This is a genomic window from Ruegeria sp. YTSA226, from assembly GCF_059609905.1.
The window spans coordinates 113,978-169,179 of the sequence record NZ_JBXWMQ010000002.1 but is presented as its reverse complement, the minus strand read 5'-3'; the positions used below and the strand labels follow the sequence as shown (position 1 = coordinate 169,179).

General features: G+C 56.7%; 60 protein-coding genes (2 of these 60 running past the window's edge). 29 read left to right on the top strand and 31 right to left on the bottom strand.

Features of this window, described 5'->3' with window-relative positions; genetic code table 11:
• Together AC2FFF_RS03470 and AC2FFF_RS03465 are read right to left on the bottom strand one after the other, a co-directional pair.
• Positions 1-480 carry the start of an ABCB family ABC transporter ATP-binding protein/permease gene (locus AC2FFF_RS03470; RefSeq protein WP_142633058.1) on the bottom strand. Its footprint begins 1,326 nt before the window's first position, so the window shows 480 of its 1,806 coding nt (coding positions 1-480); the start codon lies at positions 478-480; its stop codon lies beyond the left edge, outside the window.
• Between the two features lie 77 nt (positions 481-557).
• A complete protein-coding gene (locus tag AC2FFF_RS03465) occupies positions 558-1,811 on the bottom strand; it encodes a LysM peptidoglycan-binding domain-containing protein (protein ID WP_281971890.1) in 1,254 nt (417 codons plus the stop codon).
• Positions 1,812-1,937: 126 nt separating this feature from the next.
• On the opposite strand from AC2FFF_RS03465, the gene AC2FFF_RS03460 reads away from it, so the two are divergent.
• Positions 1,938-2,501 carry an LOG family protein gene (locus AC2FFF_RS03460; RefSeq protein ID WP_142633054.1) on the top strand — a complete coding sequence of 188 codons (564 nt, stop codon included), beginning with the start codon at positions 1,938-1,940 and terminating at the stop codon, positions 2,499-2,501.
• Between the two features lie 36 nt (positions 2,502-2,537).
• Here the strand turns inward: AC2FFF_RS03460 and AC2FFF_RS03455 are convergent, their stop codons facing one another.
• From AC2FFF_RS03455 to AC2FFF_RS03445, 3 genes are all read right to left on the bottom strand, one after another.
• Positions 2,538-2,990, bottom strand: coding sequence for a host attachment family protein (locus tag AC2FFF_RS03455; protein WP_142633052.1), 453 nt, complete (start codon positions 2,988-2,990; stop codon positions 2,538-2,540).
• Between the two features lie 209 nt (positions 2,991-3,199).
• The gene (locus AC2FFF_RS03450) at positions 3,200-4,081 is read right to left on the bottom strand and encodes a metallophosphoesterase (protein ID WP_246097120.1); all 882 of its coding nucleotides are present in this window, start codon (positions 4,079-4,081) and stop codon (positions 3,200-3,202) included.
• Between the two features lie 4 nt (positions 4,082-4,085).
• Positions 4,086-4,685, bottom strand: coding sequence for a superoxide dismutase (locus AC2FFF_RS03445; RefSeq protein ID WP_142633050.1), 600 nt, complete (start codon positions 4,683-4,685; stop codon positions 4,086-4,088).
• Between the two features lie 102 nt (positions 4,686-4,787).
• Between AC2FFF_RS03445 and AC2FFF_RS03440 the strand changes: the two genes are divergently transcribed.
• Positions 4,788-5,549, top strand: coding sequence for an FkbM family methyltransferase (locus AC2FFF_RS03440; protein ID WP_281971889.1), 762 nt, complete (start codon positions 4,788-4,790; stop codon positions 5,547-5,549).
• Between the two features lie 100 nt (positions 5,550-5,649).
• The gene (locus tag AC2FFF_RS03435; RefSeq protein ID WP_142633046.1) at positions 5,650-6,045 is read left to right on the top strand and encodes a hypothetical protein; all 396 of its coding nucleotides are present in this window, start codon (positions 5,650-5,652) and stop codon (positions 6,043-6,045) included.
• A gap of 60 nt (positions 6,046-6,105) precedes the next feature.
• Here the strand turns inward: AC2FFF_RS03435 and AC2FFF_RS03430 are convergent, their stop codons facing one another.
• The 4 genes from AC2FFF_RS03430 to AC2FFF_RS03415 all read right to left on the bottom strand — a co-directional run bounded on the left by AC2FFF_RS03430 (position 6,106) and on the right by AC2FFF_RS03415 (position 11,385).
• Complete coding sequence (locus tag AC2FFF_RS03430) at positions 6,106-6,672, bottom strand: sarcosine oxidase subunit gamma (protein ID WP_281971888.1); 567 nt, start codon at positions 6,670-6,672, stop codon at positions 6,106-6,108.
• Entirely contained in the window at positions 6,665-9,679 is a 3,015-nt protein-coding gene (locus AC2FFF_RS03425) for a sarcosine oxidase subunit alpha family protein (RefSeq protein ID WP_281971887.1), read from the bottom strand. Before AC2FFF_RS03425 ends, AC2FFF_RS03430 begins: the two co-directional genes overlap by 8 nt.
• Positions 9,680-9,722: 43 nt before the next feature.
• Complete coding sequence (locus AC2FFF_RS03420; protein ID WP_142633040.1) at positions 9,723-10,052, bottom strand: sarcosine oxidase subunit delta; 330 nt, start codon at positions 10,050-10,052, stop codon at positions 9,723-9,725.
• A gap of 88 nt (positions 10,053-10,140) precedes the next feature.
• On the bottom strand, positions 10,141-11,385 hold the full coding sequence (locus AC2FFF_RS03415; RefSeq protein WP_271947765.1) for a sarcosine oxidase subunit beta family protein: 1,245 nt from the start codon (positions 11,383-11,385) through the stop codon (positions 10,141-10,143).
• Between the two features lie 195 nt (positions 11,386-11,580).
• On the opposite strand from AC2FFF_RS03415, the gene ccmI reads away from it, so the two are divergent.
• The 3 genes from ccmI to AC2FFF_RS03400 are packed head-to-tail and all read left to right on the top strand — an operon-like array spanning position 11,581 to position 13,515.
• Positions 11,581-12,804 carry a c-type cytochrome biogenesis protein CcmI gene (gene ccmI, locus AC2FFF_RS03410; protein ID WP_281971886.1) on the top strand — a complete coding sequence of 408 codons (1,224 nt, stop codon included), beginning with the start codon at positions 11,581-11,583 and terminating at the stop codon, positions 12,802-12,804.
• Complete coding sequence (gene ruvX, locus AC2FFF_RS03405; protein ID WP_271947775.1) at positions 12,801-13,265, top strand: Holliday junction resolvase RuvX; 465 nt, start codon at positions 12,801-12,803, stop codon at positions 13,263-13,265. Before ccmI ends, ruvX begins: the two co-directional genes overlap by 4 nt.
• A 16-nt stretch (positions 13,266-13,281) precedes the next feature.
• A complete protein-coding gene (locus tag AC2FFF_RS03400; protein WP_281971885.1) occupies positions 13,282-13,515 on the top strand; it encodes a DUF1289 domain-containing protein in 234 nt (77 codons plus the stop codon).
• Between the two features lie 257 nt (positions 13,516-13,772).
• Here the strand turns inward: AC2FFF_RS03400 and AC2FFF_RS03395 are convergent, their stop codons facing one another.
• The 5 genes from AC2FFF_RS03395 to AC2FFF_RS03375 all read right to left on the bottom strand — a co-directional run bounded on the left by AC2FFF_RS03395 (position 13,773) and on the right by AC2FFF_RS03375 (position 17,912).
• On the bottom strand, positions 13,773-14,501 hold the full coding sequence (locus tag AC2FFF_RS03395) for a SpoIIAA family protein (RefSeq protein WP_142633029.1): 729 nt from the start codon (positions 14,499-14,501) through the stop codon (positions 13,773-13,775).
• 35 nt (positions 14,502-14,536) lie between these two features.
• Entirely contained in the window at positions 14,537-15,292 is a 756-nt protein-coding gene (locus AC2FFF_RS03390) for a phytanoyl-CoA dioxygenase family protein (RefSeq protein WP_281971884.1), read from the bottom strand.
• Between the two features lie 23 nt (positions 15,293-15,315).
• Positions 15,316-16,140 (bottom strand): sulfite exporter TauE/SafE family protein, encoded by an 825-nt coding sequence (locus AC2FFF_RS03385; RefSeq protein WP_281971883.1) that lies wholly within the window; start codon positions 16,138-16,140, stop codon positions 15,316-15,318.
• Positions 16,141-16,178: 38 nt separating this feature from the next.
• Positions 16,179-17,174 (bottom strand): tRNA dihydrouridine(20/20a) synthase DusA, encoded by a 996-nt coding sequence (gene dusA, locus AC2FFF_RS03380; protein ID WP_281971882.1) that lies wholly within the window; start codon positions 17,172-17,174, stop codon positions 16,179-16,181.
• A gap of 126 nt (positions 17,175-17,300) precedes the next feature.
• Entirely contained in the window at positions 17,301-17,912 is a 612-nt protein-coding gene (locus tag AC2FFF_RS03375; RefSeq protein WP_281971881.1) for a TetR/AcrR family transcriptional regulator, read from the bottom strand.
• Positions 17,913-18,051: 139 nt separating this feature from the next.
• Between AC2FFF_RS03375 and AC2FFF_RS03370 the strand changes: the two genes are divergently transcribed.
• The 6 genes from AC2FFF_RS03370 (at position 18,052) to AC2FFF_RS03345 (ending at position 25,545) form a co-directional block, all read left to right on the top strand.
• Positions 18,052-18,516, top strand: a complete 465-nt coding sequence (locus AC2FFF_RS03370; protein WP_281971880.1) for a (2Fe-2S)-binding protein — start codon at positions 18,052-18,054, stop codon at positions 18,514-18,516.
• A gap of 3 nt (positions 18,517-18,519) precedes the next feature.
• Positions 18,520-20,706, top strand: coding sequence for a xanthine dehydrogenase family protein molybdopterin-binding subunit (locus tag AC2FFF_RS03365; RefSeq protein WP_281971879.1), 2,187 nt, complete (start codon positions 18,520-18,522; stop codon positions 20,704-20,706).
• A gap of 110 nt (positions 20,707-20,816) precedes the next feature.
• Positions 20,817-22,136, top strand: a complete 1,320-nt coding sequence (locus AC2FFF_RS03360; RefSeq protein ID WP_281971878.1) for a glutamine synthetase family protein — start codon at positions 20,817-20,819, stop codon at positions 22,134-22,136.
• Between the two features lie 59 nt (positions 22,137-22,195).
• On the top strand, positions 22,196-22,876 hold the full coding sequence (locus AC2FFF_RS03355) for a type 1 glutamine amidotransferase (protein WP_281971877.1): 681 nt from the start codon (positions 22,196-22,198) through the stop codon (positions 22,874-22,876).
• Positions 22,876-24,234: a glutamine synthetase family protein gene (locus AC2FFF_RS03350; RefSeq protein WP_142633012.1), complete on the top strand. Its 1,359-nt coding sequence runs from the start codon at positions 22,876-22,878 to the stop codon at positions 24,232-24,234. Before AC2FFF_RS03355 ends, AC2FFF_RS03350 begins: the two co-directional genes overlap by 1 nt.
• Before the next feature lie 6 nt (positions 24,235-24,240).
• Positions 24,241-25,545 (top strand): NAD(P)/FAD-dependent oxidoreductase, encoded by a 1,305-nt coding sequence (locus tag AC2FFF_RS03345; protein ID WP_271947850.1) that lies wholly within the window; start codon positions 24,241-24,243, stop codon positions 25,543-25,545.
• A 21-nt stretch (positions 25,546-25,566) separates the two neighbouring features.
• On the opposite strand, the gene AC2FFF_RS03340 is transcribed toward AC2FFF_RS03345, so the two are convergent.
• On the bottom strand, positions 25,567-26,562 hold the full coding sequence (locus tag AC2FFF_RS03340; RefSeq protein WP_496882849.1) for a formylglycine-generating enzyme family protein: 996 nt from the start codon (positions 26,560-26,562) through the stop codon (positions 25,567-25,569).
• Positions 26,563-26,755: 193 nt separating this feature from the next.
• On the opposite strand from AC2FFF_RS03340, the gene AC2FFF_RS03335 reads away from it, so the two are divergent.
• Positions 26,756-27,970: a DegT/DnrJ/EryC1/StrS family aminotransferase gene (locus AC2FFF_RS03335; protein WP_496882848.1), complete on the top strand. Its 1,215-nt coding sequence runs from the start codon at positions 26,756-26,758 to the stop codon at positions 27,968-27,970.
• A gap of 62 nt (positions 27,971-28,032) precedes the next feature.
• Here the strand turns inward: AC2FFF_RS03335 and phaR are convergent, their stop codons facing one another.
• The 3 genes from phaR to AC2FFF_RS03320 all read right to left on the bottom strand — a co-directional run bounded on the left by phaR (position 28,033) and on the right by AC2FFF_RS03320 (position 31,107).
• On the bottom strand, positions 28,033-28,587 hold the full coding sequence (gene phaR, locus AC2FFF_RS03330) for a polyhydroxyalkanoate synthesis repressor PhaR (protein ID WP_142633004.1): 555 nt from the start codon (positions 28,585-28,587) through the stop codon (positions 28,033-28,035).
• A 136-nt stretch (positions 28,588-28,723) separates the two neighbouring features.
• Positions 28,724-29,170, bottom strand: coding sequence for a phasin family protein (locus tag AC2FFF_RS03325; protein WP_142633002.1), 447 nt, complete (start codon positions 29,168-29,170; stop codon positions 28,724-28,726).
• A gap of 134 nt (positions 29,171-29,304) precedes the next feature.
• Complete coding sequence (locus AC2FFF_RS03320; RefSeq protein WP_281994415.1) at positions 29,305-31,107, bottom strand: PHA/PHB synthase family protein; 1,803 nt, start codon at positions 31,105-31,107, stop codon at positions 29,305-29,307.
• A gap of 111 nt (positions 31,108-31,218) precedes the next feature.
• On the opposite strand from AC2FFF_RS03320, the gene phaZ reads away from it, so the two are divergent.
• Together phaZ and AC2FFF_RS03310 are read left to right on the top strand one after the other, a co-directional pair.
• Positions 31,219-32,490, top strand: a complete 1,272-nt coding sequence (gene phaZ / locus AC2FFF_RS03315) for a polyhydroxyalkanoate depolymerase (protein WP_271947865.1) — start codon at positions 31,219-31,221, stop codon at positions 32,488-32,490.
• A 5-nt stretch (positions 32,491-32,495) separates the two neighbouring features.
• Positions 32,496-33,080 carry a DUF6151 family protein gene (locus tag AC2FFF_RS03310; RefSeq protein ID WP_281971872.1) on the top strand — a complete coding sequence of 195 codons (585 nt, stop codon included), beginning with the start codon at positions 32,496-32,498 and terminating at the stop codon, positions 33,078-33,080.
• Here AC2FFF_RS03310 and AC2FFF_RS03305 read toward each other — a convergent pair.
• The 4 genes from AC2FFF_RS03305 to AC2FFF_RS03290 form a co-directional block, all read right to left on the bottom strand.
• Positions 33,071-33,787, bottom strand: a complete 717-nt coding sequence (locus AC2FFF_RS03305; protein ID WP_142632994.1) for an alpha/beta fold hydrolase — start codon at positions 33,785-33,787, stop codon at positions 33,071-33,073. The genes AC2FFF_RS03310 and AC2FFF_RS03305 overlap by 10 nt on opposite strands.
• 84 nt (positions 33,788-33,871) lie before the next feature.
• Positions 33,872-34,486: a hypothetical protein gene (locus tag AC2FFF_RS03300; RefSeq protein WP_281972389.1), complete on the bottom strand. Its 615-nt coding sequence runs from the start codon at positions 34,484-34,486 to the stop codon at positions 33,872-33,874.
• A 28-nt stretch (positions 34,487-34,514) separates the two neighbouring features.
• The gene (locus AC2FFF_RS03295) at positions 34,515-35,495 is read right to left on the bottom strand and encodes an alpha/beta hydrolase (RefSeq protein WP_281971871.1); all 981 of its coding nucleotides are present in this window, start codon (positions 35,493-35,495) and stop codon (positions 34,515-34,517) included.
• Positions 35,495-36,244 carry an alpha/beta fold hydrolase gene (locus AC2FFF_RS03290; protein WP_281971870.1) on the bottom strand — a complete coding sequence of 250 codons (750 nt, stop codon included), beginning with the start codon at positions 36,242-36,244 and terminating at the stop codon, positions 35,495-35,497. Before AC2FFF_RS03290 ends, AC2FFF_RS03295 begins: the two co-directional genes overlap by 1 nt.
• Positions 36,245-36,462: 218 nt before the next feature.
• Between AC2FFF_RS03290 and thrS the strand changes: the two genes are divergently transcribed.
• The 5 genes from thrS to AC2FFF_RS03265 all read left to right on the top strand — a co-directional run bounded on the left by thrS (position 36,463) and on the right by AC2FFF_RS03265 (position 41,150).
• Complete coding sequence (thrS, locus tag AC2FFF_RS03285) at positions 36,463-38,421, top strand: threonine--tRNA ligase (RefSeq protein WP_281971869.1); 1,959 nt, start codon at positions 36,463-36,465, stop codon at positions 38,419-38,421.
• A gap of 221 nt (positions 38,422-38,642) precedes the next feature.
• Positions 38,643-38,945: a BufA1 family periplasmic bufferin-type metallophore gene (locus AC2FFF_RS03280; RefSeq protein ID WP_281971868.1), complete on the top strand. Its 303-nt coding sequence runs from the start codon at positions 38,643-38,645 to the stop codon at positions 38,943-38,945.
• Positions 38,946-39,019: 74 nt separating this feature from the next.
• Positions 39,020-39,877 carry an MNIO family bufferin maturase gene (gene bufB / locus AC2FFF_RS03275; RefSeq protein ID WP_281971867.1) on the top strand — a complete coding sequence of 286 codons (858 nt, stop codon included), beginning with the start codon at positions 39,020-39,022 and terminating at the stop codon, positions 39,875-39,877.
• Entirely contained in the window at positions 39,874-40,635 is a 762-nt protein-coding gene (locus AC2FFF_RS03270; RefSeq protein WP_281971866.1) for an HvfC/BufC N-terminal domain-containing protein, read from the top strand. The genes bufB and AC2FFF_RS03270 overlap by 4 nt, the downstream gene beginning before the upstream one ends.
• Positions 40,632-41,150 (top strand): DoxX family membrane protein, encoded by a 519-nt coding sequence (locus AC2FFF_RS03265; RefSeq protein ID WP_281971865.1) that lies wholly within the window; start codon positions 40,632-40,634, stop codon positions 41,148-41,150. Before AC2FFF_RS03270 ends, AC2FFF_RS03265 begins: the two co-directional genes overlap by 4 nt.
• Position 41,151: 1 nt before the next feature.
• Here AC2FFF_RS03265 and AC2FFF_RS03260 read toward each other — a convergent pair whose 3' ends face one another.
• Positions 41,152-41,520, bottom strand: coding sequence for a hypothetical protein (locus tag AC2FFF_RS03260; RefSeq protein WP_142632981.1), 369 nt, complete (start codon positions 41,518-41,520; stop codon positions 41,152-41,154).
• Between the two features lie 41 nt (positions 41,521-41,561).
• A complete protein-coding gene (locus tag AC2FFF_RS03255; RefSeq protein WP_281972388.1) occupies positions 41,562-41,879 on the bottom strand; it encodes an ArsC/Spx/MgsR family protein in 318 nt (105 codons plus the stop codon).
• 216 nt (positions 41,880-42,095) lie between these two features.
• On the opposite strand from AC2FFF_RS03255, the gene AC2FFF_RS03250 reads away from it, so the two are divergent.
• On the top strand, positions 42,096-42,302 hold the full coding sequence (locus tag AC2FFF_RS03250; RefSeq protein ID WP_142632979.1) for a cold-shock protein: 207 nt from the start codon (positions 42,096-42,098) through the stop codon (positions 42,300-42,302).
• Positions 42,303-42,738: 436 nt separating this feature from the next.
• Here the strand turns inward: AC2FFF_RS03250 and thyX are convergent, their stop codons facing one another.
• Positions 42,739-43,650, bottom strand: a complete 912-nt coding sequence (gene thyX / locus AC2FFF_RS03245; protein ID WP_281971864.1) for an FAD-dependent thymidylate synthase — start codon at positions 43,648-43,650, stop codon at positions 42,739-42,741.
• 175 nt (positions 43,651-43,825) lie between these two features.
• Between thyX and AC2FFF_RS03240 the strand changes: the two genes are divergently transcribed.
• From AC2FFF_RS03240 to AC2FFF_RS03230, 3 genes are read left to right on the top strand one after another with little or no spacing between them, the layout of a single operon-like run.
• On the top strand, positions 43,826-44,254 hold the full coding sequence (locus AC2FFF_RS03240) for a VOC family protein (protein ID WP_281971863.1): 429 nt from the start codon (positions 43,826-43,828) through the stop codon (positions 44,252-44,254).
• Positions 44,251-44,955, top strand: coding sequence for a DUF1194 domain-containing protein (locus tag AC2FFF_RS03235; RefSeq protein ID WP_271947892.1), 705 nt, complete (start codon positions 44,251-44,253; stop codon positions 44,953-44,955). Before AC2FFF_RS03240 ends, AC2FFF_RS03235 begins: the two co-directional genes overlap by 4 nt.
• Positions 44,952-45,680, top strand: a complete 729-nt coding sequence (locus AC2FFF_RS03230; protein ID WP_281971862.1) for a DUF1194 domain-containing protein — start codon at positions 44,952-44,954, stop codon at positions 45,678-45,680. The genes AC2FFF_RS03235 and AC2FFF_RS03230 overlap by 4 nt, the downstream gene beginning before the upstream one ends.
• Here AC2FFF_RS03230 and AC2FFF_RS03225 read toward each other — a convergent pair.
• The 3 genes from AC2FFF_RS03225 to AC2FFF_RS03215 form a co-directional block, all read right to left on the bottom strand.
• Entirely contained in the window at positions 45,674-46,171 is a 498-nt protein-coding gene (locus AC2FFF_RS03225; RefSeq protein ID WP_271947897.1) for a MarR family winged helix-turn-helix transcriptional regulator, read from the bottom strand. The two genes, AC2FFF_RS03230 and AC2FFF_RS03225, sit on opposite strands and share 7 nt — an antisense overlap.
• Positions 46,172-46,248: 77 nt before the next feature.
• On the bottom strand, positions 46,249-46,473 hold the full coding sequence (locus tag AC2FFF_RS03220) for a succinate dehydrogenase assembly factor 2 (protein ID WP_281971861.1): 225 nt from the start codon (positions 46,471-46,473) through the stop codon (positions 46,249-46,251).
• Positions 46,474-46,505: 32 nt separating this feature from the next.
• Positions 46,506-46,895, bottom strand: a complete 390-nt coding sequence (locus AC2FFF_RS03215; protein WP_142632968.1) for a helix-turn-helix domain-containing protein — start codon at positions 46,893-46,895, stop codon at positions 46,506-46,508.
• Positions 46,896-46,987: 92 nt separating this feature from the next.
• Between AC2FFF_RS03215 and AC2FFF_RS03210 the strand changes: the two genes are divergently transcribed.
• Both AC2FFF_RS03210 and AC2FFF_RS03205 read left to right on the top strand, forming a co-directional pair.
• The gene (locus tag AC2FFF_RS03210) at positions 46,988-48,190 is read left to right on the top strand and encodes a pyridoxal phosphate-dependent aminotransferase (protein WP_281971860.1); all 1,203 of its coding nucleotides are present in this window, start codon (positions 46,988-46,990) and stop codon (positions 48,188-48,190) included.
• A gap of 11 nt (positions 48,191-48,201) precedes the next feature.
• Complete coding sequence (locus tag AC2FFF_RS03205) at positions 48,202-48,603, top strand: hypothetical protein (RefSeq protein WP_281971859.1); 402 nt, start codon at positions 48,202-48,204, stop codon at positions 48,601-48,603.
• A 7-nt stretch (positions 48,604-48,610) separates the two neighbouring features.
• Here AC2FFF_RS03205 and AC2FFF_RS03200 read toward each other — a convergent pair whose 3' ends face one another.
• Together AC2FFF_RS03200 and ppk2 are read right to left on the bottom strand one after the other, a co-directional pair.
• Entirely contained in the window at positions 48,611-49,963 is a 1,353-nt protein-coding gene (locus AC2FFF_RS03200) for an MATE family efflux transporter (RefSeq protein ID WP_281971858.1), read from the bottom strand.
• Positions 49,964-50,079: 116 nt separating this feature from the next.
• Positions 50,080-51,006, bottom strand: a complete 927-nt coding sequence (ppk2, locus tag AC2FFF_RS03195) for a polyphosphate kinase 2 (protein WP_281971857.1) — start codon at positions 51,004-51,006, stop codon at positions 50,080-50,082.
• 111 nt (positions 51,007-51,117) lie between these two features.
• On the opposite strand from ppk2, the gene AC2FFF_RS03190 reads away from it, so the two are divergent.
• Complete coding sequence (locus AC2FFF_RS03190; protein ID WP_281971856.1) at positions 51,118-51,993, top strand: alpha/beta fold hydrolase; 876 nt, start codon at positions 51,118-51,120, stop codon at positions 51,991-51,993.
• Between the two features lie 3 nt (positions 51,994-51,996).
• On the opposite strand, the gene AC2FFF_RS03185 is transcribed toward AC2FFF_RS03190, so the two are convergent.
• On the bottom strand, positions 51,997-52,605 hold the full coding sequence (locus AC2FFF_RS03185; RefSeq protein ID WP_496750386.1) for a peroxidase-related enzyme: 609 nt from the start codon (positions 52,603-52,605) through the stop codon (positions 51,997-51,999).
• 265 nt (positions 52,606-52,870) lie between these two features.
• Between AC2FFF_RS03185 and AC2FFF_RS03180 the strand changes: the two genes are divergently transcribed.
• Both AC2FFF_RS03180 and parE read left to right on the top strand, forming a co-directional pair.
• The gene (locus AC2FFF_RS03180; protein WP_246097118.1) at positions 52,871-53,431 is read left to right on the top strand and encodes an NYN domain-containing protein; all 561 of its coding nucleotides are present in this window, start codon (positions 52,871-52,873) and stop codon (positions 53,429-53,431) included.
• A gap of 213 nt (positions 53,432-53,644) precedes the next feature.
• Positions 53,645-55,202: the 5' portion of a DNA topoisomerase IV subunit B gene (gene parE / locus AC2FFF_RS03175; protein WP_281971854.1), read on the top strand. Its footprint extends 401 nt past the window's final position; the window shows 1,558 of its 1,959 coding nt (coding positions 1-1,558); the start codon lies at positions 53,645-53,647; its stop codon lies beyond the right edge, outside the window.

Genomic DNA, 55,202 nt, shown 5'->3' with positions numbered 1-55,202 from the left:
GATGGAAAACAGCAGGAAACGCAAGAGGAACTCGACCCCTTTTACGCCGCGCTCGATAATACGGCTCAGACCGCCCGTGCGCCGCGTCACGTGATAGCGCATCGACAACTGGTGGATATGCTGGAAAGTTTCCAATGCCAGTGCGCGCAATGCCCGCTGCCCGACAGGAGCAAAGGCCGCATCCCGCAACTGCTGCAAACCAACAGTCATCATGCGCGCGACACCATATGCCACCGTCAACCCAACAGCACCCAGCGCTACGGGGGGAACGCCCTCGCCCGCCAGGCTATCAACCGCGCCTTTGTACAAAATCGGGGTGTAGACCGCGATCAACTTGGCCAGAACCAACATGCCCATAGCAATCAGAACGCGACGCTTAACCCAGGGCTCATCCTCGGGCCAGAGATAAGGAGCAACTTTCCGGATTGTACGCCAGCCAGAGCTGCGCGCGTCCAATTTTGGGATATTGTCGGAATTCATCGGGGCTACTCGTCTCTTCACGTACCGGAACTGCGGTCAGAGAGTGCCCCTGACCCCGGAAGGTCAGAGGTACAGGATTATTCCGGAATGGTGAATACCTGCCCCGGATAGATCAGATCCGGGTCGCGGATCGCGCCTCGGTTGGCCTCGAACAGTTTGACATACAAGACACCATCGCCAAATCGTTCCCGAGAGATAGCCCAAAGCGTATCACCCTTTTGTACTGTAACCGAACGGATGGCCGGTGTTTCCTGAGAGGGTGCAGGCCCATCGTCCACTTCGGCCACGCTCAGAACTTCTAGAGGCTCACGCTTGAACGGGGTTTCCAGACGGCTTTTAACCGTGCCGTCCGAGGCAACCTCATCCACACGCAACGTATACACACCGGGATCAATGCCTTCGATCTCGCTGCGCCATTTTCCATCATCCGTGGGCTGCATATCAGCGACCAGTTGGTTGTCCAGGTACACGCGTACCGCGGAACCATCAGCCACGCGGCCGGTCAGCTCGACCTCACCCGTGTCTGAATACCCGATCGTATCCAACGCGACCTGATCAGGTTCGGTGCTCTGAGGCGTCGCAGGTTGGACAAGCTCGACCCCGTCTTCCCCCGATCGCAGGATCGCAACCTGTTGTCCTTGCGTGGAATCTGCCGTTTCTTCAGAAGATGTGTCGCCGGTTTGAGCGACCTGCCCCGCCTCGGTTTCATCGCCGCCTGCGGATTCGTCGGCTAGGGTGGTTTCCGCCGTATCAACCGATGCGACCTCTGGTTCAGGTTCGGGCAAAGCCGCAATCAGATAGTCATCAGAGCGTACAGGTTGATCGACCCCATCGGTTTCCAGCGTCAGACCGCGTGCGGCGGTGGAAAACGGAATGGACACGAATTCTGCAAACTGGCCACTGTCATCGACGGTAAAGCTGTGCAGTGTTTCACCATCCAGCAACACTCGCACCTCAACACCGGGCTCTGCGTTACCGGACAGAACCGCATTCCCATCAGGCTCGACGAAGATCTGGTCAAGGGCCGGAGGTGCAACTTCGGCAACATCCGCAACCGGTTCAGCAGTTTCGTCCGCCCCTTCTGTCGACGCCTCGGCTTCTATCGTATCCGTATCCGTATCGTCGGTCTGCGGGGCATCCCCTGTGTCAGAGGCAACAGAGGTGTTCTCTGACGCATCCTCCGCCACATCTGCTTGAGGCGCTGGGTCCAGAGGTGTGCGATCAAACGCGCCGGAAAAATACGCGCCGCCTGCGCCTAACAGAACCAGCAAACCGGCGATCACCCCCCAGGTGAAAGATCCGGAGCCTTCGCTTCCCGAATTGGAATCCATACTCTTCCTTTCACTCCGCAGCGCAAATGCCTTATCTACAACGCATTCTGCCTGACGGTTGAGCCAATCTATCAATACCGCTATCACGGGTCAAAAGCCCAGATACAACCCCGGAGAAGCCTCTCAATGTCTCAGAAATCTGTCTGTGTGTATTGCGGGTCACGCAATGGCGCCCAAACCAGCTATTCCGACGCAGCCCGCTCCTTTGGTCAGCTTCTGGCGCAGGAGGGCTGGCGACTGGTCTATGGCGCGGGCGATGTGGGTCTGATGGGCGAGGTCGCGCGTGCGGCCCAAGCCGCCGGAGGGGACACGTTCGGCGTAATTCCCGTTCACCTGTTAAAGCGCGAGGTCGGCAAGACCGACTTGACCCGTTTCGTGATTACCGAAACGATGCACGAGCGGAAAAAGGTCATGATCATGAACGCCGATGCCGTGGTCGTCCTGCCGGGTGGTCCGGGTTCACTGGACGAATTGTTCGAAGCCCTGACATGGCGGCAGTTGGGTCTGCACGACAAGCCCATTCTGGTCATGAATGTTGATGGATATTGGGATGCCCTGCATGATCTTGTGCAGCAGGTCATCGGCCAGGGATTTGCGGACACATCTCTGGCCGATTTCATAACGTGGGTCGACAGCCCGGAAACGGCGATGTCGACCCTGAGGGCGATGCTGGTCCCGCATAAGGGCTAGTCGGGCAGTATGGTCCGTCCGCAGATCGCCGGATACTCAACTGGCTGGTTTTAGACGGCTGATCAGAACCTGTTCCACTTTGTTCAGCGGGTGGTTGGTCAGGGTCTTATCAACCTCGGCCACCACTTTCCTTAAGACTTCGCTGTGCAGGCGGCGACGCAGAAGGCCCAAAACATGGGGGCTGGCGACCAAAACCAGGCGTTTATATGCCCCCTTCAGACCTTTGCGATTCAACAGATTAGCCACATCCTGCACGAACAAAGACTTGGCCTGCGATTTCCACTTGGGTTCTTCGACCGCTGATTTCTGATTTGGGCCATTGTCCGAGCGCCGCCCCGCCCGATCAGAGGGCCTAGCGTTTGGGACATCGCTTTCTTCGACCGAGACAACCACCAGATTGGGGTCTTCGGCATCCGTGATATTCTCCATGAACAGCGCCTTCTCCCCGTCGGCGATGACAATCCATGTTCCCTGCGTTAATGCGACCATTGTGATCTCCTGATTTGGTTTTTCTGAGACCATCCCTCATCTTTCAGGCACGGCTAACCATTTGCGCAGCTTTGTTTTTCGCCGCGCCGCCTGTGTTTTTTGCAAGTGATTTGCGGCTCTCTCCTCCGCTCCCTTTAAGGTAGGCACTGCGCGCCATCTTACAATCCGGCCGGGCACCGAAACTGCCGCTATAGGCGGGTTTTCACCGGTCAGGAGAACAGTTCGATGACCGTAATTTCGGGCGTTACACCAAAACGCACGGGCAGGATCGAACATCCGATACCCCCGGACACGACCAGATCACGATTGCCTTCGCGCACGTGACCATAGGCATAGCGATTGCCGAATTTCGAGGGCACCACCGGCGACCAGCCAAACAGCCGTACCTGCCCTCCATGAGTATGACCTGACAGGGTCAGGGCCACGCGATCAGGAACTTTGGGGAAGATATCCGGTTCATGCGCCATCATCACCACCGGGGCATCATCCGTGATCTGCCCAAGCGTCGCAGGCAGGTCATCCAGCCCTTGGTATCGACCATTGCCCGTATAAATCGCCAACTGATCTTCGAGGCCTGCAAGCCAAATCCCGGCACCATCCAGTTTGAAGGCCTCGTTTGAAAGCACCCGGATACCATTCCGTCTCAGCGCATCGCCGTACAGATTCGGCCCGCCCCTGCGCTTTTGGGCTGACCGGTCATCCCACCAATCGTGATTTCCCAGAACCGCATAGACACCATGCTTTGCCTGCAACCCGGACAACACCGGCGCCAGATCGGCAATTTTAACCGGTTGTAAATTTATCCTGTGCCCGGCGGCATAGTCACCCAACAGCAGGATAAGGTCAGGTGACAGAGCGTTTGTGCGCCGAACGATCTGCTGGACTCTTTTCAACCCCACATAGGGCTCACCAACATGCAGATCAGCCAGCACCGCGATCCGCAGCGGCGGTGCGGTCCAGTCCGCGCGCCGGATCCGCCACTTACGAACACGCAGGCGCAGCGCGGGTTCGATGAAGAAACCATACGTGGCAGCAAAAAGGCCTGCCAGCATCACTGCCAGCAGGCCCTTTATGAACCCTCTACGGGTCACTGGATCACATCCGCGAAGCGACGTTTTCCCAGTTCACCAGATTGTCGAGGAAGTTCGACAGGTACACCGGACGCTTGTTGCGGAAGTCGATGTAATAGGAATGCTCCCACACGTCGCAACCCAACAGAGCAGTCTGACCAAAGCACAGCGGGTTCACGCCGTTTTCGGTCTTGGTCACGGCCAGCGAACCGTCCGCATTCTTGACCAGCCACGCCCAGCCCGAGCCGAACTGACCGGCACCAGCTGCGCTGAACTGCGACTTGAACTCGTCAACCGAGCCAAAGCATTCGACCAGCGCCTTTTCCAGCTCGCCAGGCATGGCGTTGTCGCCGGGGCCCATCATCTCCCAGAACTGGTTGTGGTTCCAAAGCTGACTGATGTTGTTGAAGATGCCGTTTTGCGCGACGGCATTTGCGTCGTAGGTGCCGGTGATGATCTCTTCCAGCGACTTGCCGTCCCACTCGGTACCGGCGATCAGCTTGTTGCCGTTGTCGACATAGGCCTTGTGGTGCAGGTCGTGGTGAAATTCCAATGTTTCGGCGGACATGCCCTTGGCTGCCAGCGCGTCGTGTGCATAAGGAAGATCAGGAAGTTCAAAAGCCATCTCGGCCCCCTGTTGAAAATGAATGTTGCGGTTTCCAAAGGTTAAATGCTTTGGCAAGTGCCGCAGGTCAAGGGCAGAGATCATAAAACCCGGAGGTCCGCGATGCTAACTCAGGCGCGCAAGATGTTTTACCGCGCCCGCGGATACTATGCGGGCAGCCTGAATGGCGAGCCTTTCCGGCTGGATCCCTACCACTCGAAGTTCTGGCGCAAGGCCTCGGCCGGCGCGTGGGAGCCCGAGACTTTTGCCGTGCTGGATAGATATCTAACGCCGGACAGCGACTATCTGGACATCGGGGCATGGATCGGCCCAACGGTGCTGTACGGTGCCCGCAAAGCCCGCCACGTCTGGTGTTTCGAACCAGACCCCACCGCGTTTCGGCATCTAGCGTGGAATCTGGACCTGAACGACATTCGCAATGTTTCGGCATTTGGCGTCGCATTGTCGGATCAATTCGGCGTGGCCCGTATGGCATCCGTTCGCGGTGAACCCGGGGATTCCACCAGTTCACTGTTGCATGACGGGGTGCATGGGACAGATGCATTGACCATCGAGTGGGATCAGTTCGAGGCCGTAAATGACCTGTCCCGTGTCTCCTTGGTCAAGATGGATATCGAAGGGGCGGAATTTGCGGTTCTGCCGAGCCTTTTGCCCTTTCTGAAAAAGCATCGCCCGGCCCTGTATATTTCGCTCCACTCGCCCCTTCTGGCCGAGGAAGACCGGCTTATACGGACATCTCAACTCTTAGAAAGCCTTGCCTTCTACACTGAAATTCAAGACGAAAACGGGCACCCACTAAAGGTCGAAGAATTGCTGCAACCTCAAGAGTTGAAGCGGTATCGCGCCGTTGTGTTGCGTGAATAGAATGTGCAGAATTTTTTTCGTGCATTAGTTGCATATGCGCTTGAAACTCTCGCGTTGTTTGGTGTCTTCCCTTCTGGATAGACCGATTAAACGAGGAACCATGAAATATCTTTTCTTAGCATCCATTTTTACCGTTTTTGCACAGGCAGCGGCGGCGGAAACAATTACTTACGATTGTGCCGTTCGCGACCGCGACGGAACCGGGTGGGTCGCGCCCCGCTATATCTTTGTTATTGATAAGGACGGCGTTAGTGCGCAAACAGCCAGCGGGCACAACGAAATGCAGTCCGCTAAGCTGAAAATTGATAGAAAGAAGCGTTACAAGCTGGATTGGCGCGTTGAGTTGACAGAGTTTGGCGGCCAAAAAGTCCGGGTAAATTACACGGCCCGCATTGACCCTTCTGACAACACCGTGAAACTGAGAGGCAACTGGGTGAATGCCAACTTTGTCAACAAGCCTTCAGGGCAAGGCAAATGCAAAGTGATCGATGGTTAAGCTTCGGTTAAACCGCAAAAGCCCCGGAAAATCCGGGGCTTTTTTTCCTAGCTTCGGAACCTAATAAACCCCGACCTCACTGCCCGGCTGCGCTGCGACCTTCAACAGTTTGAACACGTAGTCTGCGGTTGACCGGAAGCAGACGACGCGGAGAGTTTCGGCGTCATCCAGCCAGAACGCACCGGCAACCTGCGCCAAGCGCGAGCGGCGGATTTGGCCGGGTTGGAAGGCGTCAGCCGACAGATCTACCGGGGCCAGTTTGCCCAGAACTTCGCGAGCGTTCGAGCCCGAGATGCTGAACACCGCGCGGGCATCCGAGACGTTGACCGCCAGGGCATGCACACCGCTTAGCGCGTTGGTCATCGCGGCCAGTTTGGCCTCGACCTCGGCATATGGGACAAGCACAAGCAATTCGTCGGTGGACATCCAGCAAACACCGCTGTCTCCGTCGACAAATGCCTCGCGCTGGCCGGGTACTTTCTGGCCGGTGGCGTCTTTGACGGCCTTCACCAGAACCTTGTCGGACAGGTCGCCGCGCAGGGTGATCATGCCCTGCAGGCCGCATTCTTCAACCTTGGCGATGCCCTCATAGCTGGCGTGGTTCAGTGCGCTGATGGGTTCAGACATTCTGCTTCTCCCCGTCCTTGTCGAAGAAGATCGGATCCACGATCTTTGCTTTGTAGGATTTGCCATCGGTGCCCGGGAACTCGACAATCTCGCCCATGCGGTCAGGACCATGCTTGATCAAGCCCATGGCGATGCCTTTGCCCAGATTGGCCGAATAATAGGTTGAGGTCACACGACCGATCATGTTGCGCTGACCGTTGGCGTTGACGCCCTCTCCCACTGCGTAAGCCCCATCCGGGATGACAGAACCATCCACAGTCTCAAGACCCACCAGTTTCCAACGCTCGGGATCGGCCATATGGCTGCGCAAATGGGCACGTTTGCCGAGGTAATCCTCTTTCTTTTTCGACAGCGCCCAATGCAGCCCCAGATCCTGCGGGATCACGGTTCCATCGGTTTCGTCGCCGATCATGATAAAGCCCTTCTCGGCCCGCAGTATGTGCAGACATTCAGTGCCATAGGGCATCACGCCGAATTCCTTGCCTGCATCCATCAGCGCATTCCAGAAGGCCTGCCCTTGGGATGCAGGGACGGCGATCTCGTACGACAGCTCACCCGAGAACGAGATGCGATAAGCCCGGCAATCAAAGTCGCCGATCTTGCCATCGCGCCACTCCATGAAGGGCAACGCCTCTTTCGACACATCCATGCCGCCGAGCTTTTCAAGCACCTTGCGGGCGTTGGGGCCAACAACGGCGACCTGCGCATATTGCTCGGTCACGTTGGCAACATAGACTTTCCAGTCCCACCATTCGGTTTGCAGCCATTCTTCCATGTGACCGTGGATACGTTCGGCCCCGCCGGTCGTGGTGTGGCACAACCATGTGTCTTCGTCGATCCTGGCAACAACACCGTCGTCGATCAGAAAGCCATTCTCGGAACACATCAGGCCATAGCGGCATTTGCCGACCTTCAGAGTAGACATCATGTTGGTGTACATCATGTCCAGGAACTTGCCTGCGTCCGGCCCTTTGACGATCAGCTTGCCCAAGGTCGAGGCATCCAGCAGGCCGAGGTTCTCGCGGGTATTTTTCACCTCACGGTTCACGGCGTCATGCACGGATTCACCCGGACGAACATAGGCATAAGTCCGGCGCCAGTGGCCGACCGGCTCCCAATCGGCGCCGTTCTTGTCGTGCCAGTTGTGCATCGGGGTTTGACGGATTGGCTGGAACACCTCACCACGTGCCTCACCGCCGATAGATGCCATTGAAATTGGGGTGTAAGGCGGGCGGAACGTTGTTGTTCCAACCTTCGGGATTTCGGAGTCCAACGCATCAGCTAGGATCGCCAATCCGTTGATGTTACTCAGTTTACCCTGATCGGTTGCCATGCCCAGAGTGGTGTAACGCTTGGTATGTTCAACGCTCTCATACCCCTCACGCGCGGCAAGTTGCACGTCCGAAACTTTGACGTCGTTTTGGAAGTCCAGCCAGGACTTCATCCGCAGTTGAATATCCGCGTTCGCAGGCATCAACCAGACCGCAGCCATAGGTGCCTCGGACGTAGCTTCCCCGACAGGCGCTTTGGTGCGTTTGGTTTTGAATCCAGCCGCTTTGGCTGCGGCCTTACCGGCTGCATCGGCATCGGCCAGCACATCGCCCAGCGCCATCGGGCCATTCGATGCCCCGGCGGCTACGACGAACCCTTCGCCATCGGCCCCAAGCGGGGGTCGCGCAGGATCCGGCCGGAAATGCGCATTGGCATCGTCCCAGATCAGCTTGCCGTCGCAGTGCGACCACATATGCACGACCGGAGACCAACCGCCCGACATCGCAACAGCGTCGCATTCGACCTCTTCACGGGCGCCACCGATGCCGTCCTGATTGCAGATGGCAACTTTCTTGACGCGTTTGCCGCCTTTGACTTTGGCAATGGCCTTGCCCACATCGACGCGGATACCCAGTTGGCGCGCCTCTTCAGCCAGAGGGCCGGAGGTAGCCCTTGCGTCAACCACACGCAAGATATCGACACCGGCATGTTTCAAGGTGATCGCAGTCCGGTAGGCGTCGTCATTATTGGTGGCCACAATCACCTTTTCACCGGGTGTCACACCCCAGTTCACGACATAATCCCGCATGGCCGAGGCCAGCATGACACCCGGCACATCATTACCCGCAAAAGACAACGGACGCTCAATCGCACCGGTAGCAGTCACGACCTGTTTCGCCCGAATACGCCAGAGACGATGGCGCGGGCCCTGTGCACCAGGCTTGTGGTCTGTCAGGCGTTCATAGCCCAGCACATAGCCATGGTCATAGACCCCTGCACCCATGCAGCGGTTGCGCAAGATGACGTTGCCCATTGTTTCAAGTTCGGAAACAATTTGTTCCACAAACTTATCCACAGGCTCATCATTGATTGTGCCGCCATCAACTGGGGCACGGCCACCCCAATGCGCGGTCTGCTCAATCAACATGACCTTTGCACCGGACTGAGCGGCCACTTTGGCAGCCTGCAAACCGGCCACGCCGCCACCGATCACCAACACATCGACGAAGTTGTAGAAATGCTCATAGGTATCCGCATCACGGCTGTCCTTGTCGGGGGCTTTGCCCAGACCGGCAGATTGGCGGATGAACGGCTCGTAGACATGTTTCCAGAACGGCTTGGGATGAATGAACATCTTGTAATAGAAGCCAGCCGGCAAGAACCGCGACAGGTGCGTATTGATCGCACCGATATCAAATTCCAGGTTCGGCCAGTGGTTCTGAGAGATCGAGGTCAGACCGTTGAACAGCTCGGTCGTGGTGGCGCGCTGGTTCGGCTCGAACCGATTGCCCTGCCCCAGACCGACCAGAGCGTTGGGTTCTTCCGCACCACTGGCGACAACACCACGTGGGCGGTGATACTTGAACGACCGGCCCATCATCATCTGATCATTAGCCAGCAAGGCCGAGGCAAGCGTGTCGCCTTCGTAGCCCTGCATCGAAGTGCCGTTGAAGGAGAATGTGACCTGTTTCGACCGATCAATCAGCCGGCCTTGATTTGCGAGACGGGTGCTCATGATGCGGACCTTTCGCAGGCGGAATTACGGGTGGTGGCGCGGATCATTTGTATTCTCTCCACGTCCAGCCAGGGCGCTTGGCGGTAATCGCCTCGCGAATTTCTTTGGGCGGCTCAAACACCTGGGCAGAGTAGGTGCCGAAAACTTCGAGCGTTTGCGTGCAGCGCGCCGCGTGGAACCACTTGCCGCATCCATTCGCATGGCGCCAGCGTTCGAAATGAACGCCTTTAGGGTTTTCACGCATGAACAGGTAATCGTGGAAATCACCATCTGATGAGCCCGGACCGAAACGCTTCAGATGCGCCTCGCCACCGGCGGCCAGTTCGGTTTCTTCGGCATCGACACCGCAATAGGGGCAATTCAGGATCAGCATATGTTCATCCTCTCGGCAGCAGGCGAGACCATGCTGCATGCGAAATCTAAGTAACGGGTGCGCGAGATTTTTCGCCGAAAAATCTCCATCAGTGCGCCACCCCGGCCGCGACGCTTTCGTCGATGAAGCGGCCTTCTTTGAAACGATCCAACGAGAACGCCTCGGTCAGCGGTGAATGACCCGTGGCCATCAGCTGTGCCATGCCCCAGCCGGACCCCGGAATGGCCTTGAAGCCACCGGTGCCCCAGCCACCGTTGATGAAACAGTTCCCCAGGGGTGTTTTTGACAGGATGGGCGATCGGTCGCCGGTCATATCCACGATCCCGCCCCATTGCCGCAGCATTTTCAGACGTGAGATCATCGGGAAGGTCTCGACCAACGCGCGCACAGTTTCTTCGATATGGTGGAAGCTGCCGCGTTGGGTGTAGTTGTTGAACCCGTCGGTGCCGCCACCGATCACCATCTCTCCCTTGTCGGATTGCGACATGTAGCCATGCACCGTGTTGGCCATCACGACCACGTCCATGCAGGGTTTGATCGGCTCAGACACCAGCGCCTGCAGAGCAATCGCCTCAAGCGGCAGACGGAAGCCCGCCATTTCGGCCAGTTGACCGGAATGGCCCGCAACCACGATGCCCAGCTTGTCACAGTCGATCGCACCTTTGGTGGTGTCGACACCGACAACACGACCATCCTGTGACCGAACCCCGGTCACTTCGCATTGCTGGATGATATCCATGCCCATGGCGGAACAAGCGCGCGCATAGCCCCAAGCCACCGCATCGTGACGGGCGGTGCCACCGCGTTCCTGCCACAGCGCACCCAGAACCGGATAGCGCGGGCCTTCGAGATTGATGATTGGCACCAGTTCCTTGACCCGTTCAGGTGTGATCCATTCAGTCTTTACACCCTGCAGCGCATTCGCATGAGCCGTGCGCTGATAGCCGCGGATTTCATGCTGGGTCTGCGCCAGCATCATCACGCCGCGCGGGCTGAACATGACGTTATAATTCAGGTCCTGGCTCAGATCCTCATAAAGGCTGCGCGCCTTTTCATAGATCGCGGCAGACGGATCCTGCAGATAGTTCGAGCGGATGATGGTTGTGTTCCGACCGGTATTACCACCGCCCAACCAGCCTTTTTCGATCACAGCGACATTCTGGATGCCATAGTTCTTACCCAGGTAATAGGCGGTTGCCAGACCATGGCCACCCGCCCCCACAATGATGGCGTCATAGCGTTTCTTGGGCTCGGGCGAACGCCAGGCGCGTTCCCATCCGGTATGATAGCGCAGCGCTTCGCGCGCCACAGCAAAGGCTGAATAGTGTTTCATAAGCGAATCCATCCGGTTCGGTGATTGGCGCAGGTATGCCGCGTAACCGCCTTTGGCCCCTGCCGTGCAACGCCATAATATCGCACTATTGCGACATCGCCCTTATTATTGCGACATGAAGCCCCCTCGCGGCCATTTGTCCCTTTTTTCCGCCCCGCCACAGGTCTAAGTCAGGACAGCCATCTTGGAGTTATCATGACCTTCTGGGCCCTCATCATAGCCACCGCCGTCCTGATAGCGGTTTTTCTTGGGATTTCGATACTGCGTAGGCGAGATACGCGCGAACCATCCACTGCGTATGACTTGCAGGTCTATCGTGAACAGTTGGCCAGCGTAGATCGAGACCTGGCCCGTGGTGTCATCGTTGACGCGGATGCCGAGCGAGTTCGCACGGAAATTTCACGCCGCATTCTTGCGGCTGATGCGCAGATGCAATCTTTGTCTGAACCGCAAGGGCCGTCCAAATGGATCTCGGTTGCGGCATCCGTATTTGTCGCGGCCATCCTGGTTGGCGGAGGATCCTGGATGTATCTGAAGCTTGGTGCAGCCGGGCTCCCCGATCAGCCCCTGTCATTGCGGCTAGAAATGGCCGATGCCCTGCGCACAGAGCGCCCCAGTCAGGCCGAGGCAGAAGCCGCCACGCCACCCGCACCACTGCCACAGCTTGACGAAAGCTATGCCTCTCTTCTCGGGCAACTTCGCGAAACCGTTTCCGGTCGTCCTGATGACCTACAAGGACATATCCTTCTTGCCCAGCACGAGGCGAACGCAGGTAACTTCCATGCCGCCTACAAAGCGCAGCAACGTGTGATCGAACTGTCTGGGAACACGGCACCCGCAGATGCCTATTCGCATCTTGCCGAGATGATGATCCTTGCTACCAACGGATATATCTCGCCCGAAGCTGAAGACGCATTGAAACAGTCATTGCAGCGTGATCCACGCCACGGTCCGGCCTTGTATTACCTGGGACAGATGATGGTACAGGTCGGACGACCTGATATCGGTTACAGGATCTGGGTGGATGCACTTGCAAGCGCGCCGACAAATGCCCGCTGGGCAACGGCCATTCGCGCACAGATGGACGATCTGGCCTTTCGTGCGGGTGTGTTCAATGCCGCCCCTATGCCAGCAGGGAACCCAGGCCCCGGTGAGGATGACATCGAGGCCGCTGCATCTCTGACCGCACAAGAGCGCCAAGAGATGATCCTTGGCATGGTCGAGCAACTGTCAGACAGGCTTGCAACCGAAGGCGGCTCCCCCGAAGAATGGGCCCGGCTGATCGGTGCCCTTGGGGTGGTTGGCGACATCGACCGGGCCACCGCGATCTACGCCGAAGCCCAATCCGTATTCTCGGACAATGACAACGCACTGGATATCCTTGGTGCGGCAGCAGCTCAGGCTGGGGTGACCCGATGATCCATGACATTTTTGAGGAATTTGCAGGCTCGCTTGCGCCTATGAGCGCGTTGATCGGTCTTGATCTGGGAGAAAAGACTATCGGGGTTGCAGTCTCGGACCGGATGCGCGGTGTTGCTAGCCCGCTGGAGACCGTAAGGCGCAAGAAATTCACTCTGGATTCTGCCCGTCTGCTGGAAATCATAGCCGACCGTGAGATCGGGGGCATACTACTGGGTCTGCCGAAAAACATGGATGGCAGCGAAGGGCCACGCTGCCAGTCCACCCGTGCATTTGCCCGAAACCTGTCCCGTTTGACCGAAGTTCCGATCGGGTTCTGGGACGAACGGCTCAGCACGGTTGCGGCAGAAAAGGCACTGCTTGAGGCGGATACGACACGAAAGCGTCGCGGACAGGTTATCGACCACGTCGCGGCAGGCTATATTCTGCAAGGCGCGCTGGACAGAATGCGCTTTCTTTAAGGATCGGAAAACGCTGATGTCGAACATGGTTTGGAAAAGGAACGAGGTCGAAAGCCCGTGCATCCAGATCTGCGTTGTGCACCCTACCGAGCGTATTTGTACCGGTTGCTACCGCACGATCGACGAAATCTCTCGCTGGTCAAAAATGGACAGCTCTGAGCGCGCCGATATCATGGCAGACCTACAGTCTCGCAAACCGCTGCTTGCCAAACGGCGCGGCGGCCGGGCGGGGCGGCTCAACAAGGCCTGAGATTTCCACAAAAGGATGTGATTGCTGAATCTGCACCGCTGCGGGCTGGTCTGAACTACGAGGGGGTCAAGTTCGTTGACAGCTGGTGAGTGAGTGGCAACCCACAGCGGCGCGTTTCAACAATCGATCTTCTGCAGTGGTTCGGCAGAGGAGTTCGATCTGTGTACGTCTTTTTTGACCAATCGATCAAGAAAAATCCTCGCTGATATTTCTGTGCCCTGACGTAAATGTCACAGCAGGCTCAAGCCGCTGCGTTTCTACCCAGACGCAAGCCATGTTTTGGCGTTCTGAATTTCCTCGGCGGGAAAGAACTGAGTGCGTGTGCCAAGGATGTGGCTGGCCACCCGTTGGGCCAGATGTTGCCAGGCTTTGTCGCCAACAACCGCAGCCCGATCCAGGTTACCAATATGCCCCCGGGCCAGCCGAAAATGCGAGGCAAGCGCCGTAAGGCCTTGCCATCCGTCAAACTTGGACAGATCAATCAGCAGGCGAAACCCCTGTTTCTCCTGCAAAATGTAGTCCAGATCGGTTTCGGCCTTTTTGAATTCGTCAGGGTCGAGTTTTCCCATCAGGCTGACCTGCACGCAGGGGCCGCCCAGATCCATAACGTGAATAGAGCCCAGAGATTCGCGCAACCATCGGCGCGCTTCTTCAATATTCGCGTGATCGAATACCTGCACAGGGCAAGGGAAAAGCGGAGCCGCAAGCCGGATACTGGTCTGAACCCAACCCTGATCCGCCACCACTCCAATTCGGTCAAAGCCGCGCCAGTGGCTGAGGCCCAATTTTGTATCCGACCAAACCGCATTCAGATCGTACCCTTTGAACTCTGGCTGCACGATCGCCAACAACCGCACCGTGTCGTGTTCGGCCAGTGCGGCCTCAATCGCCGGGATCAATGTTGTGGAATAGTCCGTACCTGTCACTTCGCCGGAAAGCTCGATTTCAATCAATGCTCCGTCAGAGTTTTTGTGGACAGCAATCATCAAAAAATCCTCCAAATCTGTATAATGACAGAACGTTAGGAGGATTTGATCCATTCGGCCACACCGCCAGCGCATTCAGGCCGAAAATAGGCGATCATCCGGCCATCCGACCCAGCCTCAGCCCCGCTACCCCATGGCGCTACCCCGTGCAGGCAGTGGCGGTGCAGCAGATAGGCCTCGCCCGGACGTGCGGGCAATACGATGCGACGGCAAGTATCAAAGACCTCACGACGGGCAGCCTGATAAACATCTGTTATGTCCACCTGATCCAGAGTGTCCGGGCGCTTGTCTTCAAGTGCATCCGCAAATGCAGCCTGCATGATCTTGTGGCTACCTTCCCAAAGAACCATCGGGGACGCATTCTCGCTGGCATCAGTCAATGGAATGCCCAGAATCCACGCATGCGGTTCCTCGACCCTGCGGCGCCTGTCCGGGCCGGACGGGCGTAAACCATCCACATGGGCCGCATCCCGCTTTGCTCGATACTGGGCAGCAGACTCGCCCTCTCCGCGTCGGGGCAACGGGTAGCCGGGGTAAATGACCGAGACCTGGGCTTTGTGCAATGGCAACGACCCATAACGCGACACTATGAAATCCATGACGGCCCCGGTCAGAACCGGGGACCCCTGGACCCTGCCCTCGGTGTCGTTGTTCAGCGCGTCGACCCCAATGAACCAGGTCCCTTCACAGTCCAGCCAATGCGCGAATTCCGGATCCGTCGCAGCAGCGCGTGCTGCGGGCAGCGCATAAGATACCCAGTCCAGAATAGCCCGGTCGTGGGGAAATTTCACCCAACCCTTTTCCTCAAAAGAACTCAAAAACCCAACGCCTTGCGCAACATATTCAGGGCGACCAGAGTCAGGAAGACCGCGAATATCCGCTTGAGCGGCTTTGGATCCATCGCATGGGCCAACTTTACGCCCCAAGGCGCAGTGATCATGGTCATGGCGACCACAATCCCAAAGGCAATCAGATTGACGGCGCCGATGGTAAAGGGCGGGCGGTGTTCAGGGGCAATTTCGAGAAACAGGAACCCCATGACCGAGGGCACAGCGATGATCACGCCAAACCCGGCCGCCGTAGCCACAGCCCGGTGAATTGGCGTGTTGAACAAGCTCATTAACGGCACGCCAAAGCTGCCGCCGCCGATACCCATCAGAACGGATAGGAAGCCGACCGAGGGCGACAGGAGAGCGCGTTTCAGGCCCTTGGGCATGGCGTCTCCAAGCCGCCATTCGGATTTACCCAGACCAAGATAGGCACCAATCACCATACCCAATACACCGAACAGGGCTTGCAATGCCTCGGTCCGAAGAGCGGATGCCACCATCACGCCCAACACCGCACCGATGGCGATGCCCGGACCCCAACTGCGCAGGATATCCCAATCAACGGCACCCTTTTTGTTATGTGCCAGAACCGACCGCAGTGAGGTTACGATAATCGTTGCCAGTGAGGTGGCGAGGCACAGCTGCATCAACTGCGGGCCGCCATACCCAAGGGTCTGAAACGCATAGAAAAAAGCAGGGACCAACACGATGCCTCCACCGACACCCAACAGACCCGCCAAAACGCCTGCCAGCGCTCCGATCACCAGCAGAAGAACCAGCATCTGAGCAAGCAACATTACTTCGGGCATCATTCCCCCCAACCGACCTTTTGCCGTATTGCCACCATTCAGGCCTCGGTCAGAGGCGCGACATGATCCAGTGCCTGCAACATAACCTCGGGGCCCGCCCCGTCATGCACCGCACCTTCAGACAGGGTCCGTCGCCAAGCCCGCGCACCCGGCCGTCCTGCGAACAGGCCAAGCATATGTCGCGTAATCTGGTGCAAGCGCCCCCCGCCAGCAAGATGGCATTCGATATAAGGCACCATTTTCCGGACAACAGCAAACGGGTCGGCGGCCTGACCGACCCCAAAAATCACAGGATCCGCTGTGGACAGAACATCTGATGGCTGATGATACGCAGTCCGCCCGATCATGACACCATCCAGCCCTGCGTCCAGATGCCCGCGCGCCTGTTCCAGATCAGCAATGCCACCATTTATCGAGATGTGCATATCCGGGAATTCCGCCTTCATCCGATGCACGAGATTATAATCCAGGGGTGGAATATCCCGGTTTTCTTTGGGGCTGAGCCCTTGCAGCCAGGCTTTGCGCGCGTGGATCGTGACCCGTGTGCATCCCGCTTGCCTGATCTGGCTCAGAAACTCAGGCAAAATATCTTCGGGCTGTTGGTCGTCGACTCCAATGCGGCATTTGACCGTGACATCTACGTCCACGGCTTCGCGCATTGCGGCAACACAATCCGCAACGCGGTCAGGGGATTTCATCAGCACCGCACCAAAAGTGCCAGATTGTACTCGATCAGACGGGCAGCCACAATTCAGATTGATCTCATCATAACCAGCATCCGCCCCCAACCGGGCCGCTTGTGCCAATTCCAGAGGGTCCGACCCGCCCAGTTGCAGGGCCACGGGATGCTCCTGCGGGTTGTGGTCCAGCAAATGCAGCGCACCACCCCGAACTAACGCAGGCGCTGTGACCATTTCAGTGTACAGCAGCGCCTCGGTGCTCAGCAACCGATGCAGATAGCGACAATGCCTGTCCGTCCAATCCATCATAGGGGCGACGCTCAGGCGTGCGGCTTGTCTTACCTTGTCATTCAATGCTGAGCCCTCGTCGCACCCGGTATCCAATCAGACGGATCGAAACCGCAAATTCCTGCCCATCGAATCGGGCAGCCCGGGGTTTAGCATATTCGAAAGGGGCCGTCCTTGTGTCTGCCAACCGCGTTACCGATTGTTGACACCGTACCGGCAAATCATCATTTCGACGCTGCGCTGAATGGTATCAGACATTTCGTCCTGACTAAGTACGGTCCCGCAAAAAACCATGGGCCAGAATGCCCTGCTCTTGATCAATCCGATGAATTCACGGCCTGCGACCTCAGGGTTGTCGATGCGCAGCTGACCATCTTCCGCTGCTTCTTTCAGCATGGCTGAGAAAATAGCGGTTTTGTCCAGCTTACCCTGCGCGGCGACCGCAAGGTCGGGATTGCGCAAGGTTTCGCTGATCACCATACGCGACATCGCCATCACCTCGGGTGACATCAGAATGCGCCCCTCGGCCCAGGCCAGATCGGTCAGTTGCTCTTGGATATCCCGGCCCTTTTCGTATCTGATATCCAACACCTCAGAGAAGCGGTTCGACAGCTCAACCACGATCGAGCGGAACAGATTTTCCTTACTTTCGAAATACTTGTACAGTGTGCGCTTGGAGACCTCGGCCCGTGCCGAGATCCGATCCATACTGGCCGCCGAGAACCCCTTTTCCTGGAATTCAGCTACGGCAGCCTCGATGATCTGGGCATGCTTTGATGCTTTCGGTGCGCTGAGGTCATTCATGCTCCAAAGCTATAGACCCTTTGATATGAGCCGGTCAAACGCTAGGTAAACTCTCGGGTTTACAACGCCCTGCCCCCTGCCTAAGGTAAACCCGCCAGTTTACCGATTCAGGTAGCCAGCCCAACAGGAGATCCCCCCAATGGCTTTGACATTGAAACTGAACGGCCAGACCCACACGGTTGAGGCCGAGCCCGGCACGCCCCTGCTGTGGGTAATCCGGGACGAACTGAAGATGACAGGAACTAAGTTCGGCTGCGGTGTCGCGTCCTGTGGGGCCTGCACCGTGCATCTGGACGGAGAGCCTGTGCGTTCTTGCCAGACGTATATCGAGGATGTCGAAGACGCCGAAATCACCACGATCGAAGCTGTCGGAAACAACGATATTGGCGCCGCGGTACAGCAGGCCTGGGTCGACTTGGACGTAGTTCAATGCGGTTACTGCCAATCCGGTCAGGTGATGTCGGCGGTCGGATTGCTGTCCGAAAACCCAAAGCCCAGCGTTGAAGAAATCGACGACTACATGTCCGGCAACGCCTGTCGCTGTGCCACCTATCAACGCATCCGCGCCGGTATCCAGCGTGCATCCGAAATTCTGGAGGCCTGATCCATGACCATCAACACCTCTCGCCGTGGTTTTCTGAAAGGCGCTGCTGCAACCGGTGCCGTCTTGCTGGTTGGCGCCCGCCCCGATGGGGTTCTAGCTGCGGCCTCGTCCGAGACGACGCAGCTCAACCCATTTGTTAAGATTGACGCCGACGGCACTGTGACCGCCATCGTCAAACACTTCGAAAAGGGTCAGGGCCCCGCGACCGGCCTTCCGACGCTTATCGCCGAGGAAATCGGCATCACTATGGACCAAATTAAATACGAATTCGCGCCGTCGAACCCCCAAGTCTATAACAACCTGCTGTTCGGCCCCTTCCAGGGTACCGGCGGGTCAACCGCAATGGCGAACTCCTGGCAGCAATATCGCCAGGCGGGCGCTGCTGCCCGTGAGATGCTGATCAACGCCGCCGCCCAAAGATGGGGTGTAGATACATCAGGCATCACCATTGAGGAAGGCATCGTCAAAGCAGGCGAGAAATCTGCACCGATTGCCGATTTCGTGGCAGCCGCGTCGCTGTTGGGAGCCCCCACCGAACCGCGCCTGAAGGACCCGTCAGAATTCCGGCTGATCGGAAACGAAACGGTGCGCCGCAAGGACTCGGCAATCAAGGGCAACGGACAGGCGATGTACGCCATGGATGTCCACCTGCCCAACCAGATGGTTGCGATGATCAAACGTCCGGAGTCGCGCGGTGGCGTTGTCATCAGCTTTGACGACAGCGCCTCGAAAGAGGTCAAAGGCTATATCAGCGCCGCCGCACTGCCCAATCAGGCCGGTGTCGCGGTCTATGCCGAAGATACATGGGCGGCGATTCAGGCGCGTGACGCGCTTGAGGTCGAATGGGACATGTCCGGCGCTGAAACCCGCCACTCGGATCAGATCAAGGCCGAGATCATGGACGCGCTGAATGCCCAGCCGACCTATAACGTGAACAAGGCAGATGTTGCCACGGTTTCGGCTGCGATCGACGCGGCGGATAAGGTCGTAGATAAAACTTTCTACTACCCGCTTCTCGCCCATGCTCCGATGGAGCCACTGAACTGCACAATCGAACAGACAGCAGAGGGTGACATCGTTCTGCATGATGGCGCTCAGATGCCAACCGGCCCGCACATGGCGTATCAGCAAATCTTTCAGCTGCCACCCGAGAAAATCCACATCAGAACGATGCTGGCCGGCGGGTCTTTCGGGCGTCGCGCAACACCGGATGCGGACTATCAGGTTGAGGCCGCGTTGGCCTTTGTTGTCACCGACCGCTCGCGCCCGGTCAAACTGGTCTGGACGCGGGAAGACGACATTCGCAGCGGGTATTACCGCCCGGCCTTCGGGCACAAAGTCCGTGTCGGGTTGAATGCGGAGGGGAATATCGTCGGATGGCAGCATCAGGTCGCAGGGCAATCGATCATGAAGGGCACCCCGTTCGAGGCGGTTGCAGTGCATGACGGCGTCGACCACAGCTCGATCGAGGGCATCGCAGACAGCCCCTATGATATTCCGGGGATGGCGCTTGGACTGACCGACACACCCAAGGCCACATCGGTCCTATGGTGGCGGTCGGTAGGACATACCCACACTGCCTATACGATGGAAACAATGATGGATTTGGCCGCCACCGCCGCGGGCCGTGACCCGGTTGAGTTCCGTCTCGCACATCTGGCGGATGCGGGTAATGCAGACCAACAGCGCAAGGCCTCAGTTCTGAAACTTGCGGCCGAGAAAGCAGATTGGGGCAACGTCCCTGCCGGTCGCGCGCAAGGTATTGCGGTGCACAAATCATTTGGTTCTTATGTGGCTGAAGTGGTTGAAATCTCGGGCGATCCGGATGACGGCATCAAGATCGAAAAGGTCATCTGTGCTGTCGATTGCGGTATCGCGGTGAACCCCGACGTGGTGCGTGCCCAGATGGAAGGTGGGATTGGCTATGGCATCGGGCATGTGATGCGCGATCAGATCACACTGACCGGCGGTTCCGTGGATCAATACAACTTCCCGGATTACGAGCCCCTTCGGATCGGCGATATAGCTACAATCGACGTCCACATCCTGCCCTCGGCCGAGGCCCCTACGGGCGTGGGCGAACCCGGCACGCCTCCCTCGGCCCCCGCGCTCGCGAACGCAATCAAGGCAATGTCCGGGACCTTGATTGCCGATCTGCCGATGGCCGAGAACGGCATAAGCTTTGCATAAGGTCCCGACCCCGCGCCGAAAAAAACGGCGCGGGGATAATTTGATCAAATTTCGTGACAAGGCGCTTTGTGTCGATTAAACCTCGGGGTACCAGAGTGATGGAGACGCCGATGGACCTGAACGCCCTACACAGTTTTCGCGTAGCGGCATGCGACCTTAACGGTCAGCTGCGCGGCAAACGCGTGCCTCCTTCTTATGCTGACAAGCTGAGTAAAGGTGTGGTGCGGATGCCCTTTTCGGCATTGAATGTTGATCTGTGGGGCGCGGATATCGAGGATAGCCCGCTTGTGTTTGAATCAGGCGACGCGGACGGCATATTACTGCCAACCGAGCGTGGCTCCGTCCCAGTTCCTTGGCTTGAAACCGAAACAGCGCTGGTATTGATGTCCCTGTATGACGATCAGGGCACGCCCTTTGCCGGCGACCCTCGCCATGCTCTGACCTCGGTGCTGCAACGCTATGCCGAGCGTGGCTGGTCTGTTGTTGCGGCGACCGAGCTGGAATTCACGCTATTGGACTCATCAGGTGCACGACCGGTGCCTCCGATCAATCCTTTGACGGGGCGACGGCTGGTCGACGAGGCAGTCCTGTCCATGGCGGAAATGGATGCGTTCGACGCCTTTTTCACAGACCTCTATGACGGATGCGAGGCAATGAGCATCCCGGCTCAAACCGCCATTTCCGAAAGCGGGATTGGCCAGTTTGAAATCAACCTGAACCATCAGGACGCCATGCGCTGCGCAGATGATACGTTGCTTTTCAAGGTGTTGACTCGTGGCCTTGCACGCAAACATGGGTTTACCGCAACTTTCATGGCCAAACCCTATGCCCAGGATGCGGGCAATGGGATGCATGTCCATTTTTCGGTCGTCGACCAGGATGGGCAAAATATCTTTGACAATGGCGGGCCTGAAGGCACTGATCTTTTGCGCTCGGCCATAGCCGGATGTCTGTCCGCAATGCCTGGTTCAACTCTGATTTTTGCACCGCACGGGAACTCCTACACGCGGCTTGTCCCCGGCGCCCATGCCCCAACTGAGGCATGCTGGGCTTATGAAAATCGCACTGCCGCGCTGCGCGTTCCCGGCGGCGCGCCCTCTGCCCGCAGGATCGAACATCGTGTTGCTGGTGGTGACATCAATCCCTACCTCATGCTGAGCGCCGTACTCGGTGCGGCGCTGAACGGCATCGAGGACGGAACTGAACCGCCAGCTCCGATCACGGGCAACGCCTATGAGATCGACGGCCTGCCGCAACTCGCTGGCGACTGGGCTTCAGCCATCACCGCCCTTGAAACCGATCCGCAAGTTGCGCGCATCTTTCCCGCCCCGCTGATCAGCAATCTTGCCATGACAAAGCGACAAGAGATCCTGCGCTTTGACGAACGCCCACCCGAGGAGCATTGGCTAAGTTATCTCGAGGCGGTTTGAGCCCCCTTGCCCGCTTCGTTCTGCTCAGCTAGAATAAATTTGATCAAATTTGGTGACCCATGAAAATCGGTATCCTTGTAACCGGCCACCCTCCTGACGAATTGCACGATCAGTTCGGTGAATATGACGGCATGTTTCGCGCGCTGCTGGATGGCAACGGCTTTGAGTTTGTGACCTATGCGGTTGTCGACGATCACTTTCCGCAAAGTTTTGACGATGCTGATGGATGGATCATCACCGGCTCGCGCTATGGCGCCTATGAGGACCATGCCTGGATTCGCAAGCTCGAAGCGCTGATCCGCGACATCCATCAAAGCGGCAAACCCCTGATCGGCATATGCTTTGGTCATCAAGTCATTGCGCAAGCCCTTGGCGGGAAAGTTGAAAAGTTCGAACAGGGCTGGGCCGTGGGGCGGACGGACTACGATTTGGACGGACAGACCGTCACTTTGAATGCCTGGCATCAGGACCAGGTGGTAGAGCTGCCCGCCGGTGCACAAGTAACCGGTTCGAACGCCTTTTGCCAGAATGCCATGCTGGCCTATGGCGACACGATCTGGACCGTTCAGGCCCACCCGGAGTATGGCGACAGCTTCATCGAAGGGCTGATGTACACACGCGGCAAAGGTGTCGTTCCAGACAATCTGATGCAGGCCGCCGCCGACCGCCTGCCCACCCGCGACGACAGTCCGAAGATCGGACAGTTCATGGCAGAGTTTTTGAAGAAAGAGAGGGCCTGATGGCCGATTGGACAGAACAACTGCCACAGGCAGCCCGTACCTATTTTGAAGGTCACCGATTGGATGAGGTCGAGTGCATCATCTCTGACCTGCCCGGCATCGCGCGCGGGAAAGCGGTTCCGGCCACCAAATTTGCACGCCAGTCCTACTTCCATCTACCCGATAGTATCTTTTACCAGACTATCACCGGGGACTGGGGCGAAGCCGCCGGAGAGGACGGCTTCATTGAACGGGACATGATCCTTAAGCCTGACTTTTCGACTGCTTCCGCTGCTCCTTGGACGGGTGACTGGACACTGCAGGTGATCCACGACGCCTATGACCGGGACGGAGAGCCGATCCCGTTCAGCCCACGCAACGTGTTGAAGCGCGTCGTAAAAATGTATCACGACAAAGGCTGGAAACCGATTGTCGCGCCAGAGATGGAGTTCTTTCTGGTCGCCCCCAATGTCGACCCCGCGCAGGGGATCAAACCGATGATGGGCCGTTCGGGTCGTCCGGCGGCCGCGCGGCAGGCCTATTCGATGACAGCGGTGGATGAATTCGGCCCGGTGATCGACGACATCTATGACTTTGCCGAACATCAGGGATTCGAGATTGACGGCATCACCCAGGAAGGCGGCGCCGGACAGCTTGAAATCAACCTGCGCCATGGTGATCCGGTCAAGTTGGCAGATGAAGTGTTCTATTTCAAACGCCTGATCCGCGAAGCCGCGTTGCGACACAACTGCTTTGCGACCTTCATGGCGAAACCGATTGCGGATGAGCCCGGATCGGCCATGCACATCCACCACTCGATCACCGAGATCGAAACCGGACAGAATATCTTTTCCGGACCTCAGGGCGGCGAAACGGATGCATTCTATAACTTCATTGCAGGGCTGCAAAACCACTTGCCTGCAGGCCTGGCAGTCATGGCACCTTATGTGAACTCGTACCGCCGCTATGTGAAAGACCATGCCGCGCCGATCAATCTGGAATGGGCTCGTGACAACCGCACGACAGGCATCCGTGTTCCCCTGTCCGGCCCCGAGGCGCGGCGCGTTGAAAATCGTATCGCAGGCATGGACTGCAACCCTTATCTGGGCATCGCCTTGTCGCTCGCCTGCGGCTATCTCGGCCTGACCCAGCAGGAACGTCCGCGCCGTCAGTTTTATGGCGACGCCTACGAAGGTGACGGTGATATCCCGCAGGTCATGGGCAATGCGCTGGACCTGTTTGATCAGGCCACCGCCCTGCACGAGGTGCTGGGTCCGGAATTTGCCCGCGTCTATGGCATTGTCAAACGTGCCGAGTATGAAGAATTTCTACAGGTCATCTCTCCGTGGGAGCGTGAGCACCTGCTCATGAACGTTTAAGCCGCGATGAATCTCCTCTATTCCAACGACCGCAAGGCCGAGTATCCGGCCAGCTGGTATGCCGCGACGGCCAACACGCTCGACCGTTTTCCCGCGCTTGCTGGGGATACCAAAGCGGATGTCTGTGTGGTCGGTGGCGGCTATACTGGCCTGTCCGCCGCGCTGCATCTGGCCGAGGCCGGGTTCGACGTCGTGCTGCTTGAGGCGCATCGCGTTGGTTTCGGAGCGTCAGGCCGCAATGGCGGGCAGCTGGGCAGCGCCCAGCGGATGGATCAGGAAGACCTTGAACGCCTGGTCGGCGATGACGATGCCGCCAAGCTGTGGGATCTGGCTGAAGATGCCAAGGATCTGGTCAAATCGCTGATCGAAAAGCACAAAATCGACTGTGATCTGAAACCGGGCGTGGCGGTTCTGGGCCTCAGCACCGGGGATCAGCAAGACCTCCACGATCACGCCGCGCATCTGTCGGCGCGATATGGGTATGACCATATGGAGCTGCTGGACGAAGGCGCCGCGCATGGTCTCTGCCCGTCGCCCACCTATCGCGGCGGTTATCTGGACATGGGCGCGGCGCACCTGCATCCGTTGAACTTTGCTCTGGGTCTGGCGCAGGCCGCAGCCAAGGCTGGCGTGCGCATCTTTGAGGGTACCGAGGTCACCGGGATCGACGAAGTCGATCTGGCCATCGTGCAAACCCCACAGGGAAAGGTGACGGCCAACCACGTCATATTGGCCTGCAACGGGTATCTCGGCGATCTGAACGGCAAAGTGGCGTCGCGCGTCATGCCGATCAACAATTTCATCGCCGCGACCGAGCCTTTGGGCACCGATGCCGCCCGCGTCCTGACCCGGGATGTCGCCGTCGCCGATACCAAGTTTGTGGTAAATTACTTCCGCCTCAGCGCCGACAACCGCCTGCTATTTGGCGGCGGAGAAAGCTATGGCTACCGCTTCCCGACAGATATCGCCTCCAAGGTGCGCAAACCGATGACCGAGATTTTCCCGCATCTGCGCGATGTGAAAATCGACTATGCCTGGGGCGGTACTCTGGGCATCACTATGCGGCGGATGCCCTATCTGACGCGGGTTGCGCCCAATATCCTGTCGGCCTCGGGCTATTCCGGCCATGGGGTCGGCACGGCCACCCATGCCGGGCAGTTGATGGCGATGGCCATTCAGGGCCAGGCCGAGGGGTTCGACACCATGTCCCGCGTGCCCGCCTTGCCCTTTCCGGGCGGCGCAGCCCTACGCAGCCCGTTGCTAGTGCTGGCGATGACATGGTTTTCCCTGCGGGACCGGCTGGGATTCTGATTTCGAGATTGTCAGAGAAACTCACTTAAACTCTCTCAGGATACGAAAGCCCGTCAATTTTGACCGCCAATCAATGCCCGCCCCACCGCGACTTGCAGCGCGCGAAAAATCCATAGCAAATGGATAAGAACCGCCTTTTACAACCCGCCTGTGACAATCGACTGATCTCGCCATCTCTAAGTGCTGGCTGGAAGTCGACCAACCCGGGTGCGTCGCTGTCCAGCAGGACATCGTTCTTTCCCCGACATTCCCCGACATATGCCGAAGACCCCAAGCATTGGAGGCATCAAGTTCATCAACGCGAACTGGGTAACCGCGCCACACTAAATCCGGCCGCTTTTCACCAATCATCTCTTCTGTCGGTTTGGCATGGAAATTGGCCTGATCCGTCGTAACTTCCTCTCCTTGCGCAAAAGGAGTCTGCGTTCCGGCACGGGCGGCATATTCCCATTCGGCTTCCGTTGGTAAGCGGTAGGCATCTATCCCGAGTTTTTTGTTCAGCCAATCCGTGTAAGCCAAAGCATCCAAATAAGACACATCATTCACTGGATGATTGCCCGTAAGATCTATGCGCTCAAAACTATCGCCGATTACAAAATCTTCCGGCACATATTTGCTACATCCCCCATCTTCAACGCAGGCCATCCACTCATCACGGGTAACCTCGTTACGTCCCATGGCAAAGGACAGATCTATTCTGACGCTATGAACCGGACCTTCACGATGCGCGATATACGGCTCTTCCGCTGTCGCGGGGCGAAGCCCTTTTTCATCCCAATGAAAGTTTCGTTTCGATTCTCCCGGTGGTCCACCCATCATGAACTCACCCATAGGCAAGGCAATCATCTCAGGGCAAACATCGCATTCCTGAAACATCTCAAGCGGCGCAACTTCAGTGCCATCCGACAGAAGATAATCTGCGTGAACCGCCGAAGCGAAAGTTGAAAGCGCGCCCCAGAGGGCCAAACGAATGATAGTAATGCAGTGATCCAATCCATCATACGAGAACAACGTCAAAGAATATCCATTGCCACCTTACTTCCCCCAAAGTTGCAAGTTCAAAAGAATTTCCCGCTACGCGGGGTAAGCCAACCTGTGTCTCTCTGACTACGACAGAATAGTGAAATTTCGCCACCCTGAAGATTAAGGGCTTGGATTGACACTTCATTAGCTTTATCTTTCCCAAAGATAGAATTCAGGAATGCCAAATATGACGCTGCCTCCGAACGTCCATGACGCCGAACCCATCCCCGCGGCCGCCCGCGACGCCATTGATGCCCTGATGCAGTCAGGCGACCTGTTCCGCTACACTGCGCCGCAGGACGCTCCGGTTGCGCTGCTCGAGTCGGAATTCGCGGAACTGCTGGGCACGAAATACGCGCTGGCTGTATCGTCCTGCTCGGCGGCACTGTTCCTATCGCTCAAGGCGCTGGGTTTGCCGCGGGACGCGCGGGTGCTGATACCGGGCTTTACCTTTGCGGCGGTGCCCTCATCGGTCATACATGCGGATTGCATCCCCGTATTGTGTGAGGTGGGTGACAATTATCGCATCGACATGGATGACTTTGCCGCCAAACTGGATAACGTGCAGGCCGTGATCATTAGCCATATGCGCGGACATACTTCGGATATGGACGCGATCATGACTCTGTGCAGCGCGCGCGACATTCCGGTGATCGAGGACGCAGCCCATTCGCTGGGGACAACTTGGCATGGCCGCAATATTGGGACGATTGGGAAGATCGGCTGTTTCTCGTTTCAGTCCTACAAGATGATCAATGCGGGCGAAGGTGGCATTCTGATAACCGACGACGCTGATCTGGTGGCGCGTGCCGTGATCATGTCCGGCGCCTACGAACATAACTGGAAGAAACACAAAGGTCCGCGTGGCGACAACTCATCGGAACTCGAAGAGGCCTTTGGCCGCTGGCAGAACCAGTTGCCGCTGTATAACCTGCGGATGAGCAACCTGAGCGCTGCAGTAATCCGTCCCCAGATGCCTGAATTGGCACGCCGTGTCCGCGATGGGTTGCAAAACCACGACTATGTGGCAGAGCGCCTGAACTCATCGCCCTATATCAACGTGCCTGCCCCGCTGGTGCCAGAGCGCCGGGCGCCGGACTCGATCCAGTTCAATCTGGTTGACCTAAGCGATGATGATATCCGCGCCTTTGCCGCAGCATCCGAAACACGCGGGGTGAAAGTTCAGGTATTCGGCCTGAGTGAAGACAACGCCCGTGCCTTTTGGAACTGGCAATTCCTGCCGGAACAGACCGAGCTGCCACAAACGCGAAACATGCTGATGAAAGCTTGCGACTTGCGCCTGCCTGTACGCCTGACACGCGCGGAACTGGATGTGATCGCTGATATTCTGTTGGCTTCAGTAGGGGAAATTACCGCCCCGAAAATCGCATTTGGAACCTGAACAAGCTGAATTCAAACGAAAAGGCCCGCCAGCGGCGGGCCTATTTCATTGTGTGGACAAATTCAGTTCAGTTTAGACAGCTTTTGCTGCAACTCCGCCAACTGCTTCTTGATGTCGTCCAGATCCTCACTCGACTGGGGTTTGGCCTCGCTATCCGTTTCCGGACCGGACCAACTGCCGGAAATGCCGCTGGTCATCGCCTTCAGAAATGCCTTTTGCTGCGCTTGTAGTGCTTCGAAACCCGGAATCTGGGTCATCGGATTCATCGCAGACATGTTTTCCATCATTTTGCTTTGGCTTTCGCGCAGCATTTCGAACGAGCTTTGCAGGAATTGCGGCATCACTCCTCCGCCCGGCAACATATAGCTGCGCACAAGATCGTTCAGCACGTTCACCGGCAGGACATTCTCACCGCGGCTTTCATGCTCGGCAATGATTTGCAGCAGATATTGCCGTGTCAGATCATCCCCAGTCTTCAGGTCTATGATCTGAACTTCGCGACCGTCACGTATGAATGCCGCAATATCTTCGAGCGTGACATAGTCACTGGTTTCAGTGTTATACAGCCGACGGCTGGCATATCGTTTGATTAGCAACGGTTTTTCTTGTTCTGACACCGTCTACCCTCCCCAAGGAATGATGCATTGCAGCAGAGATTATGCGAGTGCAGAACAAAAAGAAAGGGCAGGTCTTTCGACCCGCCCAACGCGATTGCACCAAATGGGAGGAGTGGGTGCACCTCGCTATCTTACCTTACTTGGCGCCAGCTGCTTTTTTCGCAGCAGTGGACACGTCGTTGGTTGCTTTTTTGACAACGGCAGTTGCGTCTTCTGCAGCGTTTTTGCCAGCAGCCATCAGCAGCTCAACGGTTTCCGACTGAACTTTTTTCGCGATTTCAGCGAAAGCAGCCAGGTTTTCAGCAGCAACTTCAGCCGACGCGCTTGCGTAGTCGGTTGCAGCTTTTGCGTAATCTGCAGGGTCAGATTTCGCTTTCGACATATCGGACAGTTTGGCCAGGGTTTCCTTGGTCCATTTGTTCGAAATCTCAGCCGATTTCTCAGCCGCTTCCAGAGCAACGCCCGACAGCTTTTCGTTCAGGGTCGCGGTGGTGTTGAACGCACCTTCCAGAGCAGTGGTGTCAACAGGGAATGCACCCATCATGTCTTTCAGGGTCGCGGTAAAGTCTTGAGTCTTTGCCATTGTCCAAATCCTTTGCTTGCCGATCCGGGCCAACCCCGGGCTTCATCAGCTTGAGGACAATATCGTTGCTGCATCGCAGCATTGCAAGTTTTTTCTTGCTGCACTGCAGCAATATTTTTCTAAACTGTTAAAAATCAATCTGTTGCCTTCACCAAAACATAGGTTCCTGGTGCCTCGGCCAGGGAAGCGTATCCCGAATCGCCCACTTGGCGCGCAGGGATTTGCTTGCCGGATCTCTTCTTCAGCCAAGCTTCCCACTGCGGCCACCAGGACCCTTTATGAAAATCGGCCTCTTTCATCCATGCATCGGCATCCGCATTCAAATCAGGGTTGGTGTAGTGGCCGTATTTCTTCTTGCTCGGCGGGTTCACGATGCCTGCTATGTGACCGGATTCCGAAACGACAAACGTCTTCGAACGTGACCCCATCTGCTGCACACCCCGATAACAATCTTTCCAGGCGGCGATATGGTCGGTTTCGCAGCTGATGGCCATCAAAGGAACATCAACGTCGCGGATATGTAGTTTGTGCCCAAGCAAATCGAAACCGTCGGTCACAAATTGATTTTTCTGACAAAGCCCCCGCAAATACTCGATTGCCATTTTGCCCGGAAGATTTGCGCCATCCCCGTTCCAGTAGAGCAAATCAAACGCCGGAGGGGTCTCGCCCATCATATAGCTTCGAATGGCGGGGCCGTAGATCAGGTCATTCGATCGCAGGAACGACATGGTACGACCTATGACCCATGCTTTTAGGATACCGTCTTTAGTCACTTGTTCTTGAATGCCATCGACAAAGTCATTCTGTAGGAACGGCGTGAATTCCCCCTGTTCACCGAAATCGGTCAAGGTTGTAAAGAAGGTCGCCGATTTGATGGATTTGTCGCCACGCTGTTTCATCAGGGACAGGGTCAGGCTCAACGTGGTGCCGGCAATGCAATATCCTACCGCATTGACCTGCTTGACCTTACAGATCGACTTGACGGTCTCGATGGCGGTCAGAAATCCCTCTTCGACATAGTCGCCCATACCGACCTCGGCATGAGAAGCATCCGCATTTACCCAACTCACAACAAACAGGGTATAGCCCTGCTCGGTCACCCATTTGATGAGGCTGTTCTGCGCCTTAAGGTCCAGAATATAGTATTTGTTGATCCAGGGCGGAAACAGAACGATCGGGGTTTCGTGTACGGTCTCGGTCGTGGGTTTGTACTGGATCAACTCCATAAGCCTGTTGCGATAGACCACGTCGCCCGGAGTTGTTGCGATATTTTCGCCAAGCTTGAACGCGGATTCATCCGCCAGTCTGACAACCATTTCACCATTATTGGCTTCAAGGTCCGCAACTAGATTCTCTAGCCCTTTGATCAGCGATTGCCCTTCCGTCTCGACCGCCTTTTCCAGCGCGTCGGGATTGGAGGCCAGGAAATTCGTCGGAGACATCAAGTCAATGATCTGTTGCGAAAAGAAATGCAGCCTCTGCTTGTCCTTGCCGTCCAGATCGTCGACCGAAGCAACCGCCTGCGCGATTGCATCGGCATTTGTCTGATACTGCTGGCGAATAAACCGGAAATAGGGGTTGGTGTCCCAAAGAGGGTTTGAGAACCGTTTATCCTTGGGTCCGGGTTCGCTGTCCTCGACCCCGCCGGCGGCCAGCGCCTGCTGAGCCTCAGCAAAGTTCATAACGGATTGTCCCCAGAAGGCGACCTGATGTTCCAGAAGCTTGGCGGGATTCTGCCACGCTTCGGCGAAATACGAAGTTGCTGCTCTTGCGAAAAGATCTTGATTCGGACCGTCCAACGCGGGAGTGTGCGCCTCTTTTCCAGCCATCACTTCGATCAGTCTTTTCGACAGTTCTTCGACTTTCGTCATATTTTCTCTAATCCGTTCAAGGTGTTCCTCGGACAGCTCTGGCGTGTTATCTTCACTTGTTGTCATTTTAACAATTCCACCCTAACCTCGCTGCTATGCAGAATAACGTCGTGGGCGTCGGGGGGCAAAGCGACGAATGGTCCGAATTATCAGGCTGACACTCAGGAGGCCCATTTCATGCGCTACATGATGACCTACGATCTGATGGAAACGATGCGCAACACCAATCAGTGGATGGGTGCTACGGCAAGTGCCATGGCTTCTTATCCGCTGTTTTCGATGGTGCCCAACCCTGCGTTCAGCATGATGGCCGCCTGGGGCGAGGTGACTGAGCGGACGTTCCAGCGCATGGTTGTAAAACCCGACTGGGGAATCCGTACATTCACTTGCGAAGACGGCAAGGATCATCTGGTCGATATTGTCCCGGTGATCGAACGCCCTTTTGGTGATTTGATACATATTCGTGTCAATGGCCGCGCCGAACAGCCCCGCAAGGTGCTGCTGGTCGCCCCGATGTCTGGACATTACGCCACTTTGCTTCGGTCCACCGTAAAAAGCCTCTTGGTGAATTGCGAAGTTTATATCACTGACTGGCATAATGCGCGCGATATCCCCGTGTCCGAAGGTAAGTTTGATGTAGAGGATTATACACTTTACCTTGTCGATTTCATGAAAGAATTGGGACCGGACACCCATGTTGTAGCCGTCTGCCAACCGGCGCCGCTGACTCTGGCCGCCACAGCCTATCTGGCCGAGGTCGAACCCAAAGCCCAACCCAGCACGCTGACATTGATCGGCGGACCTGTTGACCCGGATGCCACACCTACCGACGTGACCGATTTTGGCCGTCGCGTGACAATGGGGCAGCTGGAAGAAACCATGATTCAGCGCGTCGGCTTCAAGTATAAGGGCGTCGGGCGCATGGTGTATCCCGGCCTGCTGCAGTTGGCCTCGTTCATGTCGATGAATTCGGACCGGCATTCTCAGGCGTTTTCCGAGCAGATCCAGAGGGTTATGCGGGACGAGGCTTCGGATCACGATGCCCATAACAGATTCTATGATGAATATCTCGCCGTCATGGACATGACCGCCGAGTTCTACCTTTCGACCGTCGAACGCGTCTTCAAAAACCGCGAAATCGCGCGCAACGAGTTTGTTGTTGCGGGGCACAAGGTGGATATCGGCAAAATTACAAACGTTGCAGTCAAAACAGTCGAAGGTGCGAATGACGACATCTCGGCCCCTGGCCAGTGCATTGCTGCGCTCGAGCTGTGTACAGGGCTGCCGGACTCGAAAAAAGCCAGCCATGTCGAACCTGGCGCAGGTCACTATGGCATCTTCGCCGGCCGTAGCTGGCGCGACAATATCCGCCCATTGGTGATCGAATTTATGAACGCCAACGCCCGCAAACCCTCGCGCAAAGCGGCCAACCGCAACAAAGTGGCCTAACGCCGATGGGAAAGAAAGTCGCCAAACAGACGGCTTTCGCCTGCAACTGTGGAAAACTCTTTGGCAGCATTACAGCCAGAGGCGTTCAGTACGGAACGCATGTAGTCTGCTTTTGCCGTGATTGCCGGGCCGCGCAGATATATTTCGGGCAACCGGACCCTGCGCCGGAACCGGTGGACATTTTCCAAATGGCCCCTGAAGAAATAAGGATCGACGGCGGCATCGAACACCTGGCCGCGATGCGCCTTGGCCCCAAGGGGATGCTGCGCTGGTATGCCAGCTGCTGCAATGCGCCGCTGGCGACGACATCAAATACTCCAAAATTTCCGTTTGCGGGCTTTGATGTGAAACGAGTTTCCGATCCGGACTGTTTAGGGCCGGTTACGACCCAAGGGTTCATTCCGCAGGCCGATGGAAAACACAAACACAAGCGACTGGGTTACGCTGTCGCCGGGACTGTCACGCGGGTACTAAAATCCCGGCTTTCTGGCAGCTGGAGGGACACCCCGTTCTTTGATCAGCATACGGGCCAGACGATCTCAACCCCGGTCATTCTCAGCAAAGAACAGCGTAAAGCGCTCTACGCGTAATCCAGCGCAGGCTTCACGCTGAGCCAGGTCTTCAGCGCCTCGGTGACATTTTCAGGCGATTCCAACGTAGGCAAATGTCCTGCATCCTTGATGACGTGCAGTTCTGCATTTGGGATCAGGTCCGCCATGAACGCATGCCTTCGCACCGGAACAACCGTGTCATGCGCCCCACATAGCACCAAAGTCGGGGCCGTGATCCGGCGTAGGTTGCCCTGCTGATCCGGGCGACGCTGCAGCGCGCGAATCTGACGCTCGAACACCTGCGGGCCCAAATCCAACGCCATCGAGATGACATCAGCAAGAATGGGAATACGTCGAGGCCCCGGGGCCAGCGAATCCGATCCAATCAGCCGACGCATCACTTCCTCTAACCGACCCATCTTGGCGGCGACCAACAGCTCCTCCCGCGCGGCTGCGGTCTGGGGCGATTCCGAATGCGCATCCGAAGCCATCAGACACAAGCGCGACACCCTCTCGGGTGCATATCGGACAATTTCCAAAGCGACTACGGCGCCCAGGCTTAGGCCCGCCAATGCAAAGCGTTGTGGCAACTGAACCAATAGGCCCCGCGCGATCTCTTCAATCCGTTCAGCAGTCGAAACCGAAGCGACCGTCACGGCGCGATCACGTGACAGGGCGCGCATCTGATGCTCAAATACCCGCGCATCACACATCAAACCGGGCAAAAGAACCAACGGCTCGATCAAACAACGCCTCCTTTGGAAAAGTCACTCAAATCGTCGTCATTAGTTTCAGGATGAGAGGTTTTGTATGGTTCGGCAAGTTAAAGTTCAGGGATAGCGGATACCGCGAAAAGCGGGGAAGTCCGCATATCGTCTTTGCCGCTCAAGTTCACCCTCGCCAGGCGTGCCTCCTGGGCGCAGAAGGCAGCCCCGCGGCGCGATATAGCTGTCGATGCGCTTATGAGGCACAGGCCTCCAGACCAGATTGAAAGCACAGAGTTTTGGAAAGAACCAGATTTCGGAATATTCCAGATGGTCGTGCATCCACCACGCCAAATCCCGCCAATCCCGCCCCGCCTCATATTGATCAGCAAACCATGGGATCACGATCGATGCCCCGGCAATCCGATCATCACCCACAGCGCGATCCCAGATGTGACATTCAAGCGGGTTATCATTTCGCGCGCAATTCAGCCGGTTTTCATTGCCGAAACGGTTCAATGATGCCGAGCGATAGCCGGATCGTACGGCAATCCGGCCAAAGGTCTCCTCAAGCGGGTCCAGCAGGGTTTCGCAAAGCGCCTTTCCGGTTTCGATGGCAAGGTCGGGATCGTCTGGAAAATTCTGCTTATCGTGAAAATTGCCTATTTCCGAATACAGAAAATCGCGCATGAAAAAATGACGGGACAAACGCACACGACCGAGGGTTTCAAGGCTCCACATACTGCCTGGTCTGCGCATTGTTTCTTCCTCACTCGATCCCCAAGGTTTTCAGCCATCTCAGGATACCAGCCACCACATCGTTGGTCTGCCCCGGAGACATCAACCGCCCGGCGATCACATGGGAATTAGGATCGTCCCCGGGCCCCATTGTTACCAGCTCAACCGACGCAGGGGCGCCCCATGCTTTGGCAATCTCGTGGGTCAGGTCGGCACGCACGACCTGATCTTCATTCGAGAACCAGAACAACGCGGGAACCTTTGCGTCTGAAAAATCCAGCGCATAGACCACATCCACCAGCACTGTCATCGGCACCACAGCCTGCCAAGGGTAGACCGCCGACCAGAATTTGTTCATTTCCGGGTTCACCCCTGCGACGCCCCGGGTTTCACCCATAATCAGGGGCAACCAAATGCGCGCCCAAGGCAATCTGGGTATCCATGCTCCGGCCGCTTTAACGCCGAAATTCGGAGAAACAAATACGATCCCTGCAACGTTTTGGCTCAGCTCTTCATTCAGTGCGGCCGCCGCTGCCAACGTGCCGCCGGTTGATGTCGAAATCACCACGACCTGATCCCCAACCGCCCGTGCGGCAGCCAGCCCTTCGGCAAGATCCTGCATCCAACCCGAGGCCGTCGCCTCACCCATTGCATCCCCCCCGCGACCATGACCCTGCAACCGCGTGTAGACCAGATTGGCGCCCAACGTTTCGGCGAGCAGATCGGGAACCGGTCGGATCTCTTCGGATGATGCAGAAAACCCGTGCAGATACAGAATCGAAACAGGTGTTCGCTGCTCTTTATAGCCCTCTTGCCAAAAAACTCGCTTTTCAACCCCCGGAATGATGTCGGCGAATGCAGATTCCACACTTTCGAAATAGACCTGCACCCCTTCACCGAATTTGCGCGCGTCAAATGTTGGGGCCAGATCAACCTTCTCACGCGGGCCAAACCAATAGATCAGGCCAAACGCAACGATCAATGTCAGAAAAACGCGACCCAATATCCGCATTATTGGGCTGCCATCACATCGAGAACGGCTTGTTCGATCAACCCCAGGCATGGGCCATCCGAAAAGCGATGATCGGCGTGCTTGATCAATGACAGGCGCATATCGGGCCCGAACGCATGTTCAATCAGGCGCACAGCTGTTCCGGTTGAAACCGCTGTGTCTTCGGTACCTTGCAAAAACCGCACGGGAAAAGGCATATGCAGAGGCTTGCGCAGGACCAAATGTTGGCGACCATCTTCAATCATCCGTTTGGTCACGATGTAAGGCTCCATATAGTCCGAAGGCAGCTCGACATGGCCAACAGTTTCCAGTGCCTGTTTCTGGTTTTCCGAGAATGAAGCCCAATACCCGTCCTCGGTAAAATCCGGCGCAGCAGCGATGGTCACCATTCCCTGAATCCGATCTGGCAGCGCTTTGGCCAACAGCAGCGCCTGCCACCCCCCCATGGACGAGCCGACAACAATCAGCGGCCCATCCGTCAATTCCGTGATCGCGGCCAGCGTATCCTCATGCCAGTCACCAATGCATCCTTCTTCGAACGTGCCCCCGCTTTCACCGTGACCTGAATAGTCGAACCGCAGAAATGAATGGCCACGCCCCTTCGCCCAGGCCTCCAAATGCACCGCCTTGGTGCCTTCCATATCGGATTTGAGCCCGCCCAGAAACACGATGGTCGGCCCGATGCCCTCGCTTTTATGATAGGCCAGCCGCCGTCCCTGCGCCGTTTCCAGAAAATTCGTCGCTGCCATGACACCCTCTTTTCTTTTTCCGATATCATGCACGCCCCACCCCCAAGTGCAATTCCCAGATCCCCCTTCATCTGGCCAAAAATACCTCGGGGAGCGCGAAGGGCTGGCCCCTCGCGCCGGCCCTTGACAGGTCCACCCCCACCTGACAAATGAAGCGAACACAACATAACCCGCAACCGGGCGTTCAGTGGGCGCCAAACCGACGAGGAGAGCCAGCCATGGCCTTGGACGCACAGTCAATCTCTCTCACTTTTCCTGACGGCAATGCACGATCCTATGACGTGGGTGTAACCCCTGCGCAGGTGGCCGCCGACATCTCGACCTCACTGGCCAAAAAGGCCATCTCAGCCACGGTGAATGGCCAGCATTGGGATCTGCAATGGCCCATTGAATCTGATGCCGAAATCGCCCTGCACACCATGAAAGATGAAGATCAGGCAAACGAACTGATCCGCCACGACCTGGCTCATATCATGGCCCGCGCCGTGCAGGAGATCTGGCCCGATACCAAAGTCACCATCGGCCCCGTCATCGAAAACGGCTGGTACTACGATTTCGACCGGGCCGAGCCATTTACGCCCGAAGACCTCGGCGCGATTGAGAAAAAGATGAAGGAAATCATCAACAAACGCGACACCGTGACCACCGAGGTCTGGGACCGTCAGCGCGCGATTGATTTCTACACCGAAAACAACGAGCCCTATAAGGTCGAACTGATCGACGCCATACCGGGCGACGAGCCATTGCGCATGTACTGGCATGGCGACTGGCAGGACCTGTGCCGTGGCCCGCATCTTCAGCATACCGGCCAGGTTCCGGGCGATGCGTTCAAGCTGATGTCCATCGCCGGCGCCTATTGGCGCGGTGACAGCGACCGTGCGATGCTGCAACGCATCTATGGCGTGGCTTTTACCGGCAAGGAAAAGCTGAAAGCGCACCTGCACATGCTGGAAGAGGCTGCCAAGCGTGACCACCGCAAGCTGGGCCGCGAAATGAACCTGTTCCACATGCAGGAAGAGGCTCCGGGCCAGATCTTCTGGCATGCGAATGGCTGGAAGATCTATACCACCCTGCAGGACTATATGCGCCGCATGCAGGAACGTGACGGCTATGTCGAAGTCAACACACCGCAGGTTGTTGACCGCAAATTGTGGGAAGCCTCGGGCCACTGGGACAAGTATCAGGAAAACATGTTCATCGTCGAAGTCGACGAGGAACATGCCCGTGAAAAGGCCGTGAACGCCCTGAAGCCGATGAATTGTCCCTGCCACGTGCAGGTGTTCAATCAGGGTCTGAAATCCTATCGCGATCTGCCTCTGCGCATGGCCGAGTTCGGGTCTTGCGCGCGGTACGAACCCTCTGGCGCGCTGCATGGTATCATGCGGGTGCGCGGCTTTACCCAGGACGATGGGCATATTTTCTGCGCCGAAGATCAGATCGAATCTGAAACCGCAAAATTCATCGCGTTTCTGTCGAAGGTCTATGCCGATCTCGGTTTCCATGATTGGACCATCAAGCTCTCGACGCGCCCGGAAAAACGCATCGGGTCGGATGAAAGCTGGGATCTGGTCGAAAAAGCCCTGGGTGACGCCTGCAAGGCCGCAGGATACGACTATGAGCTTCTCGAAGGCGAAGGCGCCTTCTACGGACCCAAGCTTGAATTCACCCTGACCGACGCGATCGGCCGTACTTGGCAATGCGGCACCCTTCAGGTGGACCCCAACCTGCCCGAGCGGCTGGACGCCAATTTCATTGGCGCGGACGGATCGAAGCACCGCCCCTTCATGCTGCATCGTGCAACGCTGGGTTCGTTCGAACGGTTCATCGGCATCCTGATCGAAGAACACGCGGGCAAATTGCCCTTCTGGCTGGCCCCGCGTCAGGTCGTGGTCGCTTCGATCACCTCCGAGGCTGACGGTTACGTGCAGGAAGTGGTTGAGACACTCAAGGCCGCAGGTGTCCGAGCCGAGGCGGATATCCGCAACGAAAAGATCAACTATAAGGTTCGTGAACACTCGGTCGGCAAAGTTCCGGTCATTCTGGCCGTCGGTCACCGTGAAGTTGAGGACCGCACAGTCAGTGTCCGTCGTCTTGGTGAGAAACAGACACAAGTGCAGCCGCTTGAAGCTGTAACAAATGAACTGTCGCGGGCCGCTACGCCGCCCGACCTGCTGTAACAATCAGCGGCAAATTGCACAAAATCCGGCCCCCTCTGAGGGGCCGGATTGAAACATTTGCGTTTTATCTCTTCTAAAACAAACTATTAGTTTGCAAGATGTCATGACAGTCATTGACGGGCTCGTGAGACACAGGCTCGTGAATTCAACTGTGACCTGCAACCCATTACCTTTGTCATTGTCGAACACAGACATACGCAGTCATCAAAAGGATAACCGAGATGTCGAACACCGCTAAATCCCTTGTCATCGCTAGCGCCGTAGCCGCAGCCGTTTCAGGCATGGCCACAACTGCATCCGCACAAGCCAAAGAAAAGTGCTATGGCGTTTCTCTGGCCGGTCAGAACGATTGTGCCGCCGGTCCTGGCACCACGTGCGCGGGCACCTCGACTGTTGATTATCAGGGCAATGCCTGGACGCTGGTAGATGCCGGCACCTGCGCCGATATCGACCTGCCTCAGTCAGCTGACGGCGGTGCCCGCAAGGGATCGCTCGAGCCGCTGGAGCGCGACCTGCCGGCATAAGCCTGAGTTTTTGCCAAATCTGAGGGGCGGGCAAGTATCGCCCGCCTCTTTTTTCAAGACCGCGAGGTTACCAGATGCTGGACAGCACAATCCGATCGAACAGGCTGCCTGCGGCACCAGGCGTCGGCTATAAGCCTCAGCATTTCCAGCAGATTCTGGATCACCCGCAACCGGTCGCATGGCTAGAAATCCACGCCGAGAATTACATGGGCGATGGTGGCCGCCCGCTGGCACAGCTGCGGCACTTGTCGGAACACTTCCCGATTTCCGTCCACGGCGTTGGCCTGTCCATCGGCAGTGAAGGCCCGCTGGATACCGACCACCTGGCCCGTTTGAAACACCTCGTCGGCTGGCTCAACCCCGCCAGCTTTTCCGAACATCTGGCCTGGTCGACACATGACAGTCACTTCCTGAATGATCTGTTGCCCCTGCCCTATACCGACGCAACCCTTGCACGGATTTGCGATCATATCGACCAAGTTCAGAATGTCGTTGGGCGACAGATGCTACTTGAAAACCCGTCAAGCTATCTAGCATTTGATGAAAGCACGTGGTCCGAACCCGACTTCCTGCGCGAAATTTCGGGCCGCACCGGATGCGGGCTCTTGCTGGATGTGAATAACGTTTTCGTATCGGCGACAAATCTCGACTTCTCACCGCAGAGCTATATCGACGCCTATCCGCTGGACAAGGTCGGTGAGATCCACCTTGGCGGGCATGATGAGGATGAAGACGACCACGGGCTTCCCTTGCTGATCGATAGCCACGGGCGAGAAGTGGTTGATCCGGTTTGGGCGCTTCTGAACTATGTGCTTGAACAATCGGGACCAAAACCTGTTCTTGTGGAATGGGATACAGACGTCCCTGATTGGCCTGTCTTGCGTGCCGAAGCAGATCGCGCACAAGCGGCTCTGGACCGCATCCCGGCATGAGCGTATCGCAGTCAGCTTTTCATCTGGCTTTGCTGGATCCGGTCACGTCAGTGCCCGGGGGGCTTGTGGACGCGTTGGATCAGCCGGCGGGACGGCGTTTCAGTGTTTATCGCAACAATGTTGCCGTTTCGCTGACCGAAGCCATGCATCAGGCCTTCCCGGTGATCGCCAAGTTGCTGGGTTCGCAAAACATGGACGGGTTGGCCGGGCTTTTTCTGCGCAGCCACCCACCAACCTCGCCGTTGATGATGTTCTATGGCGAAGCGTTTCCGGATTTCCTGGCCGAGATGGATCAACTGTCGCATATCGGGTACCTGCCCGATGTGGCGCGACTGGAACTGGCCCTTCGCCGATCTTACCACGCGGCGGACAGCGTGCCAGCGTCGGACGACGCGTTAGCCGTGCCACCCGAAGATCTGTTCCGGGCCCGATTGGAATTCGCACCTTCGATGCAGATCTTGCGCTCGGATTGGCCAGTCATTTCCATATGGCGGTTCAATACGGAAGACGGCGTACCGAAACCCCAAGCTGGTGCTGAAGATACCCTGATCACGCGCCGCGAATATGATCCTGTTCCTCAGGCCCTGCCGCAAGGCGGGGCGGGTTGGATCGCCGCGATGAAGGCCGGAAACACAATCGGACAGGCATTTGAAAACACTACCGAAACCACCCCGGATTTTGATCTTGGGGCCACTCTGGCGCTGCTGTTACAGGGCGGCGCTATCACTTCTGTGACTATTGAAAGGCTGGCAACATGACTGCCCTGATCTCTCTTCATAACAACGTCCTGGGACGGATCGACAGCTCGGCCAACTGGCTGACACCAACCCTGGCGCGTCTTGTCTTTGTTGCCGTGTTGCTTGTCTACTACTGGAACTCAGCCACCCTGAAAATCGACGGATCGATTTTCTCTCCGTCAGCGGGGGCGTTTGGGCAGATTTTCCCCAAAGCGGCAGAGGCCGTACTTTATGACGTAACCCAGATGACTTTTTTCCAACGCGTCGTAATCTTTCTGGGAACAGCCGCCGAATTTGTCCTGCCAGCCTTGTTGCTGATCGGCCTGCTGACCCGGGTGGCAGCCCTTGGGATGATTGGGTTTGTTTGGGTCCAGACCATTGTCGACGTGACCGGTCATGGCGTCAAACTGGGAGGCCTGTTCGACAACGCACTTACTTTGATGGATCAGCGCGTGATGTGGACTTTCCTGTTTCTGGTCATCGCGATAAACGGCGCAGGCCCGATCTCGATCGATCGCATCCTGCGCCTGAAGTAACTCAGAAATGTGCCTTGGGCTCGTCCGGTTTACCCGCGGCCAGCCCAAGGAGACCCGCCACGGCGGCAAAGGCGACCGGGAACATGGTGAACACATTGAACCCGAACGCATAATACATCCCAGCCGCAGAAATCAGCAGCAACACGCCACCAATCAGAGCGCGGGCATGTGCCATCGCCCCGCCCGCAATAGCCAATAAAGGCGCAAGGATCGCCGCGGTTCGGATCAACTGCGCATTGTCCACCTGCTCGGCAATCCCGTCGATTTCGCCAAACCTGTCGATCAACTCGACATATCCATAGCCAACAAACCCGACCAACATGCCGATCAGACCGGCAACTACCCCTAAAATCATCGCTGCGTTACGCATTTAGAACCCTCTAGCTTGCGACCAACCACATAAGTACCCACTCAGCCAACGCCAAGGGCTGCCTGCGTTTCAGCCGTCCAGCCCAGATAAAGTGCACCGTCTTTCTCAACAAGCGGTCGCTTCATTAAGGTTGGGTGTTCCTGCAAGAGTTCCAGCGGCTCTTTTTTGCGCTGCTCTGCATCCAACCCGCGCCACGTTGTCGACCTGGTATTGAGCAAAGCCTCGCCGAAACGTTTTAGGGCCTGCGCCAGTACCGCATCCGGCACACCTTGCGCGCGAACATCGATGAAATCCGAACCCTCAAGCAATTTCAGAGCCTTACGGCAAGTATCGCAAGTCTTCAATCCATATACGCGCATTTTCGGGCTGCTCCTGTTTCGATCTTGATAATGGGCAAATTCGCCAGTGTATTCCGGTATTTCTTGATTTTTTACTTCACCGTGCAATGTTGAAAAAGACGAAACACGTAATTCGGGCCGTGTCGTGTGGACGAGACGGTGATGTGTTGCGGTTACGTCAATCGCTACCCCCACCAATTTTGTGGGACAACGTGCAAGTAGAAGGAGACACGGGAAATGCCAACTGGCACCGTGAAATGGTTCAATACCACCAAAGGCTATGGGTTTATTGCCCCTGATGAAGGCGGCAAGGACGTATTTGTTCACATCTCGGCCGTTGAAAGATCTGGTCTTACCGGACTCGCTGACAATCAGAAGGTCGCTTACGAACTGGAAGACGGACGTGACGGCCGACAAATGGCTTCAGATTTGAAGCCACTGTAAAATCCCGTTACTGCGGGTACGAAAATCAGGACAACGGCCAATTTCAGGCCGTTGGCCATCGAAAGTGATGTGCCTATTCTCGCTCCCTGCTGCTTTCGGGGCGCGTGGTTCAATTTTTCCACATGGCACGATTCAGGACGTACTGGTCGCACAGGTGACCACCATCGTCCAGTTGCCGGATTATTTAGTCCACACTTCCATCAGTTGTTCAGGATCGCACATCCCGGCTCTTGCCCGCTCAGAGGTGAACTGGAGCGCAAATTTTTGGTGCAACTTAGCCGTGGGTTCGCAAATCACCATCGACGATGGGGGGACTCGGCCTGTGCCACGCAAGGCAGGAACAGGGTCAGACAACCGGTTTTGATCAAAACTGAAAGTGTCATGAAACGATCGCAACCATTTCATGACGCCCCGTATAGACAGACCGCAAGCGCACTCAACTTTCCTTGATGATCGCCTCGAACTCACGCCATTCCCGCCCGGTCATGCCCGAGTTTTCCTGCGTTACCGTCTCTCCAGCCAACATCCGACGCAGGCTGTCGACCATCTGCGCGGAAAGATTGACCGCACCCAGGCGGTAATCTTCAAACGCCTTATAGGCGGCCGGCACCCAATCAGCGACGATCTTGCACATGGCATCGGCGTAAACACGAATTTCGTATTGGGCATGAGGATCCGCGCGCAGACGCAGGAAGTGGAACAGGTTGTGCAGGTCAACCTTCCAGTACCATTGCGTGTAGATATTCGCCGGAAGGTTCATCCGCGCCAGTTCACGCGCAAGCCCTTGCTGCCCGTCCTGACCCATCATCGCCTCGTAATTGTCATAACAACGCGCGCTGTCAGCTTTCAATATCTCAAGGACGCGCGCGGCTTCTTCGCCCTGCAACGTATCGCCGCGACCCTGATTGTTGATCTCGGACTGCGCGGACACGTGCTCGGGTGCCGGGATATAGAATTCACGGTCCAAAATCGAATAGCGCGCCGAATATTCATTCACATTCGCCGTCCGGTGCCGAATCCACTGTCGCGCGACAAAAACCGGTAACTTGACGTGCAACTTTATCTCGCACATCTCAAACGGGGTCGAGTGCCAGTGCCGCATCAGATAGCGGATCAACCCTTCGTCATTTTGCACTGATTTGGTGCCCTTGCCATAGGACACGCGTGCGGCCTGACAAATCGCTGCGTCATCACCCATATAGTCGATCACGCGCACAAAACCGTGGTCCAGAACCTGATGCGCCGTGTACAGGTGTTCCTCCATCCCCGCAGCTACAACACGGCGTGTTGGATGCGATTGCGCCCGTTGCGCTTCGATCTCGGCCAGTTGGTCAGAGGACAGCGGCATGAAATTTCCTTTCCAGCAATGAGTCGCCTGCCACTATATATCGCCAATCAAAAGACAGGAACCGCGATATGTGCGCCCACATTTGCATTTTCAGAATTGTGTCCGTGCGGCCTCTCGACACGTGATGTACGCGCGCTAAGGTGCAGGGCATCACCGGAACAGAAAGGAACCCGCAATGGGGCTCACTTACCTCCACACCATGGTTCGCGTGAAGGACCTGGACAAATCCATGGCGTTTTACAAGTTGCTGGGCCTTAAGGAAACGCGCCGTTATGACAGCGAACATGGGCGGTTTTCCCTGATCTTCATGGCTCCTGCTGGGCAAGAGGATCGACCAATCGAGTTGACCTATAACTGGGATGGGGATGACGATCTGCCCAACGACAGCCGCCATTTCGGCCATCTCGCCTATGGAGTCGACAATATTTATGAAACCTGCCAGCACCTGCAGGACAATGGAGTCGTGATCAACCGGCCACCGCGCGACGGCCGAATGGCGTTTGTCAGGTCACCCGACAATATCTCGGTAGAGTTGCTACAAAACGGTGATGCGCTGGAACCGGCCGAACCCTGGGCCAGCATGGAAAGCACCGGGCACTGGTGATCCGCTGGTTGATCACACTGGGCCTAGCCTTTTTAGCCAGCCCTCTGCGGGCCGAGCCCTGTCGCCTTGCGCTTGCGCTGGCAATGGACATTTCAACATCGGTAAGCGCAGAAGAGGACGCGCTGCAAAGGCAGGGCCTTGCCGCAGCGTTGGTTGCCCCCGAGGTGACCGAGGCCTTCTTTTCCTCGCCGATGCCGGTCGCGCTGGCTGTTTATGAATGGAGCGGCCGGGACGTTCAGCATATCATACTGGGCTGGACGATGATCAACACGCAGACCGATTTGCTGGTGGCAGCGACCACGATACAGCAATCGGTCCGATCAGACAGCGACTCGGCCACGGCGATGGGGTATGCGCTGGCCTTTGGGGCGACGCTGATGCAGCAGGCCCCGACATGTCTTTTTCAAACCATTGATCTGTCAGGTGACGGTTCGAACAACGATGGATATGGCCCGGATTCCGCCTATCGGCATTTTCCCTTTGAGAATACGATTGTGAATGGCCTGGTCATTAATGCCGCCGACTTCGAAGGCGAGCTGTATCTGATTCCCTTTTTTGAAAACAATGTCCTGTACGGCCCCGGCGCGTTCCTGGAAATCGCCGACGGGTTCCAGGATTTCGAACGCGCCATGCGGCGCAAACTTGAACGCGAACTAAAAGGTATGCAGATCGGCGCATTGTCGGGCCCCGGCCAGCGATGATACGTGCGCTTGCAACGATAGTCAGCATATTGGCCACCTCTGCGGCATCAGAATGCCGCCATGCTTTGGCTTTGGGCCTGGATGTGTCAGGATCAGTCGACAGCTCGGAATACCGGTTGCAGCTTGGCGGCTTGGCAGGTGCTTTGCGCCGGCCCGTGATTAAGCAACTCTTTCTTTCAAACACAGCAAACCCGGTACAAATCGCGATTTTTGAGTGGAGCGAACCCGGCCACCAACGCCTGTTATTGGGCTGGACCGCAGTACAATCGGACCTCGATCTGGAGCGCATTGCCACCCTGCTCGACCATGTGAAACGCAGCGGCGCTCCGCAAGGAACCGCCGTCGGGTCCGCCATGCTGTTCGGTGCCGAACTTTTGGGCCAGAAACCCGATTGCTGGAAGCGGACATTGGATCTGTCGGGGGACGGAAAGCACAATATCGGCCTGCACCCAAGAAATGCGAAACAGACGCTCTCTGACGACGGTATCACGATCAATGGACTGGTCATCGGTGCCGACGACCCTGACATCGGTAGCACCCGCTATGTTCAGGTCGGAGAGCTGCTGGCCTATTTCAAAGCATGGGTCATCCTTGGCCCCGGCGCCTTTGTTGAGGTTGCCCTGGGCTTTGACGATTACGAAGAAGCAATGACCCGTAAACTGATCCGCGAACTTGAAGGCCTGACCCTATCGGATACGGGACAGAGGCCGACCAAGCATCAGTAGATATAGCGGATCTGGTCCGTCCAATACCGTTCTACCCGCCGCAATGCTCCGGTAATGTCTTCGATCCCTTCCTGTCCAAGCACGCCGCGCGATTGTAGACCTTCGGCATGTCTCGAAAACAGCTCGGAGACGATATCGCGGATTTCCCGGCCCTGTGGCGTCAACCGGACACGCACCGAACGGCGGTCTATTTCGCAACGCTGGTGGTGCATATACCCCATCTCGACCAATTTTTTGAGGTTGTAGCTGACATTGCTGCCTTGATAGTAGCCGCGGCTTTTCAATTCACCAGCGGTAACCTCATGATCTCCGATATTGAACAAAAGCAACGCTTGAACCGCGTTGATCTCAAGAACACCGACCCGTTCAAACTCATCTTTGATAACGTCCAACAACAAACGATGAAGCCGCTCAACTAGAGCAAGTGCCTCAAGATAGCTGGTCATGAAGCCTTTGACCCCCGGCGCGGAGACCTGCATTTCCAAACTCATACGATCCTCCGATTCATTCGCGCAGTTTCAGGCAGAATGAAGCGAAAAGCCGAAAAATCAGTTAAGCCGGATAATCTTTATTTTTGAAAGGTTTGTGCGATTTCGGAAACAAGGTCCGAGAATTGGGCAGGTGGCAGGACCTGACCGGTGACCCATTGATACAGGTCCTGATCATTCTCGTGCAACAGGGCGTCGTAAACATCCAGCCCTGTTGCATCCATGGAGTCCAGATTGCGGTCTGCATAGGCAGCCAGAATCAGATCCATCTCTTTGATGCCGCGTCGCATGGAACGCATTTTCATCCGTTTGATCCTGACATTGCGCGGTTCGACCACTATTCCGCCTCCAGCATCATGCGCACACGTTTCTCCAGTCTTGCAGCCCGCTCGGCGCTGGCGCGCATCTCGCCTCGGATTGAACGAAGCTCGGATACGATTCCGGCAAGGTCAGGTGCGTTTTCTCCAGCCTCGACAGGGGCGTCCATCCCGTCACCCTCGCCGGTGAGAAGCCACATGATCGAAACGTTGATCATGCCTGCCATCATCGACAGTCGGTTGGCCCGGGGCTCAGACAGATCATTTTCCCAGGCGGCAATCGTAGACTTCTTGACACCCAGCCTGCGGGCCAGATGTGCCTGCGTCATCCCCGCTGCTTCACGCGCCCCTGCCAGCCGGTCTCCGAATGTCGCCGCGTCGGGTCCGTACCAGTCATTTTCGTCGTTCATCGGGGTCTCCAAATCTCTTGTTTTATATCGCTTGATCGTCGTTCAGGCGCACCCTATGACAGTCAGGCTAAACATACAAACTGAGGCCGACCATGAGTTTCCTGTCTGCGACACTGTCACGCGTAAAACCATCTCCAACAATCGCGATGACAGCCAAGGCGGCCGAATTAAAGGCAGCCGGACGAGACGTAATCGGCCTAAGCGCCGGGGAGCCAGATTTCGACACGCCCCAAAACATCAAGGATGCTGCGGTGGCGGCCATCGCTGCTGGAAAGACCAAATACACCGCGCCCGATGGCATACCAGAGCTGAAGCAGGCGGTTTGCGCCAAGATGAAACGTGATCATGGACTGGACTATTCGCCTGCTCAGATCTCGGTCGGAACCGGTGGCAAGCAGACGCTGTATAACGCGCTGATGGCCACCATGAACGCGGGCGATGAGGTGGTCATACCTGCACCTTATTGGGTCAGCTATCCCGATATGGTTCTTCTGGCCGGGGGAACGCCTGTGACAGTTGAAACGACCCTGGAGAATAGTTTCAAACTAACCGCTGAACAGCTTGAGGCAGCAATTACACCAAGGACCAAATGGTTCATCTTCAACTCTCCGTCCAACCCAACCGGTGCAGGGTATAGCCGGGCGGAATTGAGAGCTTTGACCGATGTCCTGATCAGGCACCCGCATGTTTGGGTAATGACCGATGATATGTACGAGCATCTGGCCTATGACGGGTTTGAATTCTGCACACCGGCCGAAGTCGAGCCTAGGCTTTATGACCGCACCCTGACCTGCAATGGTGTATCCAAAGCCTATGCGATGACTGGCTGGCGGATTGGCTATGCAGCAGGACCTGCCGAATTGATTGCGGCAATGCGCAAGGTTCAGTCTCAATCGACCTCGAATCCCTGCTCGATCAGCCAATGGGCGGCGGTAGAGGCGCTGAACGGTACACAGTCCTTTCTGGCCCCGAACAATGAAACGTTCAAACGCCGCCGTGATCTGGTCATCAGCATGCTGAATCAGATCGAAGGAGTGACCTGCCCAACTCCGGAAGGTGCGTTTTATGTCTACCCTTCCATTTCCGGGTTAATCGGAAAGACCACGCCTGCAGGCACTTTGATCGACACAGACGAAGCCTTCGCAACCGAGCTTTTGGAAGAGGCTGACGTTGCAGTCGTCTTCGGCGCTGCGTTTGGGTTGTCCCCCAACTTCCGCGTCAGCTATGCTACGTCAGATGAAGCGCTGACCGAAGCCTGCACGCGCATTCAGAGGTTTTGTGCTTCGCTGACCTGATCGGAGACTTTATGACTGCCGAATTGCCTGAGTACTATTTCCGCATACGCGAAAACGGTGCCGCGGTTTTCCGGATCGACACGGAAAACCGCCAACGTCGGATTGAAATGAACCAGATCGCGGTCATCAACATCCGCAACGGAGAGGTGAAGCCGCAGGGTCAGCGCGCTCTGACTGAGGCGGATCAGGCCGAAATCGAGCGCTGGATGGCAGAACGTAAAGATCTTCTGGCGCAGCGCGATATCGACGATATTCACCGCGCGGTGGACTATCTGAACCTAACCACACAGTGGGCCCAGTCCAAAGCGACTGACCAACAGCTCGAGGACGTTACGGACCGGCTACTACTGGCGATGCATGATCTGCGCAGCGTATTGGTTCGGAAGAAAGCCGACCGGCTGAACAATGGCTAATTTGCCTTCACGCTGCCGGTTCAGCGATTATACGCACTGATCGCAACCAGAAGCGCGCCATCAACAGTACGGCGGCACAGGCAAGACCCAGCACAAGGCCCAACCAGACACCGACGCCCTCCATGCCGCGGATGAACCCAAAATAGTAGGACGCCGGAATTCCGACGACCCAATAGCTTAGCCCCGCCATGACCATTGGCACCTTGGCATCCTGCAATCCGCGCAATAGGCCCAGCGCGATCACCTGTGCACCGTCCACCAGCTGGAACAACGCAGCCATGGCCAGCAACCCGGTACCTATGGCCAGAATCTCGGGGCGTTTCGGATCCTGCGGTTCCACAAATACGGAAATCAGAGGCTCGGCGCAGGTCAGGAACAGGATGATTGTCAGGATAGACACCACAAGGGACATCCCTGTCACGGCGACGGCACCTTTTTCCAGATGCGCGCGGTCCTTGCGGCCAAGCGCATTGCCCGCCCGGATCGTGGCAGCGTTGGACAGGCCCAGATGCACCATGAATGTCGCCGAGGCGAGGTTCAGAGCGATCCCATGCGCCGCCAGCGGCACCTGACCGATCCAGCCCATCATAAAGGCCGACATCGCGAACAGAGACACTTCGGCCAGCAGGGTCAGCCCGATGGGTATGCCTAGCTTCAGAACGCTCAGCAGCATCTCCCAGTCGGGCCGCCAAAACCTTTGGAACAGGCTATGCTCGGGCAGAACTTTTACAGCATAGATGATAACCGCAATTAACGACACGGTCTGCGTCACGACCGAAGCGATAGCGGCGCCCATCACGCCCAGTTCAGGCGCACCCCAGTTGCCAAAGATCAAAGCATAGTTGGTCAGACCGTTCACCACCGCAGCAGCAACAGTGATCCACAAAACAACCTGGGTTCGCTCCAACGCCGCAAGGTAGGACTTCAAGACCATTACCACCAGAGCGGGGAACAGACCCCAGCCTGCAACCCGCAGGTATTCCGATGCAGTTTCCGCCACCTGTGGATCCTGATCTGTGGCGATCAAGATCGGGTATGACCACCACAGCAATGGCATTACCACTGCTGCATATAGCAACGACAACCAGAGCCCCATGCGGGTCGAACGGCGAATGCTGGTTTCATCGTCTTCGGCAGCGGCTGTTGCCACCATTGGCATAACGGCCAGACCGAACCCGCCCCCGAACAGGAACAGGACAAAGTAAAAGCTGCTGGCCAACGTGACCGCCGCCAAAGCTTCGACCCCGTACCAGCCAAGCATGATCGTGTCCGTCAGACCGATTGCGAACTGCGCCAGATGCCCGCCAACCAATGGCAGGCCCAGGACGGCAATGGCACGGAAATGGCCTTGATATGTCATCACCTTATTCATTCCACCAGCCATAGGCCCGGCGAAAGGCCGGGACAAGACCGGAACAGAGAAATTTCAGAGTGAGACATGGATCCGGGACAGGTGCCCTGCCCCGAACCTTAGGCCTAGCAGCGGGCGTCAGGATGCAGCGCGTTGCCCAGAATATGCTCGGATCGGTGGATCACATGATGCGCCTGACCCACGATCAAAGGATCGGGCTCGCCAACAATGCCGTGATCCTTGTCCGGGTAATCAAGTGTCGACAGAAAGTGGCGCATACAGTTCAGACGAGCGCGTTTTTTGTCATTCGATTTCACGATGGTCCAGGGCGCATCAGCGGTGTCTGTATAAAAGAACATCGCCTCTTTCGCCTCGGTATAGTCATCCCATTTGCCAAGGCTTGCCTTGTCGATCGGAGATAGTTTCCATTGCTTCAACGGATCGGTCTCACGGCTTTGAAACCGCCGCTGTTGTTCGGGTTGCGTGACCGAAAACCAGTATTTGTAAAGCTGAATTCCCGACCTCACCAACATCCGTTCAAGCTCTGGCGTCTGGCGCATAAACTCTAGGTACTCGTTCGGAGAACAGAACCCCATCACCCTCTCGACCCCAGCGCGGTTGTACCAAGAGCGGTCGTAGAACACCATTTCACCAACGGTGGGAAGCTCGTGCACATAGCGCTGATAGTACCATTGGCCCTTTTCTTCCCAGGTGGGTTTGTTAAGGGCGACCACGCGCGCCTGACGGGGGTTTAGGTGTTCCATAAACCGTTTGATTGTACCGCCCTTACCAGCCGCATCGCGCCCTTCGAACAGCAATACGAACCGTTGACCGGTTTCCTGCGCCCACAGCTGAACCTTAAGCAACTCAGCCTGCAGTTTGGCCTTCTCGGCCTCATAGACCCGCCGGGGCATCTTGCGATGATAGGGATATCTTCCGCTTTCGAATGCCTTGCGGATCTTTTCCGGGCTTGGCTCGGAAACAGCACCTGCAACAGATGTTTCGTCATTCACGCGTGGTAGATTTTGCTCGGGTTGCGCAGCTGCATCCATTCATATTCTCCTTTTTTCACTGTTCGAAAAAAACGGCTAGCAGAACCGAAGCTTTCGCGCTTTGATTGGGGTCAAACCAAATTCACTTATACGGCGAAAAGGCCAAGAAACATGGAAACCCGATTTCAGATCCTGAATGGCCAGAGGTTTCATATTCGCCGTTGGGGGTCATCCGACCTGCCACCCTTGCTGATGCTGCACGGCTTTCCGGAATATGGTGGGGCATGGGCCGATCTGGCGCCACATCTGGCATCTCATTTCTATTGCATTGCCCCTGATCAACGCGGTTACGGCCAAAGCTGGGCACCAGAAGGTGTCGGCCAATATGCCACGTCCGAGCTGGTCTCGGATATGATCGCACTTGCCGAAGGTCTGGATACGCCAATCAGTGTTCTGGGCCATGACTGGGGCGCCGCGGTCGCCTATGGCCTGGCCATGTTCCGCCCAGATCTCGTCGGTCGCCTGATCATCGCAAACGGCGTTCACCCGGCGCCCTTCCAACGGGCTATGGCATCGGGCGGCGCACAATCCGCGGCCTCTCAATATATTAACGCGCTACGGGCCCCTGATGCCGCAACACACTTTGCCGCGAACAATTTTACCCGCTTGGAAAGTTTCTTTCGCCACGGGATGGGCTTGGACTGGCTGTCCGACGACCGGATGGAGGACTATCGCACTGAATGGGCCCGTCCCGGTCGCCTGAATGCCATGCTGAACTGGTATCGGGCCTCTCCGCTGGTTGTGGCGAAACCGGGCGAGCCCTGCACAGACCTGCCCCGGCTTCCGGTCCAGCGGCTGATGGTTCATTGCCCACATCTTTTGCTATGGGGCTCCGATGACAAAGCGCTGCTGCCCGAGGCGACAGACGGTCTGGAAGATTTCGCGCCCGACCTCACACGAGTCGATATTCCGGGCACGGATCACTGGTTACACCACCAGAAGCCCGAAGCAATGGCACAGGCAATCATTGAGTGGACAGACGGCTGAGGCCTATTTATGCCCCCAATCAGCAGGATCAGCCGAGTTATTGGGGGACAGCCCCAGAATATCACCCTCGGTGGAACATCCCAGCCCCAGAACGGTGCGGTTGGCATAGGCAAAATAGGCGCAGACCTGATTGATCTCGAGGATTTCACCATCGTCCCACCCTGTGTTGCGCAGGACGGCTATGTCGTATTCCACCAGATCCGCCGGGGCCTGCGTCAGCTTGCGCGCATACAACATGGCCGCAACCTGAGCAGCCTCCAATGGAGCGCTTTCGGGTGTCCCAGCTTCGATCGCGGCACGGATTGCATTACCGCGCACTTCGTCGCCTAACAGCCTTTGCAACCCGTTGAAATGATGCTCGACACAGTACCCGCAGTGGTTCAGAGAACTGACCCAGACACCCAGAGTTTCGAGAAACCACTTGGGAATCTGATTGGCCGAATGGTGCAGCACATTCTTGTACAACGCCATATGTCCTTCCATCGAATGCGGCCGCAAGGAATGCGCCATCATGATGTTGTCGACATTGTTGTCGGGGCCGGTCACCCGCTCATACAGCTTGCGCAGCTTGCCCGTAGCTTGTTCGAAAGGAATGGTTTTGATCCAGCTCATTTAGCATGCCTTGTTACTGTTGTTCAGCTTCGCGAAAAGACTAGAAGCGAAAACTGAGCGTTGCGAGGTAAAAAGCAGAGCTTTTAGTACCTCGGGGCATCGAACCAGATAGATACACAAGGTTCGGGATTATTATACAACGTTTTGGGGTGCACATAGCGCCAAACCCAACACCACGTCGCCCCGGGCCCCGCTATATTACAATTTTCATTTCGGTGTTTTATTCGCTTCAGTCACATAGACTATCAATTTTGCGAAAGAGATTTTGGAATTGCGCATACTCTGTACTGTCTTCGTGCTCTCCGGGATAGGCACCGTCGTCGCATTGACGCAACCCGGGCTCACCGATTGGGTATTGCTGGCTGGGCCCTGCTCATTGGCAAGTGTGGTATTGCTACTCAAAAACTGGCTGAAGCGCTTTCAAAAAGCAAGAAAGTGGGCAGTCGTTGACGGATCAAACGTCATGCACTGGAAGGACGATGTTCCAAGTATCGAGACCGTTCGCGAGGTCACGATCGCACTGACCAAAGCAGGGCTAACGCCCGGAGTGGTCTTTGATGCGAATGTGGGATACAAAATTTCTGATCGATACATGAGTGACAAATATCTGGCCTCCAAGCTTAGGCTACCGAGAGATCGCGTTATGGTCGCTCCAAAAGGAACACCAGCAGACCCATTAGTCTTGCAAGCCGCCAGGGATTATCAAGCCAGCATCGTTACGAATGACCGATTCCGCGATTGGGCTGATGACTACCAAGATGTTCTAAACGACAGAAAACCAATACGCGGCGGTTACAAGGACGGAATGCTTTGGTTGTCCCTTTGATACCTCACCAATTTGCGGGTAGCTTTGCCTGACGTATTCGCTTGTATGTCTGTACTTAGCTAAAGACAGACACCACAGAACGTCCAATTCCAAAGCATCGCTCCTACTCCTCGCGCTTCCAAGACCCAAACCATCTACAACACCTCGCGTCCCTCTTCCCCCGGACCACATCACCTGCCATAATGGGGAAACTCAAAAACAAGAGCAGCCCATATGCCCGACGATCTGTTGACGCCCGAAGCGACCAATACCTATGACGCCTCATCCATTGAGGTGCTCGAAGGTCTTGAACCTGTTCGCAAACGCCCCGGCATGTATATCGGCGGCACGGATGAGCGTGCGCTGCACCATATGGTCGCTGAAATCCTCGACAACTCGATGGACGAAGCGGTGGCAGGCTATGCCAACCGGATCGAGGTCGAACTGCACGCAGATTTCGCCCTGACCGTGCGCGACAATGGGCGCGGCATTCCGATCGATCCGCACCCGAAATTCCCCGACAAATCCGCGCTTGAGGTCATCCTGTGCACATTGCACGCGGGCGGCAAGTTCTCGGGTAAGGCGTATCAGACCTCGGGCGGTCTGCATGGGGTTGGCGCGTCTGTGGTCAATGCTTTGTCGGACTCGATGGTTGTTCAGGTGGCCCGCGACAAACAGCTGTTCGAACAACGCTTCTCGCGTGGAGTACCTCAGGGCCCCGTCGAAAAGGTCGGCGCTGCCCCCAACCGGCGCGGTACAACAGTAACTTTCCATGCCGACCCCGACATCTTTGGCCACCACAAATTCAAACCCGCGCGGCTGTTCAAATCCATCCGCTCCAAGGCCTATCTGTTCTCGGGCGTCGAAATCCGCTGGAAAACCGCCATCGACGACGGCGAAACCCCCACCGAGGCGACGTTCCACTTTCCCGGCGGGTTGTCGGATTACCTGAAGGAAACGATGAACGGCTCGTCCACCTATGCCGATCAGCCCTTTGCCGGCACCGTGGACTTTCGGGAAAAATTCAATGCCGCTGGTAAGGTCGAATGGGCGATCAACTGGACCCCCTCACGCGATGGGTTCATCCAATCCTACTGTAACACCGTCCCCACCCCCGAAGGCGGCACGCATGTGGCGGGCTTCTGGGCGGCGGTCCTCAAGGGCATCAAAGCTTACGGCGAGCTGATCAACAACAAAAAGGCCGCGCAGATCACCCGCGACGACCTGGTCACCGGCGGCTGCGCCCTGGTGTCCTGCTTTATCAGCGAGCCTGAATTCGTTGGCCAAACCAAAGACCGCCTCGCCACGGTCGAAGCTCAAAGGCTGGTCGAAAACTCGGTCCGTGACCATTTCGACAACTGGCTGGCCGCGGATAACAAATCCGCCGGAGCGATCCTCGACTTCCTCATTCTAAGGTCCGAGGAACGTCTACGCCGACGGGCCGAGAAGGAAACACAGCGCAAGTCCGCCACTAAGAAACTTCGTCTCCCCGGCAAGCTGGTGGACTGTTCCAGTTCAACCCGCGACGGCACCGAATTATTCATCGTCGAGGGCGACTCGGCGGGCGGCTCGGCCAAGATGGGCCGTAACCGCAAAACACAGGCGCTACTGCCCCTGCGCGGTAAAATCCTGAACGTGTTGGGCGCGGCCAGTTCCAAGCTGGGCACCAATGCCGAGATCAACGATCTGACCCAGGCGCTGGGTGTGGGCCTCGGCACCCGTTTCAACGTCGATGACCTGCGTTATGACAAGATCATCATCATGACCGACGCGGATGTCGACGGCGCGCATA

What these genes read in the sequence shown, in the direction of transcription:
- AC2FFF_RS03465 (WP_281971890.1), bottom strand. Translation starts at nt 1,811, where the DNA reads ATGGATTCCAATTCGGGAAGCGAAGGCTCCGGATCTTTCACCTGGGGG.
- AC2FFF_RS03460 (WP_142633054.1), top strand. Translation starts at nt 1,938, where the DNA reads ATGTCTCAGAAATCTGTCTGTGTGTATTGCGGGTCACGCAATGGCGCC.
- AC2FFF_RS03455 (WP_142633052.1), bottom strand. Translation starts at nt 2,990, where the DNA reads ATGGTCGCATTAACGCAGGGAACATGGATTGTCATCGCCGACGGGGAG.
- AC2FFF_RS03445 (WP_142633050.1), bottom strand. Translation starts at nt 4,685, where the DNA reads ATGGCTTTTGAACTTCCTGATCTTCCTTATGCACACGACGCGCTGGCA.
- AC2FFF_RS03440 (WP_281971889.1), top strand. Translation starts at nt 4,788, where the DNA reads ATGCTAACTCAGGCGCGCAAGATGTTTTACCGCGCCCGCGGATACTAT.
- AC2FFF_RS03435 (WP_142633046.1), top strand. Translation starts at nt 5,650, where the DNA reads ATGAAATATCTTTTCTTAGCATCCATTTTTACCGTTTTTGCACAGGCA.
- AC2FFF_RS03430 (WP_281971888.1), bottom strand. Translation starts at nt 6,672, where the DNA reads ATGTCTGAACCCATCAGCGCACTGAACCACGCCAGCTATGAGGGCATC.
- AC2FFF_RS03425 (WP_281971887.1), bottom strand. Translation starts at nt 9,679, where the DNA reads ATGAGCACCCGTCTCGCAAATCAAGGCCGGCTGATTGATCGGTCGAAA.
- AC2FFF_RS03420 (WP_142633040.1), bottom strand. Translation starts at nt 10,052, where the DNA reads ATGCTGATCCTGAATTGCCCCTATTGCGGTGTCGATGCCGAAGAAACC.
- AC2FFF_RS03415 (WP_271947765.1), bottom strand. Translation starts at nt 11,385, where the DNA reads ATGAAACACTATTCAGCCTTTGCTGTGGCGCGCGAAGCGCTGCGCTAT.
- ccmI (WP_281971886.1), top strand. Translation starts at nt 11,581, where the DNA reads ATGACCTTCTGGGCCCTCATCATAGCCACCGCCGTCCTGATAGCGGTT.
- ruvX (WP_271947775.1), top strand. Translation starts at nt 12,801, where the DNA reads ATGATCCATGACATTTTTGAGGAATTTGCAGGCTCGCTTGCGCCTATG.
- AC2FFF_RS03400 (WP_281971885.1), top strand. Translation starts at nt 13,282, where the DNA reads ATGTCGAACATGGTTTGGAAAAGGAACGAGGTCGAAAGCCCGTGCATC.
- AC2FFF_RS03395 (WP_142633029.1), bottom strand. Translation starts at nt 14,501, where the DNA reads ATGATTGCTGTCCACAAAAACTCTGACGGAGCATTGATTGAAATCGAG.
- AC2FFF_RS03385 (WP_281971883.1), bottom strand. Translation starts at nt 16,140, where the DNA reads ATGCCCGAAGTAATGTTGCTTGCTCAGATGCTGGTTCTTCTGCTGGTG.
- AC2FFF_RS03375 (WP_281971881.1), bottom strand. Translation starts at nt 17,912, where the DNA reads ATGAATGACCTCAGCGCACCGAAAGCATCAAAGCATGCCCAGATCATC.
- AC2FFF_RS03370 (WP_281971880.1), top strand. Translation starts at nt 18,052, where the DNA reads ATGGCTTTGACATTGAAACTGAACGGCCAGACCCACACGGTTGAGGCC.
- AC2FFF_RS03365 (WP_281971879.1), top strand. Translation starts at nt 18,520, where the DNA reads ATGACCATCAACACCTCTCGCCGTGGTTTTCTGAAAGGCGCTGCTGCA.
- AC2FFF_RS03360 (WP_281971878.1), top strand. Translation starts at nt 20,817, where the DNA reads ATGGACCTGAACGCCCTACACAGTTTTCGCGTAGCGGCATGCGACCTT.
- AC2FFF_RS03355 (WP_281971877.1), top strand. Translation starts at nt 22,196, where the DNA reads ATGAAAATCGGTATCCTTGTAACCGGCCACCCTCCTGACGAATTGCAC.
- AC2FFF_RS03350 (WP_142633012.1), top strand. Translation starts at nt 22,876, where the DNA reads ATGGCCGATTGGACAGAACAACTGCCACAGGCAGCCCGTACCTATTTT.
- AC2FFF_RS03345 (WP_271947850.1), top strand. Translation starts at nt 24,241, where the DNA reads ATGAATCTCCTCTATTCCAACGACCGCAAGGCCGAGTATCCGGCCAGC.
- AC2FFF_RS03335 (WP_496882848.1), top strand. Translation starts at nt 26,756, where the DNA reads ATGACGCTGCCTCCGAACGTCCATGACGCCGAACCCATCCCCGCGGCC.
- AC2FFF_RS03325 (WP_142633002.1), bottom strand. Translation starts at nt 29,170, where the DNA reads ATGGCAAAGACTCAAGACTTTACCGCGACCCTGAAAGACATGATGGGT.
- AC2FFF_RS03320 (WP_281994415.1), bottom strand. Translation starts at nt 31,107, where the DNA reads ATGACAACAAGTGAAGATAACACGCCAGAGCTGTCCGAGGAACACCTT.
- phaZ (WP_271947865.1), top strand. Translation starts at nt 31,219, where the DNA reads ATGCGCTACATGATGACCTACGATCTGATGGAAACGATGCGCAACACC.
- AC2FFF_RS03310 (WP_281971872.1), top strand. Translation starts at nt 32,496, where the DNA reads ATGGGAAAGAAAGTCGCCAAACAGACGGCTTTCGCCTGCAACTGTGGA.
- AC2FFF_RS03300 (WP_281972389.1), bottom strand. Translation starts at nt 34,486, where the DNA reads ATGTGGAGCCTTGAAACCCTCGGTCGTGTGCGTTTGTCCCGTCATTTT.
- AC2FFF_RS03295 (WP_281971871.1), bottom strand. Translation starts at nt 35,495, where the DNA reads ATGCGGATATTGGGTCGCGTTTTTCTGACATTGATCGTTGCGTTTGGC.
- AC2FFF_RS03290 (WP_281971870.1), bottom strand. Translation starts at nt 36,244, where the DNA reads ATGGCAGCGACGAATTTTCTGGAAACGGCGCAGGGACGGCGGCTGGCC.
- thrS (WP_281971869.1), top strand. Translation starts at nt 36,463, where the DNA reads ATGGCCTTGGACGCACAGTCAATCTCTCTCACTTTTCCTGACGGCAAT.
- AC2FFF_RS03280 (WP_281971868.1), top strand. Translation starts at nt 38,643, where the DNA reads ATGTCGAACACCGCTAAATCCCTTGTCATCGCTAGCGCCGTAGCCGCA.
- bufB (WP_281971867.1), top strand. Translation starts at nt 39,020, where the DNA reads ATGCTGGACAGCACAATCCGATCGAACAGGCTGCCTGCGGCACCAGGC.
- AC2FFF_RS03270 (WP_281971866.1), top strand. Translation starts at nt 39,874, where the DNA reads ATGAGCGTATCGCAGTCAGCTTTTCATCTGGCTTTGCTGGATCCGGTC.
- AC2FFF_RS03265 (WP_281971865.1), top strand. Translation starts at nt 40,632, where the DNA reads ATGACTGCCCTGATCTCTCTTCATAACAACGTCCTGGGACGGATCGAC.
- AC2FFF_RS03260 (WP_142632981.1), bottom strand. Translation starts at nt 41,520, where the DNA reads ATGCGTAACGCAGCGATGATTTTAGGGGTAGTTGCCGGTCTGATCGGC.
- AC2FFF_RS03255 (WP_281972388.1), bottom strand. Translation starts at nt 41,879, where the DNA reads ATGCGCGTATATGGATTGAAGACTTGCGATACTTGCCGTAAGGCTCTG.
- AC2FFF_RS03250 (WP_142632979.1), top strand. Translation starts at nt 42,096, where the DNA reads ATGCCAACTGGCACCGTGAAATGGTTCAATACCACCAAAGGCTATGGG.
- thyX (WP_281971864.1), bottom strand. Translation starts at nt 43,650, where the DNA reads ATGCCGCTGTCCTCTGACCAACTGGCCGAGATCGAAGCGCAACGGGCG.
- AC2FFF_RS03240 (WP_281971863.1), top strand. Translation starts at nt 43,826, where the DNA reads ATGGGGCTCACTTACCTCCACACCATGGTTCGCGTGAAGGACCTGGAC.
- AC2FFF_RS03230 (WP_281971862.1), top strand. Translation starts at nt 44,952, where the DNA reads ATGATACGTGCGCTTGCAACGATAGTCAGCATATTGGCCACCTCTGCG.
- AC2FFF_RS03225 (WP_271947897.1), bottom strand. Translation starts at nt 46,171, where the DNA reads ATGAGTTTGGAAATGCAGGTCTCCGCGCCGGGGGTCAAAGGCTTCATG.
- AC2FFF_RS03220 (WP_281971861.1), bottom strand. Translation starts at nt 46,473, where the DNA reads ATGAAAATGCGTTCCATGCGACGCGGCATCAAAGAGATGGATCTGATT.
- AC2FFF_RS03215 (WP_142632968.1), bottom strand. Translation starts at nt 46,895, where the DNA reads ATGAACGACGAAAATGACTGGTACGGACCCGACGCGGCGACATTCGGA.
- AC2FFF_RS03210 (WP_281971860.1), top strand. Translation starts at nt 46,988, where the DNA reads ATGAGTTTCCTGTCTGCGACACTGTCACGCGTAAAACCATCTCCAACA.
- AC2FFF_RS03205 (WP_281971859.1), top strand. Translation starts at nt 48,202, where the DNA reads ATGACTGCCGAATTGCCTGAGTACTATTTCCGCATACGCGAAAACGGT.
- AC2FFF_RS03200 (WP_281971858.1), bottom strand. Translation starts at nt 49,963, where the DNA reads ATGACATATCAAGGCCATTTCCGTGCCATTGCCGTCCTGGGCCTGCCA.
- ppk2 (WP_281971857.1), bottom strand. Translation starts at nt 51,006, where the DNA reads ATGGATGCAGCTGCGCAACCCGAGCAAAATCTACCACGCGTGAATGAC.
- AC2FFF_RS03190 (WP_281971856.1), top strand. Translation starts at nt 51,118, where the DNA reads ATGGAAACCCGATTTCAGATCCTGAATGGCCAGAGGTTTCATATTCGC.
- AC2FFF_RS03185 (WP_496750386.1), bottom strand. Translation starts at nt 52,605, where the DNA reads ATGAGCTGGATCAAAACCATTCCTTTCGAACAAGCTACGGGCAAGCTG.